Origin of the sequence: Paraburkholderia rhizosphaerae (assembly GCF_004366595.1) — a bacterium.
Taxonomy (GTDB): domain Bacteria; phylum Pseudomonadota; class Gammaproteobacteria; order Burkholderiales; family Burkholderiaceae; genus Paraburkholderia; species Paraburkholderia rhizosphaerae.
On sequence record NZ_SORE01000018.1, the window covers coordinates 1 to 57,671 of the forward strand.

General features: G+C 61.3%; 48 protein-coding genes and 2 pseudogenes (1 of these 50 running past the window's edge). 19 read left to right on the forward strand and 31 right to left on the reverse strand.

From position 1 onward, the window contains the following. The 4 genes and pseudogenes from BX592_RS21975 to BX592_RS33935 form a co-directional block, all read right to left on the reverse strand. A partial coding sequence (locus tag BX592_RS21975; RefSeq protein WP_134194475.1) for an ATP-binding cassette domain-containing protein occupies positions 1-297 on the reverse strand: 297 nt, incomplete at its 3' end. A gap of 10 nt (positions 298-307) precedes the next feature. Further along, a pseudogene (locus tag BX592_RS35245) lies at positions 308-1,003 on the reverse strand (ABC transporter permease subunit); the annotation flags it as partial. A 98-nt stretch (positions 1,004-1,101) separates the two neighbouring features. Next, positions 1,102-2,062 (reverse strand): annotated as a pseudogene (locus BX592_RS35250) (ABC transporter permease subunit); the annotation flags it as partial. A gap of 240 nt (positions 2,063-2,302) precedes the next feature. Then, positions 2,303-2,449 (reverse strand): hypothetical protein, encoded by a 147-nt coding sequence (locus BX592_RS33935; RefSeq protein WP_166676420.1) that lies wholly within the window; start codon positions 2,447-2,449, stop codon positions 2,303-2,305. A 722-nt stretch (positions 2,450-3,171) separates the two neighbouring features. On the opposite strand from BX592_RS33935, the gene BX592_RS21985 reads away from it, so the two are divergent. Both BX592_RS21985 and BX592_RS21990 read left to right on the forward strand, forming a co-directional pair. After that, positions 3,172-4,731 carry a carbohydrate porin gene (locus tag BX592_RS21985; protein ID WP_243849662.1) on the forward strand — a complete coding sequence of 520 codons (1,560 nt, stop codon included), beginning with the start codon at positions 3,172-3,174 and terminating at the stop codon, positions 4,729-4,731. 129 nt (positions 4,732-4,860) lie between these two features. Beyond that, a complete protein-coding gene (locus BX592_RS21990) occupies positions 4,861-6,009 on the forward strand; it encodes a peptidyl-alpha-hydroxyglycine alpha-amidating lyase family protein (RefSeq protein ID WP_134194479.1) in 1,149 nt (382 codons plus the stop codon). A 45-nt stretch (positions 6,010-6,054) separates the two neighbouring features. Here BX592_RS21990 and BX592_RS21995 read toward each other — a convergent pair whose 3' ends face one another. Next, entirely contained in the window at positions 6,055-6,444 is a 390-nt protein-coding gene (locus BX592_RS21995; RefSeq protein WP_134194481.1) for a hypothetical protein, read from the reverse strand. Positions 6,445-6,598: 154 nt separating this feature from the next. Here BX592_RS21995 and BX592_RS22000 point away from each other — a divergent pair, with 154 nt between their 5' ends. Continuing rightward, positions 6,599-6,802: a hypothetical protein gene (locus tag BX592_RS22000; RefSeq protein WP_134194483.1), complete on the forward strand. Its 204-nt coding sequence runs from the start codon at positions 6,599-6,601 to the stop codon at positions 6,800-6,802. Between the two features lie 220 nt (positions 6,803-7,022). Here the strand turns inward: BX592_RS22000 and BX592_RS22005 are convergent, their stop codons facing one another. The 6 genes from BX592_RS22005 to katG all read right to left on the reverse strand — a co-directional run bounded on the left by BX592_RS22005 (position 7,023) and on the right by katG (position 15,221). After that, positions 7,023-7,793: an ATP-binding cassette domain-containing protein gene (locus BX592_RS22005; protein ID WP_134194740.1), complete on the reverse strand. Its 771-nt coding sequence runs from the start codon at positions 7,791-7,793 to the stop codon at positions 7,023-7,025. Next, positions 7,793-8,728: an ABC transporter permease gene (locus tag BX592_RS22010; protein ID WP_243849663.1), complete on the reverse strand. Its 936-nt coding sequence runs from the start codon at positions 8,726-8,728 to the stop codon at positions 7,793-7,795. The genes BX592_RS22005 and BX592_RS22010 overlap by 1 nt, the downstream gene beginning before the upstream one ends. A gap of 62 nt (positions 8,729-8,790) precedes the next feature. Beyond that, a complete protein-coding gene (locus BX592_RS22015; protein WP_134194487.1) occupies positions 8,791-9,873 on the reverse strand; it encodes a sugar ABC transporter substrate-binding protein in 1,083 nt (360 codons plus the stop codon). Positions 9,874-10,959: 1,086 nt separating this feature from the next. After that, the gene (locus tag BX592_RS22020) at positions 10,960-11,829 is read right to left on the reverse strand and encodes a DMT family transporter (RefSeq protein ID WP_134194489.1); all 870 of its coding nucleotides are present in this window, start codon (positions 11,827-11,829) and stop codon (positions 10,960-10,962) included. Positions 11,830-12,196: 367 nt separating this feature from the next. After that, entirely contained in the window at positions 12,197-12,853 is a 657-nt protein-coding gene (locus BX592_RS22025) for a DsbA family oxidoreductase (RefSeq protein ID WP_134194491.1), read from the reverse strand. A 184-nt stretch (positions 12,854-13,037) separates the two neighbouring features. Continuing rightward, entirely contained in the window at positions 13,038-15,221 is a 2,184-nt protein-coding gene (gene katG, locus BX592_RS22030; RefSeq protein ID WP_134194493.1) for a catalase/peroxidase HPI, read from the reverse strand. Between the two features lie 632 nt (positions 15,222-15,853). Between katG and BX592_RS22035 the strand changes: the two genes are divergently transcribed. Then, positions 15,854-17,617, forward strand: coding sequence for an MOSC and FAD-binding oxidoreductase domain-containing protein (locus tag BX592_RS22035; RefSeq protein ID WP_134194495.1), 1,764 nt, complete (start codon positions 15,854-15,856; stop codon positions 17,615-17,617). Between the two features lie 415 nt (positions 17,618-18,032). Next, positions 18,033-19,763 (forward strand): hypothetical protein, encoded by a 1,731-nt coding sequence (locus tag BX592_RS22040; RefSeq protein WP_243849664.1) that lies wholly within the window; start codon positions 18,033-18,035, stop codon positions 19,761-19,763. Between the two features lie 53 nt (positions 19,764-19,816). Here the strand turns inward: BX592_RS22040 and BX592_RS22045 are convergent, their stop codons facing one another. Then, positions 19,817-20,962, reverse strand: coding sequence for a porin (locus BX592_RS22045; RefSeq protein WP_134194497.1), 1,146 nt, complete (start codon positions 20,960-20,962; stop codon positions 19,817-19,819). Positions 20,963-21,222: 260 nt separating this feature from the next. Here BX592_RS22045 and BX592_RS34535 point away from each other — a divergent pair, with 260 nt between their 5' ends. Beyond that, entirely contained in the window at positions 21,223-22,320 is a 1,098-nt protein-coding gene (locus BX592_RS34535; RefSeq protein ID WP_243849665.1) for a chalcone isomerase family protein, read from the forward strand. Between the two features lie 25 nt (positions 22,321-22,345). Here BX592_RS34535 and BX592_RS22055 read toward each other — a convergent pair whose 3' ends face one another. The 5 genes from BX592_RS22055 to BX592_RS22070 form a co-directional block, all read right to left on the reverse strand. Continuing rightward, positions 22,346-22,669, reverse strand: coding sequence for an H-NS family nucleoid-associated regulatory protein (locus tag BX592_RS22055; protein ID WP_134194499.1), 324 nt, complete (start codon positions 22,667-22,669; stop codon positions 22,346-22,348). Positions 22,670-22,882: 213 nt separating this feature from the next. Next, complete coding sequence (locus tag BX592_RS33940; RefSeq protein ID WP_166676421.1) at positions 22,883-23,047, reverse strand: hypothetical protein; 165 nt, start codon at positions 23,045-23,047, stop codon at positions 22,883-22,885. 121 nt (positions 23,048-23,168) lie between these two features. Further along, positions 23,169-24,512, reverse strand: a complete 1,344-nt coding sequence (locus tag BX592_RS22060) for a sensor histidine kinase (RefSeq protein ID WP_134194501.1) — start codon at positions 24,510-24,512, stop codon at positions 23,169-23,171. Positions 24,513-24,560: 48 nt separating this feature from the next. Next, positions 24,561-25,514, reverse strand: a complete 954-nt coding sequence (locus BX592_RS22065; protein ID WP_243849666.1) for a BMP family ABC transporter substrate-binding protein — start codon at positions 25,512-25,514, stop codon at positions 24,561-24,563. A gap of 62 nt (positions 25,515-25,576) precedes the next feature. Beyond that, the gene (locus tag BX592_RS22070) at positions 25,577-26,155 is read right to left on the reverse strand and encodes an NnrU family protein (protein WP_134194503.1); all 579 of its coding nucleotides are present in this window, start codon (positions 26,153-26,155) and stop codon (positions 25,577-25,579) included. Between the two features lie 334 nt (positions 26,156-26,489). On the opposite strand from BX592_RS22070, the gene BX592_RS22075 reads away from it, so the two are divergent. Together BX592_RS22075 and BX592_RS22085 are read left to right on the forward strand one after the other, a co-directional pair. Next, positions 26,490-29,225, forward strand: a complete 2,736-nt coding sequence (locus tag BX592_RS22075; RefSeq protein WP_134194505.1) for an MGH1-like glycoside hydrolase domain-containing protein — start codon at positions 26,490-26,492, stop codon at positions 29,223-29,225. 529 nt (positions 29,226-29,754) lie between these two features. Then, entirely contained in the window at positions 29,755-30,264 is a 510-nt protein-coding gene (locus BX592_RS22085; RefSeq protein ID WP_134194509.1) for a hypothetical protein, read from the forward strand. 57 nt (positions 30,265-30,321) lie between these two features. Here BX592_RS22085 and BX592_RS22090 read toward each other — a convergent pair whose 3' ends face one another. From BX592_RS22090 to BX592_RS22115, 6 genes are all read right to left on the reverse strand, one after another. Then, entirely contained in the window at positions 30,322-30,726 is a 405-nt protein-coding gene (locus tag BX592_RS22090; RefSeq protein ID WP_134194511.1) for a hypothetical protein, read from the reverse strand. 113 nt (positions 30,727-30,839) lie between these two features. Further along, the gene (locus tag BX592_RS22095; RefSeq protein ID WP_134194513.1) at positions 30,840-31,259 is read right to left on the reverse strand and encodes a PPC domain-containing DNA-binding protein; all 420 of its coding nucleotides are present in this window, start codon (positions 31,257-31,259) and stop codon (positions 30,840-30,842) included. A 139-nt stretch (positions 31,260-31,398) separates the two neighbouring features. Beyond that, positions 31,399-32,142 carry an SDR family NAD(P)-dependent oxidoreductase gene (locus tag BX592_RS22100; RefSeq protein WP_134194515.1) on the reverse strand — a complete coding sequence of 248 codons (744 nt, stop codon included), beginning with the start codon at positions 32,140-32,142 and terminating at the stop codon, positions 31,399-31,401. A gap of 290 nt (positions 32,143-32,432) precedes the next feature. Continuing rightward, positions 32,433-33,005 (reverse strand): YbhB/YbcL family Raf kinase inhibitor-like protein, encoded by a 573-nt coding sequence (locus BX592_RS22105; RefSeq protein WP_134194517.1) that lies wholly within the window; start codon positions 33,003-33,005, stop codon positions 32,433-32,435. 162 nt (positions 33,006-33,167) lie between these two features. Continuing rightward, the gene (locus BX592_RS22110) at positions 33,168-33,917 is read right to left on the reverse strand and encodes an SDR family oxidoreductase (RefSeq protein WP_134194519.1); all 750 of its coding nucleotides are present in this window, start codon (positions 33,915-33,917) and stop codon (positions 33,168-33,170) included. A gap of 188 nt (positions 33,918-34,105) precedes the next feature. Further along, positions 34,106-35,431 carry an epoxide hydrolase family protein gene (locus BX592_RS22115; RefSeq protein WP_134194521.1) on the reverse strand — a complete coding sequence of 442 codons (1,326 nt, stop codon included), beginning with the start codon at positions 35,429-35,431 and terminating at the stop codon, positions 34,106-34,108. A gap of 562 nt (positions 35,432-35,993) precedes the next feature. Here BX592_RS22115 and BX592_RS22120 point away from each other — a divergent pair. Continuing rightward, positions 35,994-37,625: a hypothetical protein gene (locus BX592_RS22120; protein ID WP_134194523.1), complete on the forward strand. Its 1,632-nt coding sequence runs from the start codon at positions 35,994-35,996 to the stop codon at positions 37,623-37,625. 99 nt (positions 37,626-37,724) lie between these two features. Here BX592_RS22120 and BX592_RS22125 read toward each other — a convergent pair whose 3' ends face one another. Next, positions 37,725-39,101, reverse strand: a complete 1,377-nt coding sequence (locus tag BX592_RS22125) for an NAD-dependent succinate-semialdehyde dehydrogenase (RefSeq protein ID WP_134194524.1) — start codon at positions 39,099-39,101, stop codon at positions 37,725-37,727. Between the two features lie 144 nt (positions 39,102-39,245). Next, positions 39,246-40,559, reverse strand: coding sequence for an AMP-binding protein (locus BX592_RS22130; protein WP_243849667.1), 1,314 nt, complete (start codon positions 40,557-40,559; stop codon positions 39,246-39,248). A 172-nt stretch (positions 40,560-40,731) separates the two neighbouring features. Here BX592_RS22130 and BX592_RS22135 point away from each other — a divergent pair, with 172 nt between their 5' ends. After that, positions 40,732-41,790 carry a LacI family DNA-binding transcriptional regulator gene (locus tag BX592_RS22135; protein WP_134194526.1) on the forward strand — a complete coding sequence of 353 codons (1,059 nt, stop codon included), beginning with the start codon at positions 40,732-40,734 and terminating at the stop codon, positions 41,788-41,790. A 23-nt stretch (positions 41,791-41,813) separates the two neighbouring features. On the opposite strand, the gene BX592_RS22140 is transcribed toward BX592_RS22135, so the two are convergent. Then, entirely contained in the window at positions 41,814-42,227 is a 414-nt protein-coding gene (locus BX592_RS22140; protein WP_243849668.1) for a GFA family protein, read from the reverse strand. A 142-nt stretch (positions 42,228-42,369) separates the two neighbouring features. On the opposite strand from BX592_RS22140, the gene BX592_RS22145 reads away from it, so the two are divergent. The 4 genes from BX592_RS22145 to BX592_RS22160 all read left to right on the forward strand — a co-directional run bounded on the left by BX592_RS22145 (position 42,370) and on the right by BX592_RS22160 (position 45,709). Next, a complete protein-coding gene (locus BX592_RS22145; RefSeq protein WP_243849678.1) occupies positions 42,370-43,479 on the forward strand; it encodes a LysR family transcriptional regulator in 1,110 nt (369 codons plus the stop codon). Positions 43,480-43,663: 184 nt separating this feature from the next. Continuing rightward, complete coding sequence (locus BX592_RS22150; RefSeq protein WP_134194528.1) at positions 43,664-44,320, forward strand: hydrolase; 657 nt, start codon at positions 43,664-43,666, stop codon at positions 44,318-44,320. Between the two features lie 176 nt (positions 44,321-44,496). Next, on the forward strand, positions 44,497-44,766 hold the full coding sequence (locus BX592_RS22155) for a DUF1427 family protein (RefSeq protein WP_134194530.1): 270 nt from the start codon (positions 44,497-44,499) through the stop codon (positions 44,764-44,766). 37 nt (positions 44,767-44,803) lie between these two features. Next, positions 44,804-45,709: a LysR substrate-binding domain-containing protein gene (locus BX592_RS22160; protein WP_134194532.1), complete on the forward strand. Its 906-nt coding sequence runs from the start codon at positions 44,804-44,806 to the stop codon at positions 45,707-45,709. 22 nt (positions 45,710-45,731) lie between these two features. Here the strand turns inward: BX592_RS22160 and BX592_RS22165 are convergent, their stop codons facing one another. The 4 genes from BX592_RS22165 to BX592_RS22180 form a co-directional block, all read right to left on the reverse strand. Next, on the reverse strand, positions 45,732-46,832 hold the full coding sequence (locus tag BX592_RS22165; protein ID WP_134194534.1) for a porin: 1,101 nt from the start codon (positions 46,830-46,832) through the stop codon (positions 45,732-45,734). A 302-nt stretch (positions 46,833-47,134) separates the two neighbouring features. After that, positions 47,135-48,592, reverse strand: coding sequence for an efflux transporter outer membrane subunit (locus BX592_RS22170; RefSeq protein ID WP_134194536.1), 1,458 nt, complete (start codon positions 48,590-48,592; stop codon positions 47,135-47,137). Between the two features lie 20 nt (positions 48,593-48,612). Continuing rightward, positions 48,613-50,235, reverse strand: coding sequence for an MDR family MFS transporter (locus tag BX592_RS22175; protein WP_134194753.1), 1,623 nt, complete (start codon positions 50,233-50,235; stop codon positions 48,613-48,615). Beyond that, positions 50,201-51,355 (reverse strand): HlyD family secretion protein, encoded by a 1,155-nt coding sequence (locus tag BX592_RS22180; RefSeq protein ID WP_134194538.1) that lies wholly within the window; start codon positions 51,353-51,355, stop codon positions 50,201-50,203. Before BX592_RS22180 ends, BX592_RS22175 begins: the two co-directional genes overlap by 35 nt. Positions 51,356-51,450: 95 nt before the next feature. Here BX592_RS22180 and BX592_RS22185 point away from each other — a divergent pair, with 95 nt between their 5' ends. The 5 genes from BX592_RS22185 to BX592_RS22205 all read left to right on the forward strand — a co-directional run bounded on the left by BX592_RS22185 (position 51,451) and on the right by BX592_RS22205 (position 56,941). After that, a complete protein-coding gene (locus BX592_RS22185; RefSeq protein ID WP_134194540.1) occupies positions 51,451-52,212 on the forward strand; it encodes a CerR family C-terminal domain-containing protein in 762 nt (253 codons plus the stop codon). Positions 52,213-52,724: 512 nt separating this feature from the next. After that, positions 52,725-53,903, forward strand: coding sequence for a hypothetical protein (locus BX592_RS22190; RefSeq protein WP_243849669.1), 1,179 nt, complete (start codon positions 52,725-52,727; stop codon positions 53,901-53,903). A 359-nt stretch (positions 53,904-54,262) separates the two neighbouring features. Beyond that, the gene (locus BX592_RS34885) at positions 54,263-55,678 is read left to right on the forward strand and encodes a multicopper oxidase family protein (protein WP_134194755.1); all 1,416 of its coding nucleotides are present in this window, start codon (positions 54,263-54,265) and stop codon (positions 55,676-55,678) included. Positions 55,679-55,836: 158 nt separating this feature from the next. Further along, complete coding sequence (locus BX592_RS22200; RefSeq protein ID WP_134194544.1) at positions 55,837-56,223, forward strand: hypothetical protein; 387 nt, start codon at positions 55,837-55,839, stop codon at positions 56,221-56,223. 115 nt (positions 56,224-56,338) lie between these two features. Beyond that, a complete protein-coding gene (locus BX592_RS22205; protein WP_134194546.1) occupies positions 56,339-56,941 on the forward strand; it encodes a hypothetical protein in 603 nt (200 codons plus the stop codon). 53 nt (positions 56,942-56,994) lie between these two features. On the opposite strand, the gene hutG is transcribed toward BX592_RS22205, so the two are convergent. Beyond that, positions 56,995-57,671: the 3' portion of an N-formylglutamate deformylase gene (gene hutG / locus BX592_RS22210; protein WP_134194548.1), read on the reverse strand. Its footprint extends 133 nt past the window's final position; only the last 677 of its 810 coding nucleotides appear in the window; the start codon falls outside the window, past its right edge; the stop codon is at positions 56,995-56,997.

Sequence of the window (57,671 nt, forward strand, 5' to 3'; positions counted from 1 at the left end):
CATCGCGACGCCTTCGGCCGGCCCTTCGAGCGGCTTGCCCATATACGTGACTTCGCCGTCAGTCGGCTCGATCAGCCCCGCGATGATGCGCAATAGCGTCGACTTGCCCGAGCCCGAACGGCCCAGCAGCCCGACGATTTCGCCTTCGCGCAGCGACAGGTTCACCCCATCGAGCACGAGCTGCTCGCCCTGCAGCTTGTCGAACCCGCGACGCACTTGCGCGACACGCAGCACCTCTTCGCCCAGGGTCGGTGTGTACTCAACCGCGTCATTCGATAGCACTTCAGCATTCAGCATGGGACCTCCTTTAGTCGAGCCGGAGTCGGGATTCGGCGTACGCATAGAGCGGGCGCCACAACGCGCGGTTGAAAAGCGTCACATATAGCGACATAACGGCAATACCGAGCACAATCTTTGGAAAATCGCCGGCGGCGGTGGTCTGCGCGATATACGCACCGAGTCCATGCGCGGAGATTTGCGTATCGCCCCACTGCACGTATTCGGCGACGATGCTCGCGTTCCACGCACCGCCCGAAGCAGTGATCGCGCCGGTGATGAAGTACGGAAAGACGCCTGGCAGCATGACCCGGCGCCACCATTGCCAGCCGCGAATGCGGAAGTTTCTGGCCGCTTCGCGATAGTCGTTCGGATAGGCGCTTGCGCCCGCAATCACGTTGAACAGGATGTACCACTGCGTGCCGAGCACCAGCAGCGGCGACAGCCAGATATCCGGGTTCAGATGGAAGCGCACGATCACGATCACGAACACCGGGAACAGCAGGTTCGCCGGGAACGCGGCCAGAAACTGCGCGACCGGCTGGATCTTTTCCGCGAGCGCCGGGCGCAGCCCGATCAGCACGCCGAGCGGCACCCAAACCAGCGAAGAGACGGCGATCAGCAGAAACACACGCAACAGTGTGAGCGAACCGAGTGCGAACACGTGCCCGACTTCGGTGAGCGTGACACCCGTCCTCACATAGCTGACCACGCGAACGACCGCATAGATCGCGGCAGCGAATACGATCACCGACCAGATCAGGTCGCCGAGCCGCTTCGCGTCGCTGCCCGGTGCGGCCGGCTTCGAAACCGCGCGCAGCGGCGGCGGCATGCGCAACGGCCAGCGCGCCGCGCGTGCAAGCATCCCGCCTGCCGGCACCAGCATCTGGTTGATCAGCCGCGTGCCGCGAATCATATCGAGCAGCCAGGACTGCGGCGCGTTGCTCGCACGCGTGGTCTCCATGCGGAACTTGTCGGACCATGCAACGAGCGGGCGAAACAAAAACTGGTCGTACGCGAGAATAACGACCGTCATCGCGAGAATCGCCCATCCGACCGCGCCCAGATTCTTTTGTTCGATCGACTGCGCGAGATAAGCACCGATGCCGGGCAGCACGATTGTATGGTTGCCGACCGTAATCGCCTCCGATGCGACGACGAAAAACCAGCCACCGGACATCGACATCATCATGTTCCAGACGAGGCCTGGCATTGCGAATGGCACCTCGAGCTTCCAGAAGCGCTGCCAGCCGGTCAGATGAAAGCCGCGCGACACTTCGACGAGATCGCGCGGCACCGTACGCAGCGACTGATAGAAGCTGAACGTCATGTTCCACGCCTGGCTCGTGAAGATCGCGAAGATCGTCGCGAGCTCCGCACCGAGCACACGGCCGGGAAAAAGCGCAAGAAAGAACGTCACCGTAAACGAGATGTAGCCGAGCACCGGCACCGACTGCAGGATGTCGAGAATCGGCACCAGCACCTGCGCGGCGCGGCGGCTCTTCGCGGCGAGCGTGCCGTACACCAGCGTGAAGATCAGCGACGCGACCATCGCCGCGAGCATGCGCAACGTCGTGCGCAGCGCGTACTCGGGCAGGTTCGACGCGCTCAGCGACACCGCGTGTTCCTGCAGCGTCGACATCGGTGCCCACGTCTGGTGCAGACCGCTTGCCGCCATCGCAATCGCGCAAAAGATCAGCGGAAAAGCGACGAAGTCCCAGCGGTTCGGCAGCACGCGCAACGCCGATGCGGGGACCGTCGGATTCGTATGGAATTTGAAGTTCATCGTGTACGTCACCGGACACTTGTTTTATTCGCAAGCGGCGGACCGAGGGTCCGCTCGCGAGGCGCTGCATGACGATCGCCTAACGGATACCCGGGTGTGGTCCGGGCGCGCCCGTAGGGCGAGGCCTTCGTAGACCGCTTGCAGCACCGGCTTTAGGGGACGACGCGCCGGCAGCGCGGCCGCCGTTAGTCGACCGCGCAGTTGGGTGGCGGCGCGTCGAGCCGTGCGACGCGCGAACGATTATCCGGCTTGGTCACCCGCCCTCAGGCGACGCCAGAAGGCGATCAGCCGATGAAATGCGCGCGGTTGCGACGCGGGCATCGCGACGAACGAGTCGTGCGACGCGAGAATGTCAGGCAGTTGAGGCAGCAAGAGAGCGAAGTTCATGAGGTTTCTCCAGGCGTCCAGCGGACGCAACATGCCGAAGCACGCAGACGGAGAGATCGCACACCCCACTTCGCTGAGGTGGACGTCTACCGGTTTGCTTCGGCCAAACAAAAATGGAATGTGGCTTGGCGTATGGGATAACAGTCACTTTCTGGCATTTCGACATCCTTACTGTTGAGAATCAGCGTGCCGGATCACGCCACGCGCCACGCACAGCCGACGCACGGGCGACGCCCACGTGAAGCGGACACGAACGGGCCGCATTGCGAATGCGAATTCGCAATGCCACCACCCGGACGCGCAAACACGCGTCCTGATGGACTGATAAGGTGCACGGAGATATTGCCAAGACGCGCACCGCCTGCCTGACGGCAGAACGGCGGCTGGGAAAGGAAGCGCGGACGTCCTGTCGTTCAGACAGCGAAACTGATCGGAGATCGACTACTACTGGAGTCCAATGACGGCCCCTTTTGTGAAGACTCGCGAATTCTAATAAGGCGGACATGGCCGCGTCAACACGAACCGTGCATCAGTGTCCGGCAGACCACGTAAACCTTCAAAGCTTTCATCTGCGCGCCCTGTGCGAAGCCATGCGCCGCGCGCTTCGCGGGCCGCTGCACAGCGAACCCATTTACGATAATTTTGCTTGCGGTGCTTTGACGGGCGTGACTAAAATCCGGCCGTCCTCAGCGTCGCGCGACTGGTTGAACACGGGGGTACTTATGGTCGTTCACGCAATTGTCATCCGCTACGCGAACGCGATGCGGTCCGCTCGCCCGCCCGATGCGCACGCCCGGCCGCAGCGAAAAAAGGTCGAGCAACGCAAACCACACGCATCGCCATCAAGGTTCGCACGCCTACGGGGTATCGCGCTGCCATTCGCGTTCTACAGCATCCAGGCGATTGCGCAGACCGATGACGTGCATCCGGCAAACGACACACAGACGGAGCCGCCCACGCAGGCATCCGCTCAAACTGCAACGCCGCCCGGACTGTGGAATCGCGCCACCCTGTTCGGCGATATCGGGGGGCTGCGCCCGTGGCTCGGCCAGTACGGCATTACGTTCGGCCTGCAGGAAACCAGCGAGTATCTGAACAACCTGTCCGGCGGCACCGCGCGCGGCGGCGCTTACGACGGGGTCACCGAGTTCAGTCTGGGCGTCGACACGCAAAAGGCGTTTGGCCTCGACGGCGGCATCTTCAATGTGTCGGGTCTGCAGATTCACGGCACCAGTATCAGCACACGCAATCTGCAAACGTTGCAGTTTGCGAGCGGTATCGAAGCGGACGCGACGACACGTCTGTGGGAATTGTGGTACCAGCAGGCATTCGCGGCCGGCCGGGTCGATATCAAGGTTGGCGAACAAAGCGTCGATCAGGAATTCATGACGAGCGAGTATGCGAGCACATTCATCAATGCCACTTTCGGCTGGTCCGCGCTGCCATCGGTCGATTTGCCCGCGGGCGGACCAACGTATCCGCTCGCTTCGCCCGGCGTGCGCGTGCGTGCGATGCCGGGCCACCAGGTCACGGTGCTGGCCGGCGTATTCGGCAGCAATCCGGCCGGCAATGGCACGGGCGATCCGCAACGACGCGATGCGCACGGCACGAACTTCAGTTTGCGCGATGGTGCGCTGATCATCGGTGAGATCCAGTATGCGTTCAATCCGCCGCCGGCCAATGCGTCCGATGCGCAAAATGCGGGCCTGCCGGGGACCTGGAAGCTTGGCTTCTGGTACGACACGCAATCGTTCGACGACCAGGGGTTCGCGAGCAATGGTGTATCGCTGGCGAGTCCCGACAGCAGCGGCATACCGCAGAGCCACCACGGCAACTGGAGCGTCTACGCCGTCGCGGACCAGATGGTCTGGCGCGACAGCAACGGCGGACCACGATCGGTCGGTGTATTCGCACGACTGATGGGCGGACCGGGCGACCGGAATCTCGTCGATTTCGGCGCCAATGCCGGTGTCACGCTCACGGCGCCGTTCAGAGGACGCGACAACGATGTCGCAGGCATCGCGGTCGGCTATGCGCGTATCGGCTCACATGCACGTGACCTCGCGAGCACGACCGCGCAGACGGTGCCCGGATTTCCGTCGCGCACCGCGGAGACGGTGATCGAAGCGACGTATCAGTATCAGATCGCGCCATGGTGGCAGTTGCAAGGCGACGCGCAGTATTTCTTCCGGCCGTCGGGCGGGATACCGAATCCGGACAATCCAGCTGAACGGATCGGCAATGCGTTTGTGATCGGCGTGAGGACGACGCTCACCTTCTAGCGCGCGACAAGTATCGGCATGAATGACGTTATGCGGCATAAAAACGCGCTAAACCTCGTTTAACAGGATTGACCAGCAATCCGAAAGTTGCAACGATCGGGCGGTCATTCCATGACGAGGGGACGCTCGATGAGCACGCAACGCAGATGGTTCTGCCCATGTTGCACCGATCCTTCGCAACGCGGCCAGGCGGGTTTCACGCGTCGGCAATTTCTCAGTGCCGCTGCTGCGCTCGCGGCTGCACCGGGCTTCGCGAATGCGCAAACGTCGGTCCCATCGATTCAATACGATTCGATCCCAAATCCCGTCACGCTGCCGGATAACATCTATTTCGGCGAATGCTCCGGTGTCGCGGTCAATTCGCATGGCCATATTTTCGTGCTTTCGCGCGGTAACTCGACTGGCCCCGCGTATGGTGCGGCCGCCGCGCAACTGCTCGAATTTGCGCCCAACGGCAAATTCGTGCGCGAGATCGGTCACAACCTGTATGCGTGGTCGTTTGCACACACAGTCAAGATCGATCGGCACGACAACATCTGGGTCACCGACAAGGGCTCGGACATGATCATCAAATTCACGCCCGAAGGACGCGTCGCGATGGTGTTCGGGCGCAAGCAGGAAGCATCGGACGAAGAGACCGCGCCGCTCAAACATCCGAATCCGCCGCTGCCCGCCGAACCCGGACGTTTCCGCCAGGTGACGGATGCCGCGTGGGACGCGTCGGGCAATACGTACATCAGCGACGGCTATATCAACTCGCGCGTCGCGAAGGTGGACAGCAACGGCACGTGGCTTAAATCGTGGGGAGAACGCGGCACCGGGCCGGGCCAGTTTCATACGCCGCACAGTATCGCGGTCGACGCGAACAACCATGTGTACGTCGCGGACCGCAGCAACCGGCGCATCCAGGTGTTTGACACAGATGGCAACTTTCAGCGTCAGTTCACGATCGACGTGCCCGTGCCGTCCGGCGCGCGTCCGGCGATCGGCAATATCCCGAGCGAAGCGGAAATCGCGGCCGGCACTTTTGCGCCGGGCTCGCCGTGGGCCATCTGCATTTCGCCGGGCCCGAACCCGGTGCTTTACAGCGCCGATGCTTTCCCCGGACGCATCTACAAACTGACGCTCGACGGCCAGCTGCTCGGCGTGCTCGGTGAGTCAGGCAAGCAGCTCAAGCAATTCGGCTGGATTCACGAAATGGCTTGTCCGTCGGAAAATGTGCTCTTCGTTGCGGAGCTTTTGAACTGGCGCGTGCAGAAGCTGGTTTTGCATGCGTGATACGCGACACGCGAGTCGTCCCGAAGCGCGCCACCGCGCTTGCGCTTATTGAGCACCTGGTTGTGCAGTTGCCGGCTTGTGAACGGGCGAGTTGAAACGGGTGGATTCCCTGACCAGTTGCTCCGTCATCGCCGCTGCAACCGGATTCGCGCCACCTCGGTTCGATGGGTCTGGACTGTCGTTCAGCGATACCGTCTTCGACATATCGGGCGGCGGCAGCGATGGATCGAGCTTCGCCGACTGCCTGACGAGCGCCTCTGTCATCGCGGCGGCCACCGCATTGTCTCCGCCCGGGTGTGCATCGCTTGAGCGCGCCGGGTTCGAAGCATATGCGCTGCGCGACGGCTGACGCGCCGCGGCTTCCACCGCCGGCTTGCGAGCATTCGTCACGTCGACTGTTTTAACCGGCTGTTGCCGCACGGTCACAGCAGGCATCTCTCTCGGAGGCGTGTTCGCAGCTGACATTGTGGGCGTGTTCGCAGCCGCGATAGAAGGTGCGCTCGCCACTGCGCGAGCGTTTCCGTTCAGCACATTGGGTACCGCAACCGGCCGCGGCGGTGGTGCTAGCGGTGCAGGCGACGGTGATGCCATGGCAACGGTACGGCTCGTATCGGTCGCCGAAGGTACCGTCGACGACGCGGGCGGTACGTTCGAGATCGTGCCCGCCGCGACTTGTGTGCCGCTGCCGCCGTCACCGGTTGCAGCGCGCTCGAGCGCCGCCGTTTTTACCGACTCCTCTACAGTCTGGTCGCTTTTTCCCGATGAATGGTCGCCTTGTGGGGACATGATGTAAAAAACGAACCCCAAATCGGCTGCAACCAGTACTGCGATGAGCGTCTTTCCTACTTTCGTCATATCTGAACCTGCGGACTACGCCATTGCAATCGATTCATTCATGATAGCCGACGTGTTCGCAAAACAACCCCCGCCGCGGCCTCGAAAAAAATTCGCAAGGCCGTGCGGTTTAGCCGAAATTCAGCTGAAAAAAGCGGGGATCTAACGCTTGCGCGAGTTCAGGACGCAGTTCGCATCGCGCGGTATTCGCGCCGCACGATGTCCATCAACTCGGCGACCGACGTGCTCGCGGCCTCGCGTTGATAGGTGACGCGGCCACGCTGCATCAACATCACACGGTCCGCGATATCAAGGGTCTGTGCATAGTTATGCATGATCATGATGATCGACAGATCGCCTTTAGCCTTCAGGCGCATGATCAGGTCGATGATCAAGCCGGCTTCGCGCGCGCCCATCGCGGCGAGTGGTTCGTCGAGCAGCAGGATCTTCGCATTCGAATGCACCGCGCGCGCAACCGCAATGGCCTGGCGCTGGCCGCCGGAAAGCTGCTCGACCGGTAGGTCCACCGAGGGCACGTGCACGCCGATTTCTTCGAGAAACTCTGCCGCACGGCTACGCATTGCGCGATTGTTCAACAGTGGAATCGGACCGCGATGGATGATCTCGCGATTCAGAAACATGTTGTGGTAGATGCTCAGCGAGTTCGCGAGCGCGAGATCCTGATACACGCACTCGATGCCAAGCAGGCGCGCATGGTCGACCGAGCGCAGCAGCGTTTCCTCGCCGTTGAGAAACAGCTTGCCGCTGGTCTGCTGATGAAACCCGGTGAGTATCTTGATCAGCGTCGACTTGCCCGCGCCGTTATCGCCAAGGATGCCGAGAATCTCGCCTTTTCTGAGCGTCAGCGACACACCATCGAGTGCGGTGACCGCCCCGAACCGCTTGACGATCTCTTCGCCGCGCAGTGCTTCTACCGGCACGTCGGACATCATCGATCTCCCTTGCGCGCCAGCCGGACGACGTGAATATTGAAGATCATCGCCGCGAGAATCGAAGCGCCGAGAATCATATTGAACGTGAACGCGTTGATGCCGATCAGCGTGAACCCGTCGCTCAGGATGCCGAGCACCGCCGCCCCGATCAGCCCGCCGATAATCGTACCCGAGCCGCCCGCGAGCGGAGTGCCGCCGATCACCCCCGCGGCGACCGCGAGAAACATGATCTGATTGCCACCCGCTTGCGGATCGATCGACGCAATGCGGAAGCCTTCGAGAATACCGGTCAGCCCGGCGAGCACCGCCGCGATCATGAAGTTGCCGAGCTTCAGCCGATGAATACGGATACCCGCTTCGCTCGAACCCAGCGGATTCGCGCCCGACGCGACCGTATGCAAGCCCCAGCGCGTGTGCCGCAACACCACATGCATGAAGGCGGCGATCACGACCGCCCAGATGATTTCGCTATACCCCCATGCGCCCATCAAATTCGCGAGAAGCGTGTTTTCAGGTGCGGGAACCGGCGTGCCCTGTGAAATCGTCAGCGTGAAGCCGTTTACGAAGAACAGCGTGCCGAGCGTCGTGACGAACGATGGAATCCGCAGGTAAACCGTCACGGCGCCGTTTATAAACCCGACCACCGCCGCCGCGGCGAGGCCCGCCAATATCGCAAGCCAGACCGGAAAGCCCGCTTCGATTGCGAAATGCATGACGAACGGCGCAAGCGCGAAGACCATCCCGGCCGACAGATCGATTTCTCCGCCGATCATCAGCATGATTTCGCCGAACGCGATGATCGCGACCGGCGCGATGAACTGCGACAGGTTCTGCAGACTCGCGTTCGACAGCAGAAAGTCGTGATTCACAATCTGGAAGTACGCGCTTAGCAGCAGCGCGACCACGAGAATGCGAATCTCACTCGAACGCAACAGCGACCGCGACCTACGTCGCGGCCGTGCGTCGGTTTTTTGCTGATCCACCGCTGAAGACGTCAACTTTTAATCGCTCCGGTGCGCGGGACAATTTGCGGCTTCTGGCTCTTGCCTTCGAAACGCGTCGACGTCGTCAGGTACGGTTCGACGTTGTCCTTCGTGACGAACTTGAGGCCAGTGTTCACATCGGCCGGGCCGACAAGGCCGCCGGACGCGAGGTAGATAAACGCCTGGATCACCGTGTAGAAGCCCTGCACGTACGGCTGCTGGTCGATCGTGAAGTCGAGGTAGCCGTCCTTGATCAGCTGAACCGTGCGCGGCAGCAGGTCGAAGCCGCCGCCATGCACGCCTTTCGAAGGCAGGTTGTTCTCCTTCATCACCTCCGCGACGCCTTGCGTGCTGCCCGCATCGACTGCAAACATGCCTTTGAGGTCCTGATGACCCAGGTAGAACGCCTTGATCTTCGACAGTTCTTCGTTAACCGTCGCACCCGTCGCTATGGTCTGGATGTCGATCTTCTTGCCCGACTTCTTGATCGCCGCCGTCGCGCCATCGAGCCGCGGCTGGATATTCAGCTGCCCCGGTGTTGCGATAAAGAGCGCGACCAGACCGCTATCGATCAGGCTCACAATGCGCTCGCCCATCTGATAGCCGGACAGATACAGATCCTGGCCGATATACGACAGGCGCGGATTGCCCGAGCCTTGCGGCGCGTCGGCGTTATAAGCGAACACCGGAATGCCCGCGTCGAGCGCCGACTGGATCGGCTTGTTGAATGCTTTGGGATCGACGATCGGCACCGCGATCGCATCGGCTTTTGCTGCCACGGCGGCATTCACCGCGTTGACCATCTCCGCAATATCGGCGTTGGCTGAACCGGTCCACTGGTAGTCCATGCCGAGCAACGCGGTGGAGTCCTGAATGCCGTATTGGGTCGGCACGAAGAACGGGTTCGTCGTGACGTGATTGACGAAGACGATTTTCCAGCGTTTGTGACTCGGGAACGGCGCGGCTTCCGCAGCCTGTGCCGGCGTGATTGCTCCGCCTAGCAGCGCCAGTGCGGCGCCCAATCCGGCGCCTTGCAGCAATCCACGACGCATTTCCTGCACATCTTCCCCATCGCGCTCCGGCTTTCCGGCCATGTCATCCTCCAGTCTCTTAGTTATTAAGCTTGCTGTGCATGACGGCGCAGGCCAGGAAAGCGCCGGAGCCGGACATCAATACACCTTACAAACCACGTGCATGCGTGTGCTCCTGACAACTGCGGAAAATCCTATATCACCGACTTAGGCCAATTAATCAATGTATACCCTAAAGTAGTCCGACTATTGGGATGCAGCCGGAGCGCATCGGGTTTCCACTATCCACGCTCGAACGGCGCACGCTACCCGAGGCTTCGGCGCTGACACGCGGTTGACACGCGGCTGACACGCAATCAGCATCACGAACCAACAGAGCGAACTGGCTTGCGTGTCTACCGACGCTTGTCTACCCCCCTTGGTAGATATCGCAAGACAAGCCGACTGTGCAGCGCGCTCCATTCCTCGCCCGTCCGGAACCGCTCGATCCACCGGGCTGAGGGCCGGTCGCGTCGTAGTCGTAGCGCTCCATCGACGGCTGTTGCATCGCGGCCGGTTGGGCCATCGTTGAGCCTTGCGACATTTGTGGGTCCGCACTTGCCGGCGACTGCGATGTCTGCGAATACGCAACACCGGAAATGGCCGACAGCGTGGTGACTGCCAACACAGAAGCAATAGAAACTTTCATTGTGTTCACCCGCATTCGAAATGCAATACGCAGCCATTCGATAAGGATGGCAAAGCGAATCGCGTGAGTGGGAAAAACAGATACTGAAAGCCGTTCGTATCGACTTAGCTACTGCTTGCCGATTGCAGGAAAGGGAGCCGGCACGGCGAGGCTCGAAATACGCTCCACACGACGGAGCGCGAAAGCGTGATGAAAGACGGTACGTGCGCAAAAAGTAATCTGCTTTCTGTTATTGATGCACGTGCCAAAGAGCCGATATTGAAGTCGTATTCGGAAAGGCAGTTCGTTCTTTTCTTCAAGTTATAGGCACGTCCTGTTCGAAAATCCAGCGCGCATTCATCAATGCACGAGATTCTATTCAACTACATCGCGCGCATGCACGGTATTCGACGCGATGCGCGTGCAGCCCGCACGGAGCAGACTGCACGCGAAGCGGTGCTGCATCGATCAGCGCCGCCGCATCATGCGGGCTGTGCCGCGCGAACCGTGAAGACCGCGACGAGCCCGGCGACGATCGCCGCCATTCCGGCGAGGCCCGGCCACGTCAGCGCATGACCGAGAAACGCGTAGTCCATCAGCGCGGTCACGACAGGCACCAGATAGAACAGGCTGGTCATGTTGACGAGGTTGCGATGCCGGATCAGCCTGTACAGCAGCAGTTGCGCGACGACTGAAATCACAACGGCGAGCCACAGCAGCGGCACGAGAAAGCGCACGTTCCATTCGAACGACCATGGCTCAAACGCGATGAAGGCGACGCACATCAGCAGTGCAATGCCATATTGCAGCGGCAGCACATCAGCCGGCGTCTGGTGTATGCGCTTTTGCAGAATCGCGCCGAACGTAATGCAAAGCAGCGCACCTAGTGCGAACGCGGAGCCTGCATTCGCGATGCTCGTATCGGTGAAGCTTCCATAGAGCACCAGCACGAGACCGGACAGCGCAGCCACGAGTCCGAGCAGTCGGCGCATCGAAAAGCGCCGTTCCAGCAACAGCAGCGTCAGGATCGGCTGCGCGCCGAGTATGACGCCCATTACGCCCGGGTTCACGCCATGCGCGAGCGCCATGAAGTAGTTGATCGAGTAGCCACCGACCATCAACGCGCCGGCCGCGCACACCTGAACCCGTGTGCCGCGCGCCGGCAGCCATTGCCGACGCCGTGCTCCGATGATGAGCAGCACGCACAACGCGAGCGCAAAGCGCATCACGAGAAACGCGACAGCCGACGCGTGAGCGAGTCCCAGCGACGTAAAGATCGCGCCGCTACTCCAGAGCAGCACGAAAAGCGTGGTCGAGCTGTGCGAAGCCCAGCCCCTTGCAGATAAGGACATGATTTGAGTACCTGTCGAAGAAACGAACAGGCTTCCGCGCGGATGCAAAAGCACCCGATATTCGACGTTCGAAAGTGAAACGCGGAAACCGCCGGATGGACCGAATTAGTCCTGCGCGAATGCAACCGGCGGCGGAGGGCAAGCAGTAGACGCAGCACCGCCGGTCATTCGGAGCGGCGGCGCCAGCGGAGGGGCGAGCTGCAAAATGAGCGCGCACGCACGACCGGCAGCCGGCACGGCTGCGGGTGTTTCGATCGACATGTGCGTGGCGTTGAGCATCACTGTTCAAGATGAAATGCCGGAGCGGCATTGGCCGTCACTCTGACATGACGTGCCTACCGCGTCAATCCGGCATATACGAAGCGCGTTACTGCGGCGCACCCTCTTTTTGCTGAGCAAGAATCTGCCGGATCGCCTGCTCGAAGGCTTCTGCGGGTTGTCCGCCGGTTACCAGGTAGCGATGGTTGAAGATAATCGCCGGAACCGAGTGGATGCCCATCGCCTGCGTTTCCTGCTCGTCCGCGCGAACGGCATCCGCGAAGTCACTTCCTTCGAGGATCTCGCGGGCCTCCTGTGCATCCAGTCCGACCGATTGCGCGGCCTCGATCAGCACACGATGGTCGCTCACATCTTTGCCGTCGCCATGGTAAGCCTGCATCAGCGCCATCTGCAGCGGCAACTGCCTGTCTTTGGGCTGCGCCCATTGCAGCAGCCGGTGCGCATCGAACGTGTTGTAGACAAACTTGCGTTCACCAAATGCAAAGCCGACGTCCGCGCCACGCTCGCGAAGCATCGCCTGCGTTTGTGCGATCTGCTCAGGCGTACGGCCATATTTCTTGCCGATGTATTCGATGATGTTCTGCCCTTCCGGGCCCATTTGCGGATTCAGCTCGAACGCATGCATCACCCATTCGGGGTCAACCTCATCACCGAGCCGGGACAGCGCGAGTTGCAATGAAGACAGGCCGACCGCGCACCATGGGCACGCAATGTCGGAGATAAAGTCGATTTTTAGCGGGGTCATCGTGTTCCTGTTCGGGAAGAGCTTTCGCCAGGATCGCCCGGTCATACAAGGCGGCGAACGCGAACAGGTTAGCGCGATTTCGCAACGTTTGCTGAACCCCAACTCGTCGTGATAAACAAACGGCCGGTCTTGCGACCGGCCGTTGCCCGTTCTCTCAACATCGGTGACGTCTGTTTAACGCGGCTTATGCACGCTCGGGCAAGTCGAAGCGATCGAGATTCATCACCTTGTCCCAGCACGCGACGAAGTCACGCACAAACTTCTCGCCCGCATCCGAGCTGCCATACACTTCCGCGAGCGCACGCAACTGCGAGTTCGAACCGAACACCAGGTCGACACGCGTGCCGGTCCACTTGAGCGCACCGGTGGCGCGATCGCGGCCTTCGAACACCTGCTGGGCATCCGATACCGGCTTCCACACGGTGCCCATGTCGAGCAGGTTCACGAAGAAGTCGTTGGTCAGCGCTTCAGGACGTTTTGTCAGCACACCATGCTTCGAGCGGTCGAAGTTGGTGTTCAACACACGCATGCCGCCGAGCAGCACCGTCATCTGCGGTGCGGTCAACGTCAGCAATTGCGCCTTGTCGACCAGCAACGCCTCGTCCGACATCGGCTGCTTGCCGTTCACGTAATTGCGAAAACCGTCCGCTTTAGGCTCGAGCATGCCGACCGACACCACGTCGGTCTGTTCCTGCGACGCGTCCATGCGGCCAGGCTTGAACGGAACCGTCACCGTATGCCCGCCATTCTTCGCGGCCTGTTCGACACCCGCGCAGCCGGCCAGCACGATCAGGTCAGCAAGGGACACCTTCTTGCCGCCGGACTGCGCACTGTTGAAGTCGCGCTGAATACCTTCCAGCGTGCGCAGCACCTTGGACAACTGGGCAGGCTGATTGACTTCCCAATCCTTCTGCGGCGCGAGACGAACGCGCGCACCGTTCGCGCCGCCGCGCTTGTCGGAACCGCGGAAGCTCGAGGCGGCCGCCCACGCGGTCGACACCAGCTGCGAAACGGTCAAGCCAGACGCGAGCACCTTGCCTTTCAACGCCGCGATGTCCTTATCATCGATCAGTTTGTGATCGAGCGCCGGAATCGGGTCTTGCCAGATCAGCTCTTCCTTCGGCACTTCCGGGCCGAGATAGCGTGCCCGAGGGCCCATGTCGCGGTGCGTGAGCTTGAACCACGCGCGCGCGAACGCGTCCGCGAATTCATCCGGATGCTCGTAGAAGCGCCTTGAGATCTTTTCGTATGCGGGATCGAGCCGCAGCGACAGGTCAGTCGTCAGCATCGACGGCGAGCGACGTTTGGACGGGTCGTGCGGGTCCGGCACCGTATCGGCGCCCGCGCCGCCCTTTGGCGTCCATTGATGCGCGCCGGCCGGGCTCTTCGTCAGTTCCCATTCATAGCTGAACAGGTTCTTGAAGAAGCCGATGCCCCATTGCGTCGGCGTCGTAGTCCAGATCACTTCGAGGCCGCTGCCGATTGTGTCGTTGCCCATGCCGGTGCCATAGCTGCTCTTCCAGCCCAGCCCCTGTTCCTCGAGGCTCGCTGCTTCCGGCACAGGCCCGACATGGGACGCGGGACCGGCGCCATGCGTCTTGCCGAACGTGTGGCCGCCCGCGATCAACGCGACCGTTTCCGCGTCGTCCATCGCCATGCGGCCGAAGGTCTCGCGAATATCGCGCGCGGCCGCGAGCGGATCGGGTGTGCCGTTCGGGCCTTCAGGATTGACGTAGATCAGCCCCATCTGCACCGCCGCGAGCGGATTGTTCAGCGCGCGATCGCCCGTATAGCGCCTGTCTTCGAGCCATACGGATTCCGGGCCCCAGTTCACGTCTTCCTGCGGTTCGTAGACGTCTTCGCGCCCACCGCCGAAACCGAACGTCTTGAAGCCCATCGATTCCAGCGCGACGTTGCCCGTGAGAATGATCAGATCGGCCCACGAAAGCTTCTTGCCGTACTTCTGCTTGATCGGCCAGATCAGCCTGCGTGCCTTGTCGAGACTCACGTTGTCGGGCCAGCTGTTGAGCGGCGCGAAGCGCTGCTGGCCGGAACCGGCGCCGCCACGTCCATCGCCGACGCGATAGGTGCCCGCGCTGTGCCACGCCATGCGAATAAAGAAAGGCCCGTAGTGGCCGAAGTCCGCCGGCCACCACGCCTGCGAGTCGGTCATTAACGCCAGCAGATCTTTCTTTACCGCGGCGAGATCAAGGCTGTTGAATTCCTTCGCGTAGTTGAAGTCCTTGTCCATCGGGTCCGTAAGCGGCGAACCCTGATTCAGGATCCTGAGGTTCAGCTGATCAGGCCACCAGTCCCGGTTCGACATGCCGCTCGAATGCAGGACCGGGCATTTTGCTTCAGTTGACATGCGTATGCTCCTTTGATCGTTTGCCAACCCGCCACTTCGTCCCGGAGTGGGCGCCGTTCGTGGAGAGCGTCGAGGAACCACAGCGATACGTCCCACCAACGCACTAGCGCTGTGAGCAAATCAGCCGTATCGCTCCTCACCTGGCATAGCGATTTCGCGGAGTTTGCCTGAGCGGCTTTTCCGTCGCGCCTGATCGGCATCGCAGGCGCTGTGTGTGCCGAGCATTTGCGCCGATGCGTACGCAATTCACACCGCATCGGCGCCGGCTCAAAGGCATTTGAATGATATATCCGCTTTCAGCAACTGGCTCGACGGATCAGGATCGCACAGCCCCTTGACGACCAGAATGTGATGACGCCCGTCGCCAACTGCATACGCACATGCGAAACCATACGGATTCAGCGACACTAAGCATCATCCCGTTTGCTAACGAAGCGATCGCGGTCGCCTGTCGCGATCGCGCCTGTTCGCCATTGACGTGCCGGTCGCATGGTTTCTGTTCATATGATCTATCACGCGGTTGCATAGGAGTCACCGGTTACATGCGGCAACGCATCGCGCTGAACGCGCAGCTGCGCGAACGGCCGTAAGCGCTGACATAACAGCAAGCACACTCACCCGTGGAGGACCCTATGGCCCGCCTGCTTTCCGTGAACGTCGGACTGCCCCGCAACATCGAGTGGAAAGGCCGCACGGTGTACACCGGCATCTGGAAGAACCCTGTGCAGGGCCGCTGCCGCGCCAGTCGACTGAACCTTGCCGGCGACGGTCAAGGCGATCTCGGCGGGCACGGCGGCGAGCAGCGCGCGGTATTCGTCTATCAGATCGAATCGTATCGACACTGGCAGCAGCAACTGAAGCGAAGCGATTTCGCGTACGGGCAGTTCGGTGAGAACTTCACGATCGAAGGCTGGCCGGATAGCGATGTCTGCATCGGCGACCGCTTCAAGATTGGCGACGCGTTGTTCGAAGTCACGCAACCGCGCGTTACCTGTTATCGCGTCGGCATCCGAACCAACGAGCCGCGCATGCCCGCGTTGCTGACTTCGAGCGGCAGGCCGGGGTTTTATCTCCGCGTGCTGCAGGAGGGCGACGTTGCCGCCGGCGACGAAATCGTGAAGGTCGGCGAAGCGCAAGAACGCATGACCGTCGCTGAAATCAACGCGCTTCTGTATTCGCCGCATCATCCGCGCGAACAGCTGGAACGCGCGCTACGCATCGAAGCGCTGTCACCCGGATGGCGCGGGTCGTTCGACGCACTGCTGCGTGGCGACGCAAGCGGCACGACGAACGGCAATGCCGGGCTAGCGCCGGCCGCCGCCGCGCATCCGGTGGCGCCTGGATTCCGTCCGCTGAGTGTCACGGCAATCGATCAGGAATCCGCGGACGTTCTGTCAATCACGCTTGCGGCCACCGACGCGCAGCCGCTGCAAATGGCGCTGCCCGGTCAGTACGTGGTGTTGCGTCTGCGCCGGCCAACGGACGGCTCAACGTTCTTTCGCAGTTACTCGCTGTCGGGCGCGCTTTCGACGCAGTGCTATCGGATCAGCGTGAAGCTCGAACCGAATGGCGCAGGGGGAACGTTTCTGCATAAGCACGTGCACGTCGGCGATACGCTTGAGGTCAGCGCGCCGCGCGGCAGTTTCATCTTGCAGCACGGCGACCATCCGGTGGTGCTGCTTAGCGCCGGCATCGGCGCAACCCCGGTGCTCGCGATGCTGCACGCACTGTCGGCCGCGAATTCGACGCGCCAGGTCTGGTGGCTGCACGGCACGCGTGATCGGCAACACCATGCGTTTGCGCGCGAAGCGACGCGTCTCGTGCATACGCTGGCGCATGGCCGCAGCTATGTCTGTTACAGCAGGCCGGACTCAAGCGATCGGATCGGCGACGATTTCGACGCAACGGGACGTCTGTCGCGTTCGGCGCTCGACGAAGCGGGCGTGCCGCGCAATGCCGATTTCTATATGTGCGGGCCGACCGGCTTCATGGCGGAGATCAAGGAAACGCTTGCCGCTTTCGGCGCTCGGCCGGAACAGATTTACGCCGAAATCTTCAACGGCGGCGAATCGATGACGCCCGGCATTGTCGGCGCTGCGTCGCGCGCGCCGCATGTACCCAAGGATGACGCGAACACCGGCCCGCTCGTATCGTTCGCGCGCAGCGGCATCGCCGCGCACTGGAACGCCGCGGTCTATCCGAGCATCCTCGAGCTCGCCGAAGCGTGCGATGTGCCGGTGCGCTGGTCGTGCCGCACCGGCGTGTGCCACAACTGTGAAACCGGACTGGTGTCGGGGAACGTCGCTTACGGGCCCGACCCGCTCGACCTGCCTGCCGGCGGTAATCTGCTGGTTTGCTGTTCGCAGCCTGTCGACGATGTGGTCATCGACCTTTGAACTTTGACGTTCGATCCAGGCAGCACGCGCAAATGGCCGCAACAAGCCGGGTCTTTCGACGCGGCGAACCGGAACACCCGCACCTTGCAAAACACCTTCTACCAGGCATCAATCGATCGACGTTCGAATCACAAAATGCTGACGATCGATCAGTGATGCTCAACAAGCTCAAACTTAATCCGCTGTAAGCGGACTGCCTTTTCGTTGCCATACACGCTTTGCATGATCGACGAGGTTTCCTTGCCGGCTTGATTCGCCGGCTACCGCGTGCGCGGACTTGCGGCCATAAGCCTCCGGTTCGAAGCACGGCCTGCCTCACGCATCCCGCTCCAACGCATCGTCCCGATCGGCTTTCCCAGAGCCCGTGCATCGGCTCGCCAGAACAGCCTTTTCCTCGCATCCACGGAGTCAGTTCATGCAAAGCTATCTTCGCCCCCCGCTTTCCGTTCGTGCCGCGCATGCGGCAGCCCTGTCGTTCTGCGCAGTCGCACTCGCGCTTGCAGGGTCATCCGCGCAAGCACAAACGCAAGCGCAAACCCAGTCGGCAGCGTCTGCCAGCGCGAACGTAGTCGCCTCTAGCGCCGCGTTCGGTTCGTTCGATCCAACCCTGCTGGTCGTCAGCCGAAGCGTCTATGACAACCTGTCGAGCAACGTGCAGGTCGGCGAAATTCTGCCACCGGGTTGCGCCAGCACGCAGGCAGGCTGCCCCGCCAGTGGCGCCGCGTTCGACGGTGCGTATCCGTTCGTATGGAACAACGTGATCGGCGATCCGAGCTTCGGCGTCACGTCGAGAATTTTCCTTGACCAGATCACGCCGGCCGGCGGCCTTGTGCGGACCCTCGAAGTGCCGAACAGCCTGAACGGAGCGGGCCAGAAAGGTCAGCTCGTCACGAGCTTCAGCTCGAAATCGGAGCTCGCATTGAATCTGTCGACCGATGGCCGGTTTCTGACCTTTATGGGTTACGTCGCGCCCGTCAATACGATCGACGCGTCGAACTCGAACACGCCGGGCGCAATCGACGCGACCGATCCGGTCGGCGAGCAGTTCTTCCGTGCCGTGGCCCGCGTCGATCGCGAAGGCCATTTCACTTTCACCGAAACCAACGCGTATAGCGGCAATAACGGACGCAGCGCGATCCTGAACGACAGCAACGGCGCTCACGTGATCTACACGGCCGGCAATGCGGGCAACGGATCGAATCCGCAACCCACCGGCGTGGTGCTCGGCGCGGGCGCGCAGTTGATCGACCCGGCGAATCAGCCGGAAACGAAGCAGAACCCGGGCACACCGACGCCCCTTGCGAGCTTCTCGATCACGCAACTCGGTGCGGCCGCCGACAAGGTTGGCAAGGATGACAACTTCCGTGGGTTGACCGTATTCAACAACGTCGTCTATCTGACCAAAGGTAGCGGCAGCAATGGCGTGAATACCGTCTATTTCGTCGATACGACCGGCAAGGCCTGCCCGTCGGGTATCGGCCTGCCGTCGCCGCACGCGACACTGCCGACCAGGCCGCTGAACGTCGACCCGGCGACTCTGCAGTCGACCGGTTTGCCGGGCAACATGTGCGTGCTGGCAGGTTTCCCGGCCACGCCGAACAAGATGGCGACCACCCAGGCGTTCCCGTTCGGTATCTGGTTTGCGGACGCGAATACGCTTTACGTCGCGGACGAAGGCGATGGCTTCGCGAGCGACGCGACACTCTATACGCACGCGGCCGCGCAAACGGCAGCCGGCTTGCAGAAGTGGGTGTTCGATGCGCGCGCGAAGACATGGAAGCTTGCGTACACGCTGCAAAACGGGCTCAACCTCGGGATTGCCTATACGGTGCCGGGCTACCCGAACGGCAACAACGCCGCGACCGGATTGCCATGGTCGCCTGCGACCGACGGTCTGCGCAATATCACCGGACACGTCGCGAACGACGGCACCGTGACGATCTGGGGCATCACGTCGACCGTCAGCGGCAACGGCGACACTGGCGCCGACCCGAACCGGCTGGTGGCGATCCGCGACATCGTCGGCAACACGAGCGCACGCGGCGCGGGTCAGGAACGCTTCATCACGCTGCGCAATGCAGGCTTCGGTGAAGTGCTGCGCGGCGTGTCCCTCGCCCCGACCGGGAACGCAGCGCCGCAGTTCTGATATCGGACACGGCCACTCTCTTTATCGGAGAGTGGCCATGACCATGCAGCAATTTAGAACGTGTGACGCAAGCCCAAAGTCACCGCAACCTGGTTCGGCGTGGTCGATGCAGCAGGCAAGCCGCTGATGATCGCGCCAAGCGCCAGCCCGTCCTGCGTGATGTGCTGGTATTCCGTTTGCACATACACCTGCGTGCGCACCGATAACAGATACGCGAGTTGCAGGTTGACCTGATCCCAGTGCGGATGCGCGGCATTGAGGCTGCCATCGGTATGCACGTAGCCGGCGGCGATGGTCCAAGGCGTGCCGAGCGTGTACCTGCCGTTCACTTCATAGTTGTTAAAGCGCACACTGCCGCCGTTAAGCGCGAAGCCATTCGACAGACCCGACTCACCCGCTGAGATGCCGAATGCGTTGTCGAGCAGCGTCTGCGTAAACACGAAGTTGGTCGTCACAGGGCCGAATGTGTACGCCACGCCGGCGCCCCATGTCCGTTGCCGGTCCGCGAAAAGCGTCGCGTCACCATTGACCGCGCCATTCGTATTGGAAATCGCCGCGGACGTCAGATTCTGGTTGAGCTGCAAATACGCTGCCGAGACCGTCACGCCACCCAATGCGTAAGACCCGCCGAAACTGTACGCGCGATTGTTAGCGAAATCGCCCGCCGCGTTCGAAAAGCCGTACAACGCGCCGAGGTGCAGACCGTGAATGTCGGGGCTCTGATACTTGACCGAATTGTTGATGCGGAAGTCGTTGTCGAGGTTGTCGTTATCGAATGGGTGGGCGAAGAACGTGCCGCCGTATTGCGTACCGGTCAACGCGAGCGGTCCAAGGTAATCGACCACGCTGTCGTATTGACGGCCCAACGTCAGCGTGCCGTAGTGTGACGACCCGAGGCCGACATACGCTTGGCGTCCAAACAGGCGGCCGCCCTGGCGCAATGTGCCGTTGCTTGCATTAAAGCCGTTCTCGAGTCTGAAAATCGCGTTAAGGCCGCCACCGAGATCTTCGCTGCCGCGCAGGCCGAAGCGGGCGGTATTGATCGCGCCGTCGGTCTGCTGCCAGGTGCTATGGCCGGCCTGATTGTTCGTATAGCTAATCCCCTCATCGATGATCCCGTACAGCGTGATACTGCTTTGAGCATGCGCGTGACCGGCAAATGCACCGGCCACTGCGAGGCCCACCGTCATCTTCTTCATCTTCTCTCCGAAAGCACGGACATGGAATTTCACCAGGTTGCGCGACCTATCCTGAAAGATCGCGACAAGGTGTGAACGTAGTGCGGGGTGGATCGCGATCGTTAGGCACGTTAAGGACATCACCGCATTCGCAATGCGACGGGTCATCCCGCTTCCTGATCGCGCACGCATAGAGCACGGAGGTTGCAGTCACGTTCCGCGTGATCCGCTTGCATCCCGCTTCCGTAAGCACTCGATTAGCTGACCGGGCTGATCAATATGTGGACGAGATCTTTGATTCGTTTGAACAACATGTGGGATTTCGCTGTGCACGGCAGGCACGGCGTTCAGCGATTGCTTTCAGAGGTCGCTTCGTTTTCGATGTCGTCGCTGCTGGCAGGCCGTCCGCGCGCGATGCCTATCGCGCCGATCCATTTCATGGTCAGGCCGACGGATTTCCCATCCTTGACGACACTGAGAAACTTCGTAGTCCCGGTGACCCTGAAACTCCTGTCAGCGTCACGACAGTGTCAAAGGAATATTCCTGTAAGAGGAACTGCGGGCTAGCGGTTAAAATCCTGCATTCGAGTCTGCGCGCCGTGCGCCCGCGCCGGGTTAACCCGTCGGGCGCGGCGCCTATGCCAAGCTTTCAGCCGCTGCAGTCGCCTATTTTCGCGGGCCTCGACACGAGGTCGCGCGCGACGCAGGCCCTGATACGGAACCAACAGATAGTGAAATCGATTGACTGGAATACAGCTGGCGCCGCCTTTTTTTCCGGCGGCGTGCGAAGAACCGACCCAGTGAGCACTGACATGTCGCGTCGCCTGTCATTTGGCGCGGCCAGCAGGCGCATCGCGTTTGCAGTCGCATTAGCTGCGGGCCTGTGTGCGGCGTTGCCGCAGTCCGCGTCGGCCGCTCAGGATTGCCGCGCCGAGATTCCCGCTGCGCAACTGTCTGGGGCGGGCGAGTACCGGTTTCTCGGCCTTCATTTGTATGACGCGCAGCTTTGGGGTTCGCGGCTGCCGGTGAACTACGACACGCATTTCGCGCTGCAACTGACTTACACCACCTCCGCAACGCGTGAACGGCTCGCCACGCTCGGGCTCAACGAGATGAAGCGCCTCGCGCCGAAGCCATTGCCGGATTCGCTCATTGCGCGCTGGCGCGATGACATGCTGAAAGCTTTTGTCGACGTCGCGCCGGGCGACTGGCTATGCGGCGTGTTCCTGCCGGGCACCGGCGTGCGGTTCTTCGCGAACGGGGCGCCGACCGCGACAATCGAAGATACCGACTTCGCGAAGGCTTTCTTCAATATCTGGTTCGATCCTGCTACGCGGGCCAAAACGCTGAGGGCGAAACTTCTCGGCGGCAGCAGCTAAGCCGCGTTTCTGCGCGCGAGATTACTTACGGCGCAAGCGTCGCAAGACGCGACCCGGCGAACGGGTCCTTGCTCCAGTCGACCGCCGGACGGCGCTTGTCGGCCGGCTTGACCGGCGCTGCGATAGCGAAATGCTCGAGCGATTGGCCCGCGCTGGTCGCCTGCTGCAACCATTGCGGCATATTGCCTTTGCCGTCCCACGTGTCGCCGAATGCATTCCGGTAACGCACCGATTTCTGGCGGAGTCTGTCTTCCGCAAGGGCGGCGGCAACGTCGGCGGCCTTCATTCCGACTTTCGCCATCCGACGACGCAGATAGGCAATCATGCTTTCGCGTTTTCTCTCGTCCATTTTAAATCCCTCCGGGTTTTTGTCTGGTTCAGGTTTCGCGCCATTATTTTGCGGCGCTCACTGCTGATTCGATGGAGGAAGTATCCGTATTGCGAACGCCGGCGTCGAGTCGCGGCCGCAAAAAACACTATTGCATTTGGAATACCAGTCCCGCCTGTTGCGCCGATAAAGCGAAAAGCCGCGGCATCAAGCCGCGGCTTCGTGTGCTTCGCGTTAACGGATATGAAAGCTTCCGCCAATTCCAACGCTCACCGGCGGTCCGTAGTAATAAGCCGGATAACCGTAATAGGCCGGCGCCGGCGCATAGCCATACGGCGGCGCCACTACGCAACCACACAGGCCGCCAATCAGAGCGAGGGTAATCAATAGACGTGTCATCGGCTTGTCCCGCCAATTAATCAAGACAATTCCAGTCTAGTGCGTGAGGTGCGCCGCCAGGTTTCCCACGCACTTACACGTGTTACCTGTTGTGACCGGTGAAACGCTCCGGATGACCGCGCTAGCCGATGTCGGCGGTGGCCGATGCGCGCGACGGCAAAACGACGGTCGCGATCAAACCGCTTTGGCCATCGCGCCGGTTTTCCAGCGATATCGACCCGCCATGCTTGGCCACCACTGACTTGACGATCGATAACCCCAGACCGCTGCCTTCCACCGTTTCCGAATTTAACCGGAAGAACCGGTCGAATACGCGGCCCAGCGCGTCCTCCGGAATGCCCGGCCCGGTATCGGTCACGCGGATCACCGCGCCGGTCGCGTCCTCGAATACGTCGATATCCACGCAGCCACCGGCAGGCGTGTAGCGCAGCGCATTTTCGATCAGATTGCGCGCCGCCATCCGCAACTCGCCCGCGTGCGCGTTGACATGCGCGGTTTCAAAGCGTTTGACACCGAGGTCGATCGAGCGCGCGTCCGCGACCGGCAGCAGATCGGCAACCAGTGTCTGCACCATCTGGCGCACGTCGACCGTATCGGCCGCCGCGCCGGGATCGTGCTGCGCGTCCGCGCGCGCGAGTTCGAGAAGCTGTCGGATCATCGTCGCGGTGCGAACGATCGCTTCGCGCAATTCGTGTAGCCGCTCGCCGCGCGCGGTCGCGTCGGATGCGTTTTCCAGGTTGTCGATACGCAGTTGCAAAGCGGCGATCGGCGTGCGCAGTTCGTGCGCCGCGTCGGCGATAAAGCGCTTCTCACCGTCGATGCCGACCTGCAGCCGCGCGATCATCCGGTTGATCGAATCGGCGAACGGTCTCACCTCCGCGGGCACATGCGAAATATCGAGCGGCGTCAGCCGGCTGATGCCGACCGCTTCCGCGTCCGAACTCGCGCGCTCGAGCGACGCGAAGGCCGCATTGACGACCAGCGGGATCGCAATCCAGACCAGCAGGATCAGGAAAAACGTCGGCATCAGACTTTCCAGCGCCGCGCGCCCGGCCGTCTGCTCGCGAAACGCGACGGGCTGGCCGACCTGATACGTCAGATTGTCGGCGTCTTTTCTGAGCGTGTAGAGCCGGTACCGGTGACCGTTGATGATCTCGACCGAGAAGCCGCTCGGCGCGTTCCGGTTGAAGATCACTTCCGAGTCGGTATTGTCCGTCGGTGTCGCGCGCCCCGGCTCCCAAATCTGCCCGACAAAACCGTCGATCGAATGCTGCGGCGGACCGTGCGTGCCGATCGTGCCCACCTTGCCGGCGGCCAGCCAGACGGCCGCGCCCTGCAGGTGCACGTCGAGCAACTGGTCGATGTGCCGCATCGACAGCCAGTACGACACGCACGCATCGACCACGCCGACGACGGCGAACAGCACGATCAAGGTGCCGATGATTCGGCTCTTCAGCGATTTCATGCAGTAGGCTCCGTACCCGTTGTCGAGGCGCTGGCGCTGGCGCTGCCGCTAGCGGCGCGGCCAGACGATTTGCCATACGTTGTCCGATTCCGTGACCACATAGTCGCCGCCCGCGAAGCGTCCTGCGGCGGCAGCGTCGACAAAGCGCCGGTAAATCACGCCAGTATCGACCACCACGCTGGCGACGACATTGCGGTAACGGCGCGATGCGTCCACCATCCAGCCGATCGCCCTGACCTGCCGATGGGTTGAAGCGGCGGCAATCACCGCGTCGTTTGCGTCGGCGACCACGATGTCGGCGCCCAGGCGGATCTGACGCTCGGTGAGTTGCGCCGCGAGCTTGCGGGCGCTCCAGTCGCCGGTCCAGTCGATCAGCACCGTCGCGCCGGGCTGTGCGTCGAGCACCGCTTGCCTGAAGCGATTCGCCTCGCCGCCGTCGACCGCCTCGACGCCGCCGACAAAACCGACGATCTTCGTCTTCGACTCGCGCGCGGCGACCGCTCCGGCAAGCGCGCCGCCCAGCGGCCGGCAGTCGAGACAATAGTCGACGATGTTGGGCCCGCGCGCGGTGCCGGACACGGTGGCGAAAAAGGCGCGCGGGTAACGGGCGGCGGCGGCCGCTGTCGCGGCGCTGAGTTCGGCGCCCGCCAGGATGAAACCGCGCACGCCTGCCGCATGGTACCGATCGATGCTCGCCAGCATCTGCTTCTGATTCATCTGATCGGCATTGCTGACAACGTCGATCCGATATCCGTCGCGCTGAAGCGCGAGGCATCCGCGATAGGCGGCTTCGCTGAAGCTCAGATCATCCACGTCGTACGGGATAAACAGCACGACGGCGAACGCGGCTTTCGCCGCGGGGCCCAATGGCCCGGCGGCGTGGGTGCGCGCAGCCAACGCGCCAAGCATTGCGAGCCCGGCTGACGCGCGCATCGCCCGCCGGCGCGACAGTTGACACGGCGTCGGCTGACCGTGCTTGCGCGTTCGATAGTCGATGCTCATATCGTTGCCCCCGACCGTATCGGCGCCACTCGATGCACACCGCGTTTCGGCGCGCGTTCGCGTTACCCCAGCGGCTTCACGCCGATCAGCCACCCATGAAGAAAGAACGCAAATACGATCCACGCGATCACACCCGCGACGATCGCCTTCAGGTCGCCTGAAAGCGTGCCGGCCGGATACACGACTTGCGCGGCGCGATCTCGCCGGCGCGCGGCGGCGAAATCGAACACCGCCCACACGAGGAATGCGCCGAACAGCACGACCGCATTCATCGTGCCGTTGGCCAGCAAATGCCCGAGCGCCCAGAGCGCGACGCCGATCACCATTGGATGCTTGACCACGGACTTCAAGCGCGTGCCCCGCATTTGCGCGGCCGGAAACAGGATAAAGGCGACGAGCGTGAGCAAAGCAGTGACATGCGGCGCCCAGACCGGCGGCGCCCACAGCGGGACAGGGACGCGCCGCGCGATCCCGTAGCCCCAGATGATCAGCACCAGCCCGACGATGGATGCAATCGAATAGGCGCCTTTCCAGCCTTTTTCACCGAGCCGCGCGATTTGCGCATCGCGCCACCCTTCCGCGAAGATCCGGACCGAATGCGCACCCAGGAAGATCACCAACCCCAAGATCAATACCGCCATGTATCGCTCCTCGTGTCAGATGCCGGCAAGTCGCCGCGATTGTCTCTCATGGCGCGGCCTGTGCCAAGGCTGCGCCCGGCTGATCGCGACCGATTCAGGCACGGCAGCGCCCCGCGCTGCGTCATTGCGTTGCCCGCCACCGGCACCTACATTGTGTAGAGATCAGCGCTCACTCCTTCTGCTTGCCTCTATGCGCGGCACATTAAACCGCGCGAAAACGCCACCCATACCGATCGATCGCCGTTGCCGGAATCTCGCACGATATACGCCCACTGAGCTGCGCATTCGCGCGTCTCGTCGAGGTCGAATTCATTCAGCCGATACGGAGGAATGCATGTGCCCAGTCACCGTCGACATTGCGGAACAAGCGCGCCTGAACGAGTCGCGCGATGCACACGTGCCGTGGAAGAAGTGGGGGCCGTACCTGAGCGAACGACAGTGGGGCACCGTCCGCGAAGACTACAGCGACAACGGCGACGCGTGGAACTATCTGCCCCATGATCATTCCCGCTCGCGTGCGTACCGCTGGGGCGAAGACGGCCTCGGCGGACTCTGCGACGACCAGCAGCGGCTGTGCTTTGCGTTCGCGCTCTGGAACGGTCGGGACGCGATTCTGAAAGAGCGGCTGTTTGGCCTGACCAACAGCGAGGGCAATCATGGCGAGGACGTGAAGGAGTATTACTTCTACGTCGACAGCACGCCGACGCATTCGTACATGAAATTTCTCTACAAGTACCCGCAGCGGGAATTCCCGTACGAGGATCTTGTCGCGACCAACCGGAAACGCTCGCGCGACGACATGGAGTACGAATTGCTCGACACCGGCGCGTTCGACGACGACCGCTATTTCGATGTGTTCGTCGAATACGCGAAGGAGACGCCGGACGACATGCTCGTGCGCGTTTGCGTGTACAACCGCGGGCCGCAAGCGGCGACGCTGCATGTGTTGCCCACACTTTGGTTCCGCAATACGTGGTCATGGGGAGAAGACCATCGCAAGCCGTCGCTGAGCAAAGCGGGTACCGCGATCCATGCGGTGCACGATCAGTTGGGTGAGTACTGGCTTCATTGCGAAGATGCACCGGAGATGCTCTTCACCGAAAATGAAACCAATACGCAGCGTCTGTGGAATCAACCAAACGCGTCACCGTACGTCAAGGATGCCTTTCACGCGTACCTGATTTCGGGACAGCGCAACGCCGTGAACCCGGCGGAAACCGGCACCAAGGCCGCCGCCCATTACATGCGGGAGGTGCCCGCGGGCGGCGTCGCGACGATCCGTTTGCGCCTTGCGTCGGAGAGGCTGGATAACGCATTCGGCGGCTTCGACAAGATCTTCGATCAGCGCGTCGCGCAAGCCGATGCGTTCTATCGGCGCATCACGCCCAATTCACTCACCGACGATCAGCGCCGCGTGCATCGGCAGGCGCTCGCCGGCATGCTGTGGGGCAAGCAATACTACTACTTCGATCTCGAACTATGGCTGCGCGAGCACGGCAGCCACCCGTTGCTCGACATGTCCCGCGGCAATGTGCGCAACGCCGAATGGTTTCATATGCTGAACGCGGACATCATTTCGATGCCCGACAAATGGGAATACCCGTGGTATGCGGCGTGGGACCTCGCGTTTCATACGGTCGCACTGGCGCTGGTCGACTTCGACTTCGCGAAGGAACAGTTGCTGCTGATGCTGCGCAGTCTGTATGTGCATCCGAGCGGCCAGCTTCCCGCGTACGAGTGGAACTTCAGCGATGTGAACCCTCCCGTGCACGCGGCCGCGACACTCTGGCTGTACAAGTACGAAAGAGAATTGGGACGCGCCGACCCGCGTTTTCTCGAGCGCTCGTTTCAGGGGTTGATGCTGAATTTCAACTGGTGGGTCAATCGCAAGGACCCATCGGGCCGCAATGTGTTTGCCGGCGGCTTTCTGGGCCTCGACAACATTGGCGTGTTCGACCGCAGCGCACCGTTGCCGACCGGCGGATCGCTCGAGCAGGCGGACGGCACCGCATGGATGGCGTTTTACTGCCAGTGCATGCTGGAAATGGCGGTCAATCTGATCGAATACGATCCGATGTATGAAGAGGTCGCGTTCAAGTTCGTCCAGCATTTCATGTGGATCGCCTATGCGATGGATCGGCGTGGCGAACATCAGGACGAGATGTGGGATGAGCAGGACGGCTTCTTTTACGACCTGCTGCGGCTGCCGGACGGACGCACGACACGCCTGCGAATCAGGTCATTGGTCGGGCTGCTGCCGCTGTGCGCATCAACGGTGTTCGAAGCGCCGTCCATCACGCGTTACCCGAAGCTGATGGAGTTGATCGCGCAGTTCCGCAAGCGCTACCCCGAACTGATCGAACAGGTCGCACCGACCGATGGCAGTTTCATCGGTTACAACGGGCGCCGGCTGCTGTCGGTTCTGAACAAACGCAAGCTCGTACGCGTGCTTCGCTACATGCTCGACGAAAACGAATTCCTCGGGCCGCACGGAATTCGCTCGCTGTCGCTGTTTCATCAGAAGCACCCGTACGCGATCGACGTCGCCGGACACACGTACACGGTGCAGTATCTGCCAGCCGAATCGAACACCGGCATGTTCGGCGGCAACTCGAACTGGCGCGGACCGGTGTGGATGCCGGTCAATCTGCTGATCGTGCGCGCGCTGATCAATCTGTACAGCTTTTACGGCAATGACTTCAAGGTCGAATGCCCGACCGGTTCCGGGCAACAGATGACGCTCTTCGAAGTCGCGCAGGAACTCGTGCGCCGCCTGAGCGGCACGTTCCTGCGCGATGCGAACGGACGTCGGCCGGTTTATGGCGGTACGGAAAAATTCCAGAACGATCCGCACTGGCGCGACCTGATCCTGTTCTACGAGTACTTTCACGGCGACAACGGCGCGGGCCTCGGCGCCAGTCATCAGACCGGATGGACGGGGCTGATCGCGCCGATGATCGATCTGTTCGGGCGGATCAGCGCGCAGGAGGTGCTCGAAATGGACCGCGCGCATGTGATGGCGCAGATGGGCCGGGAGCAATCGAGCCGGGAGCCGGCTCAGGCAAAGTAGCCGATGCGTTTCTGCCGAACTAACCGGTCTTTTCCGGCGACTCACGCCATTCGGCGGCAGTCGCCGGCTTCCCGCCGTTCAATCGCGAGGGCCGCGCGTTCGTGGATTCCGGCCGTCGACGTCGCAAGGCGCCAACGTAGAGTCTGCCGTGGCAACTCGATCTCCTCGCTTCAGTGAACCATGCGGACGTCGCCGGCGTCGACGCCTTGTCGGTAACCGCGCGGTAGAGCGTGGAACCGACGTTAAATCCGCAAAACGGATCGGCAGCCGTCTCATTACGCTCCCGCTCGGTCATTGCGTAGCCGCGAACATAGATGATGGGATACCGAAGGGTCATCGCGTGCTCCGAATATTCCGGTCCATTCCAACTGCATTTCCAACGCGGACGCTGAGGCAGCGCACCGACCCGGCGCGTTCTATTACCGATGTGCGCACGTCGTGCGCAGGCGAGCTTTGTGAGCGCGTAAAATAGCGGGTCGATAGCGCATCCCTTCAACAGCCCAGCCCTTTACTGTTCACTCATTACCGCATGAGCACCTTCCCCGACTCCGCACCTGGCACTGAAAACACGCTGGACACCGACGTCATTCATGAAGACCGCCTCTGGCGCGACAACGGATGGACTTGCCGCGTGATCAAGAACGAAGATGACGACGGCTGGGCCGTCGAGATGACCAAAGACGGCGAGGCGGAACCCGCACTCGTCGGGCCCTGGACCATGGGTCGCGACAAGAAGAACCCTAAGCCGCTCGACGTGTCCGCATTCAACACGCTTGTCAAAACGGCATCCGAGGTACTGCGCCGTCACGAACAGCAATTGCATGCTCAGCTTCACAAACAGGTATGGGTCGACACGGCGAATGACCGTATCAGCGTCACGCTCGACATCGTGCCCGACGAAGACGACCCGCACGCGGTGCTCGCCGCCGAGAATGCATCCGGTGAATCGCTCGCGAGACTACGCGTCGCGCCGACCTTCAAGCTGTCGGCCCGCAGCGCGGCGGAGTGGATCGAGAGCAGTTACGCGAAGCCGAGATAACGCGACGATCGAGTCGCGCCGCTGTCATTCAACCTTGTTTGCATGAGTTGTCAGCGATCACTGCTCGCACCGCAAATCCTGTCTCGATACAGCGATAATCACCGGGTAGGTTTGCCCGTGTTCGAGCTCGATACGCGCGACGACGGACATCGTCTTGCTGTCGATCGTGTCGTACACGCTGACCTTCTCGTGACTCAGCCTGGTGACTCCGGTGCACGCGGTCGCACGCCCTTCATCGGAAACCTGGCATTGAATGTCGTGGTCGGTCACGTAGCGATACTTGTCGCGCTCGGGGGTGGCTTGATATTCACGCAGACTCTCCACCGATCCGCCGACGCCGGTCACATACCCGATGTCGCATGGCAGTTGCGAAGCGTCGCCGCCGCCAGATGTTTGGGCGAGGGCCGCCGTGCTAGCGGCCCCAATGACTGCCGCGAGTGTCGATGCAAGAAGAAATTTCATGGCGCAATCGTGCTTGTCGGATCGAAGTCCGGATTGTAGTGGCAAGTTGCGCAATGGGTCCAACAAACAGACCCATGGCAGGTATCGTCATGCAGCGCGATCACGCGCGCGGTTCAATCCGGTCGCGGCCGCGGCTCGGGCTCACTGCCGATCGCCAGTTCCATAAAGCCCGTATGCGGGTCAAGTATCCGCGAGAAGCGGTAGCCGGGAAGCAGCGCGATCAGCAGCTCGGCGGTCGTGCGCACCTTGCATCCGCGCGCCACATGGCCACCGCAGACCTGGCCTCGCGCGTCGGCCACAGACATATGCAGATGCGCACCATCGGCGGATAACGAACCGGCCAGCGTCACGATTTCGAGGTCGCCCGCTATTTCCGTGGGAGCATCGGCGCCGGCGAATCTCAACTGCGCGACGCTCAGACTTCCGATCCCCTGGATCACAAAGGCTGCGGGCCACGCGCGTCGATGCAGCACGTCTTCGATAGCGGCGCGCAAATCGTCGCCGGGGGAAAGGCGCATTGGATAGGCTTGCATAATCAGCAGCAGGGTTCGAGGGTCGAGATTGCAGATTCGGAAACCGCGTAAGCAAGTGCGCAGGTTAGGTCCGAACCCGGATGCCGGCAAGCCGCAGACGATCGGCGGCCGCACGATGCCGCCTGACGCGCGTCCGAACCTACTGCAACGTATACCCGTTATCGACGATCAGATCCTGACCATACACGCCACGCGCCGCATTCGACAATAGAAACACAATTGTGTCCGCGATCGCCGCGGGCTCGAGGAAACGGCCGGTCAGCAGCCGCTGGGTCACCCCTGCCGCGACTTCCGACAACTGTTCCTGCGGCAACCCCAAAGAGGACCAGATCGGCGTGGCGGTCGGCCCTGGCGACACGATGTTGATCCTGATGTCCTCAGCTGCCAGTTCGACCGCCAGCGTTCTTGCATAGGTCTTCAGTGCAGTCTTGGACGCGATATACGCGGCCAGTCCGGGGAATGTCGCCTGTGACAGAAAGGTGCCGATAAAGACAACGGACGCCGGCTTTGCCAATTGAGGCTGAAGTATCGACAGCGTGTTTAATGCGCCCGCCGTGTTCACTGCCCATTGGCGCTCAAGCGCGGCTGTTTCCGTTCCTTTCGCCAATTGCGCAATGCCCGCATTGGGCAATAGGAAATGAACCGGGCCCATTTGCGCAACCATTCTGGACAGCGCGCGCAGGTCCGCATCGCGAGTGACGTCGCCGGCGATCCATGTGAGCCGGTTGCCATACCGCGACTGCAAGTGATTCAACCCGCCGATCGTGCGGCTCATGGCCAGAACCCGTGCGCCGTGGTCCAGCAAACGACGGGTGCTTTCGAGGCCGATACCGGAACTTGCGCCGGTCACGACAGCAACGCGATTTTCGAACTCGTCAAACATAGTCTTCCTTTGTGTGTGGATTCGTGATTGCCGGAGCAGCCATCAGTGATTGCATCGGGCGTCGCAGCGAAACGCACTACACAAGAATCAAGCCAGACTGGAAATGCTGAATTTTCAAATGCCTGGCGTCTGAAGAAGTCAGATAGACCGGATCCGAACGACTGCATCGGCAGTCAGTTCGACTTGTGGCAGACGGTCGCATCAGCGGATGCCGGCGGGAACGGGACGAAGCCGCCCGGCGCAATCGGCACAATTGGCACAATCGGCGCGCGCGGATGCGCTTGTGCACTTTAGTCGGATGCGCGGCGGTACTTCGCGACATACCGGGCTCGCGCGATCACCTTTCCGCTCATCTGGTACGCGACGAGCGCGGAACTGGACGCTTTCTTCACGTCGATATGTGCGACATCGAGCGCGGATACCGTCACGACGTAGCGGTGCGATGTTCCTTGAGGCGGGCATGGGCCGCCATATTTCGATTCGCCGAAGTCCGTCAAGGTCTCGATCGCACCTGCAGGCAGCAACGCCGGATTTCCCGAAGCGCCCTTTTCCAGCGACGCTTGCGACGCCGGAATGTTGACGACTTCCCAATGCGTCCAGCCGAGTCCGTCAGTCGGCGCATCAGGGTCGTTGATCGTCACGACAAGGCTTTTTGCGCCGGGTGGAACGTGGCTCCACGCAATACGAGGCGACACGTTGTCGCCGTGACATCCGAATCCGCCATACACCTGCTCGTTTGAAAAACGTCCGTGGTCCAGATTGTCGACCTTGACGGTGAACGGCTCGGCGAGCGCCAGCGTCGGGATCATCAAGAGAAGGGTCGGGAAGCGGACGGCCGTTTGCAGAGGGTGAGCCAATCGCATGAGTCGCTCCGTTGCATTGAAAGAAAAGGGTGCGTCGATCGGCACCCTATCTTTCAACGAAGCGCTCCGGAAGGCGCATCGATGAATCATCGCGTTGTCTTTCAGGCAACGCGATCGTCGCACGCGAAAATCGCGGGACCGGGCAGCAACGCGTGATCGCGCTCACGCCCGTGAACGGCGGAACCATTCTTCGAAACCGATTCGGCCAAGACGCGCGTCGCCCAACGGCACGAGCGATTGATCATCGACCTTCCCACCGAAGTACCTGGCCTCCGGGTCACGCACCACTTCACGCGAATCGCCAGCCGCCTTCAGATAGCGCGCAACGATTTCATTGAACGGCGCCCGTTCGGGCCCGGCGATCTCGACGATGCCGTTTTTCGGCGCCGCCAGCGCGGCGTCCGCGACAAACGCGGCAACGTCGTCGGAGGCAATCGGCTGGAACAGCCCCGGTGAGATCCTGATCGCGTTTCCTGCGACGGCGGAATCGGCGATGCCGCCGAGGAATTCGAAGAACTGGGTCGAACGGACGATGGTGTACGGAATGCCCGCTTTCTCAATCAGCTTCTCCTGCGCGACCTTGGCACGAAAGTAGCCGTTCTCGGGTGTCCGCTCGATTCCGACGATCGACAGCGCGACGTGATGCCGAACCCCGGCCGCGGACTCCGCCGCGAGCACATGGCGGCCAGCCGTCTCGAAGAATTCCAGCACCGCCTTGTCTTCAAACGAAGGCGAATTCGCGAGGTCGACCACCACTTGCGCGCCGGCCATCGCCTGCTGAAGCCCCTCGCCGGTCAGCACATTCACGCCGCTTTTCAGCGATGCGGCGACTACCTCATGGCCCGCCTCGCGGAGAATGGGAACGGTCTTCGAGCCGATCAGGCCCGTGCCGCCGATAACGACGATTTTCATGATCTGGCCTCGCTTGCTGACGACACGAGCCCCTCGAAGGGGCTCGTATGCAGATGGGAACGCGAACGAACCATGCATTCGCGGACCAGCGGGACAGGTCCGCGACACGGACTGCAGCGTCTTCAGAATAGGCGGGAAAAAGGTAAACGCAAGGTGCGCGACGGTCTCGCTTGTTCGCGTCGCTGCTGTCACCGCAGTGGCCTGAAACTGACGCGGACCTCCTCGGTGAACGTCTGCGGCTGCTCCCATGCCGCAAAGTGCCCGCCTTTCGGCAGGCGGTTGTAGTGAATCAGCTTCGGATAGGCCTTTTCGGTCCAACTGCGTGGCGCCGCATAGATCTCATCGGGAAACACGCTGACTGCGACCGGAATGGCGACGTGCTTCGGCGCAAAAAAATTGAGCTTGTTTTCCCAATACAGTCGCGCCGACGAGACCCCCGTATTTGTCAGCCAATACAGCGTGATGTTGTCGAGAATATCGTCGCGCGTCAGCCCTTCGGTCTGCCCATCAAAGACACGTGCAATCAGCGCCTCGCTTGTCGCATCGTGGTCGATCATCCACGCGGCGAGGCCGATCGGCGAATCTTCGATTCCATACAAGGTTTGCGGGCGATTCGCCATTTCCTGCGCGTAGCCGAGGCCGTGCTTGTAGAAAAAGTCGAGCTGATCGAACGCGTGACGCTCGTCCGGCGACAGATCGGCAGGCGGCGGATTGCCATACTTCAGCGCCTGGGCAATGTTGTCCGGCACGGTCGCTGGCATATTCGTATGAATCGCGAGCAATCCAGGCGGCGTGAGCAGCGCCATCTGCTCGGTCACCGCGTTACCCCAATCGCCGCCTTGCGCGACATAGCGCGTATAACCGAGGCGCTTCATCAGCACGACCCATGCGCGGGCAATACGCTGCGGATCCCAGCCGGTCGCGGTGGGCTTGCCTGAGAATCCATAGCCCGGCAGCGATGGAATGACCACGTCGAACGCGTCCGATGCAGTGCCGCCATGTGCGGTCGGATTGGTCAGCGGGTCGATGATCTTCAATTGTTCGATGATCGAGCCGGGCCAACCGTGCGTGACGATGATCGGCAACGCGTTTTCATGCTTCGAACGGACATGGATGAAATGGATGTCGAGCCCATCGATCTCGGTGACGAACTGCGGCAGCGCGTTCAGTCTCGCTTCGACCTTGCGCCAGTTGTAGTCGGTACTCCAGTAGCGCGCGAGATTCTGCATCGTCGCCAGTTGCACGCCCTGGGTCACATCGGTGACGGTTTCGCGCTCCGGCCAGCGCGTCGCCTTGATGCGCCGACGCAAATCGGCAAGTTGTGATTCCGGCACGCGCACATGGAGCGGACGAATCGCGGTTTTATCGCCACCTGCAGCGGTTGCCACTTCAGTGATCGATTGAGTGGTGTCCGCAAAAGCGAGCTGGCTTAACGCACTCGCGGCGATCGCAGCAGTCGCAACGCCAAGAAAGCGACGGCGCGACGGGGCTTCGGGAAGGGGATGGTTCGACATACGGGCTCCTGTGCATTCGTTGACTGTGAATCGGTGTCCACAGTAAGTGACGCCCAGATTGTGTGTATGCACGCGTTTCGCGTAAATACCAGCAGGAGCACAACACTTGTACGTCGACGGAACAAAGCCGCCCCTTCGCGCGAACGGCGCGACAGGCACCATCGTGAAGATAGCTAACATTTTGTGAAGGATGCCTGACGCTGGGCCGGCCAATTCGGTGTGAAGGGCGTTCGCTTCGGCGCACTTGCGCGGAGTCCCACGCATTCGTTTTACCAATGTGCGTCAGCGCACATAACGATTAACGCCGCGACGTTCTTTTTTTCGAGGCACCTATCGTTTACTTGCATATAACTACGACGAAAAGCGAGGAACGAATTGGATCCCTCAGCGTTTTCCAATTCGACTCGGGCTGAACTCACCTTCGCGCCAATGGCTATGAAGCCGCCGCGCGAGTGAGGTCGGCGCAAGCGAAGGATTTCATCGTGATTCAGTAGCGTGAGCTCCGCGCAGCATCAGCAAGGAGAAGCATGCAAGCGTACGAAAATCACGGCGGGAGAATGCGATGAGCGATGTTCAGCACGACAGCGCGGAGATCAATCAACGTCGAGGCCGGCGCGAGCGCAAACGACTCGCGGCCGATCTCGCGCGCGCCGAAGCGATGGTCGAAGCCGCGGGGGACGACGGCATCAAGCTCGAAAGTGCCGATATCGCGATCATTCGGGCCGCAACGGGCGTCGTCGATCGCCGCGTGTGGAGCGACGCTTGGGAAACCGGCTTCTACGACGCGATCGGCCGCATCGAAAAATCGGTGCATTACCCGAGCTACCAGGTGTTCAAAGATATGAAATCGAGCGACGAACTGCTGTCACACGCGTCGCTGACCGGTCTACCGCTCGCGAGCCAGGATATCGAGGCGCTGACGCGCGCGCGCGTCGCACGCATCGAGCGCGCGTGGAACACGCCGATCGAGGCCGAATACTACGCGGCGCTGAACCGCATCTCGAAGGGCGTGCAGCCGGTCGCTGCCGCCACCGCCGGCAAGAACGCCTATCATGGCGCACGGCGGGCGATCAGGATCTATACGCTCACTGCAATCTTCCTGACGATTCTCGTGGTCGGGCTATCGTGCCTGCTTTTCGCGGTGAACCAGATTTCCGACGATGTGCAGAGAATCGTCACGATTAACGACTCTTCAGCGATGGCGTTGCACAATCAGTTGTTGAGTTATCAAGCGAACATCATTGAAATGCGGCAGACCGAAGAGCGCGAAATTCGCAAAGTGGCAGGCTCCGCGTCACAAGCGCACAACCGGGCGCAGGATACGGAAGAGATCGTGATCGCCGCCCATCAGAAAGCATCGGGCGACCTGCGGCAACTCAGCAATTCGCAACCCGCGATCCAGATCAAACATCTGCTGCAGGAATTCGCGACCAACAACCGCCAGTTGTACAACGATGTGACGCGCACACGGGGCATCGGCAATGCGCTGTTTCTGCCCGTGACGAATCCGTATACGGAGCCGCACTGCCCGCCCGCGGCTACATGGAATTCCGCGCTCGCGCAAGCCGAGCATCCGCCGGGCGCGTCCGCGCCGCACGTGGTCAACTGGATCTGCTCGAACAGACAGGTGCGCGCGAATCTGGAAATCAAGATCCCGATCATGGACGCCGACCGTGTCACGAATGACAAGGATGAAACGCTCGCGCCCGAAAACGTCGTTGACGAAGGCTTCCAGAAAATCGCCGCGTACCAGGACATTCGCGCGATGGCGATGTACGGTCGCGAGATTGTTCTGTCGCTGGTGGGCGCGGTCACCGGTTTCATTTTGCCGGTGCTCTATGCGTGGCTCGGCGCGTCGGCGGCGATCCTGCGCAAGATCAGGATCGAGACCGAAACAAGCACGTTCCACCCTGAGTATTCGAAGGTTGCGAACCGGGCGCACATCACATGCGCGGTCATTGTCGGCATTGCGATCGGGCTTTTCAGCGACCTCGTGCAGGGCGGCAAGAATATTTCGCCGCTGGCGGTAGCATTTATCGCGGGCTACGCATCGGACAAGTTCTTTTATTTCGTCGATCGGCTGGTCGACGTGATCTTCCCGGCGCGCGCGCAGGTCAAGCCGGAAACGCCGCAAGTCGCGGCGCCGGCGGCGGCCGGCGCAGCAGCAGCGGTGCGAGCGCGACCGGAAGGCTAACCGCCCCGTCCGTTGACGCCGCCAACGCCGCACGACCGCCATTGGCGTTCGCCGCGCTGCGTTGCCGGACGAAATAGCCCGCCGGTTGCCGCCGTGATCTCAAGCCGCGTGGGCGACGCGCACCAGCTTCCGGTTGATAAACTCGCCAATGCCGAGTTCGGACAGTTCGCGCCCGAATCCCGAGTTCTTCACGCCGCCAAAAGGCAATCCCGGTGAGTCGGCAAAGCACGAATTGATGTACACCATCCCTGCATCGATCCGCGACGCAACCTGCTTCGCGTGTCCGATATCCGTGTCGAAGACAAACGCGCCGAGGCCATACTTGCTGTCATTGGCCAGCTTGATCGCGTCCTCCTCGCTATTCACGATATAGAACGACAGCACCGGACCAAAGGCCTCCTGCTCATAAAGCGGATTGTCGCGCGTGATATTCGTGATGATCGTCGGTTCCAGATAGAACCCCGCGCGGTCGATACGCTTGCCGCCATGAACGATCGTTGCGCCCGCAGCCTTCGCGTCCCCGATCTGCTTGAGCAACCCGTCGAGCGCGCGTTCGCTGGAAATCGGGCCGAGCGCCGAAGTCTCGTCATTGGGATCGCCTACCTTGAGCGCCGCAAACCGCAGCTTCAACGCGGCCAGCATCTTCTCGCCGCGCTCCTTGCCCACCACGATCACGCGCTTGATGTTCACGCACCCCTGCCCCGAGTTGAACGTGCGCCCCATCACAACCTGCTCGACCGCGAGTTCGAGAGACGCGCCTTCCAGAATCAGAGCGGGATCGCTACCGCCCAGTTCGAGGATCACTTTCTTCAGATTGCGCCCGGCACGCTCGGCGACCGAAGCACCTGCTCTCTCGCTGCCGGTGAGCGCAACGCCACGCACGCGGAAATCTTCGACCAGCTTGCCGATCTGTTCGATGCTGCAAAAGAGATTGGTATAAACGCCTTCCGGCGCGCCCGCCTCATCGAACAGCCTTGCAAACGCGAGCGCACATTGCGGTACGTTTTCAGCATGCTTCATCAACACGACGTTGCCGGCGACTAGCTGTGTCGCAGCCACGCGGGCCAGCTGGTAGTACGGAAAATTCCACGGCTCGATCGCAAGAATGACGCCGATCGGCTCAGCGACCACCATTGCGCCGGGTTCTCCAGGCAACGGCTGCGGCGCGAGAAATTTCTCACCGTTGGTCGCGTAGTAGTCGAGGATATCGGCAACGAGATCGACCTCCGCATAGCTCTGGCCAATCACCTTACCCATCTCGAGCGTCGGATAGGTCGCGTATTCGTCCCGCTTCTCGCGCAGGATTTGCGCGGCGCGACCGACGATTCGCGCGCGCTCGGCCACCGGCCTGTTCTTCCAGTCTTCCTGATAGCGCTGATGAGCGGTCGCCAGCGCGGCGAAGACCTGTTCGTCGGATTGCAGCGGAAATTCCTCGACTACTTTTCCTGTAGCCGGATTGATGGTTCGAAAGCTCATGGTCTACTCCTTGAAAGTCAATCCATCTTTGGGTTGGGGATGATGCCATCGGTCCGGGCGTGACGAAATCGATTTCGGTAGAATATTATGAGCAGTCTTGAGAATTTTCAAGGAACTGTCGGGGATTCTAACGAAATCGTTTTTTCACGAATCTGGAACAATCGAAACGACGTCGCCGCGCGTGCGCAGTGGAAATTCGTGCTCCGCCGCCCCTTCCAGCAAAGGACACCATCGCACCGTGCCCTCCAGCGTCGCGAGATAGTGGAACGTGCCGTGATCGGCGACTGCCAGATCGCCGGTTCTAAACCAGCCGTCCGCCGTGAACACCGCCGACGTGGCTTTCGGGTTATGCAGATAGCCGGCCATCACGCTATAGCCGCGCAACTGCAACTCACCCTGCTGCCCATCGCGCACGATCGCACCGCTTTCCGGATCGACGATTCGAAAAGCAATCGCGGACGAGACCGGCGTGCCCCCCGGCATCGCGCGCTGCCGCAGGTTGTTCGCTGGATCGCGCATCGCTGTCATCGCGAGGCATTCGGGGGTTCCATACAACGTAGTCAGGCGCAACCGCCACGCTTCCCACGCTTGCGCGATCACACGCGGCCCGAGGCTCGCATATTCGAGGAATGCGCCGCGGCGCCATGTGGCGAGCGAAAAAGCGCCCGTATTCAGCACCCGGTCCATCATCTTGTCCGTGCCAAAGAAATGCGTGACGCGGTGTCGTTCGATCGCCGCCGCCGCCGTGGCGTCGAAGGTCGGCATCAGCACACACGACGCTCCGGACGCGAGCGCCGCGATGACCTGCACGAACCCCAAAACGCTACAAAGAGGGAGCGTGCACAGCACCACGTCGTCTTCCCGCATCGCATTGACTTGCCCGACGTTGCGCGCATGCGTCGCGATGCCGCCTGCGGTATGGACCGCGAGCTTCGGCGTACCGGTCGATCCAAAAGTGCTGAACGTGCACAGCAGGTCCGTGCGTTGGCCATCCCATCGCGGATACCGCCTGACTTCACTCCATTCAAACGCGTCGAACTGCGCCACTTCCACGACGTGCTGCACCGTGACGCATGCCGCCTTGATATCGGCCGCGGCTGCGATGTAGTCAAACCCGGCGAGCGTTTGCGGCACCACGAGCACGCGGGCTTTCGCGGTCTTTACCATCTGCATCGCGTCGTCCAGCGTGAGTTGCGAACTGACGGGCACCATCAATGCCCCCAGTTGCGCGAGCGCAAAGAACAATTGCAGCCACACGCCGCCGTCCGGCAGCCACACGGCCACGATATCGCCTCGCGCAATTCCAAGCTCACGCAAAAAATAGGCGGCCCGGCGCGACGCACTTCTGAGTTCGCCGCGGGTAATCGCTCGTTCGTTGCCACGCAGCACCACCCGACGGTTGTTGCGCGACTCGAGCAGATCAAATGCCATTAAGACCCCTCCGGCGGGAACCAGCACAACGCGTCGTGGACGACGGACAAAACATGCATTTTGAGTGGTTTGACGAAATCGTTTTCGTTAAACCATACCAGCGATACCCCTAACGTTCAAGCCGCATACCGCTATCTCTTTCTTAGTCTTCGACGATTGTCTAGAATTGCAACAATCGTTTTCGCCACAGAAAACACGAATGAACATCCGGGAATTCGCCGCCACACTCGGGCTTTCCATCAGCACCGTCTCGAAAGCGCTGAATGGCCGGGAAGACGTCAGCGCGGCAACACGCGAGCGCGTGCTGGCAGCCGCCAGGCGGTCCGCCTTTTTCCCCGATCCGTCCGCCAGCCGTTTGCGACGGCAATCGTCCGACACCGTCGCGTTCGTCATATCTCCGCCACAAACGTCGTTCGCTCATCCGTTCTTTCTGGACATGCTGATGGGCGTAAATGAAGCGATCGATCACAGTCGCTATCAGCTCATCATCGCGTCCGCGCGAAGTGTGGAAACGGAACTCGATCTGATCAAGCGCCTGGTCGAGCGCCAGCGCGTCGATGCGCTGCTGTTCGGGCGAACGCGCCGGCAGGACGAACGCATTGCGTATCTGGTCGAGCGCGAGATTCCATTTGTCGCGTTCGGCAGAAGCGAGACATCTAATGCGTTCCCTTACGTCGATATCGACTCTCGCGTCGTTGGGCGCTCCGGTTGCGGACGATTCATCGCCTTGGGTCATCGCCGGATTGCGCTCGTCCATGCACCCGAGTACCTGACATTCAGCCACCTCGAGCGTGCCGGATATGAGGAGGCATTGCGCGGCGCAGGCATCGCGATCGACCCGACCCTTTGTATCGAAACGTCGATATCCGAACCGGCCGGAGCCGACGCAGCGCGCCGGCTGCTCGAACTGCCGGACCCACCCTCGGCCATCCTCGCCGGTCATGACCTGATCGCAATGGGCGTGATGCGCGGTATCACCGAAACTGGCCGGACGCCGGGCCGGGATATCGGTGTGATTGGGAGCGACGACGATCCGATCGGACGTTATATCCAGCCTTCGCTGACCACCTTTTCCGCCGACACGCGCCGCGCGGGCAAGCGGATGGCGGAAATGCTGCTCGAGCGGCTGGCCGGCACACCGCCGCAACAGCTTCAGGAGATCTGGGAACCGGAATTGATCGTCCGCGCTTCGGACGGGCCTTATCGCGTTCCCGGTTCAAGCTCCGAACAGGGCAATGCAAGTCGGCGCGCGCGTTAACACCACGCGCGCGTGACAACAAATCACGGGCTGCGTTCGAAAAGTTGGGTACCCGGCACTCGTGCGAGCCATTTCGCCGCGCGGTCAGTGTAGATCTCCATCTGAGGTCGCAGGCCCTCCCTATACTCGATATCGAGCGTGCCCGCCTTCACGAGAACCATGCCGGGCAAGCCGGGATCCTTCGTCAGGATCGGTGAGCCGCAGTTCCCGCAGAAGTGGCGATACGACTGCTTTCCGCTGTCGCCGGTATCCACATAGAACTTCGTGTCGCCCTGTTGCACGTAGTCTGCTTCGCTGACAAACAGGTTGAACGAAAACGCGCTTCCGCTTTGCTTCTGACAATGCGTGCAATGGCACAGCGCCGCGCCTTGCAGTTCGCCCTTCAACTCGTATCGGACTGCCCCGCACAGGCAACCGCCTTCGCGATGTTGCATCATTTGTTCCCCAGTTGATGAGTAGACGTAGCGCGCGCGCCACGCGGGTATCGTATTCGACGACAAAGAACTGCAGCGCAGCACTGCGTCGAAAACGTTTTCGATCAAAGATACTAGCGCTACATCCAAAATTCAAGTGCGCCGAATGGAAATAGGCGAAATCGTTCGTCTGACTATGGCCCCGCCCGTCTACTGTGGAAATCGTGCATCGCGCTTCAGCCGCGCTCATCCCACTGTTCTCCTGTTTCCTGCTTTAATTCCGCCTTCCCGTCCACCATCACGAACGGCTCAAGGCCGCGTGCGCAGGTTCATCATGAGCGATTCCCTACAGGCTTTATCCTGGGACGATCTACGCATCGTCAAGGCAGTTGGCGAAAGTGGCAGTCTCGTCGCGGCAGCGGCTGCACTCGGCTTGAACCATTCGACCGTTTCACGGCGGCTCGCCGTCGTCGAGCAGACGTTGGGAGCGGTGCTGTTCGACCGGCGCCGCAGCGGCTATATGACCACGGATGCGGGCGCCGACGTGATCGACCTTGCCACTCGTGTCGAGAAAGAGATTCTCAGCGTCGTCCGTCGCGTATCGCGTCATGCACAAAGCCATACAGGCGACTTGCGCATTACGACTAGCGACGCGCTTCTGCTGGACTTCCTCACACCGGTCATTGCGGACTTCCAGTCGCGCAACCCGGGCGTGCGGATTGAGATGATCGTCGGCAACAAGCCGCTCAATCTTGCGCGCGGCGAATCGGATATCGCTTTTCGCGCGACCCTGTCCGCGCCGGAAAACCTGTTCGGACGGAAACTCGCGACCATCGCGTGGGCAATCTATGGACGCAGGATCGACTACATCGGCGCAGCGCCGACCACCGACGAACTCTATCAACGCGCCTGGGTGTCGTACGGCAAGGGTCTGTCCGGCCTTAAAGCATTCTCGTTCGTCAACGACCGTGTTCATCGGGACAACATCGTCTACCGCAGCGATTCCGTGGCCGGCGTCGCATCGGCTATCTCGGCGGGCATAGGCATCGGATTTCTGCCCTGCATGCATGGCGATCTGGTCGGCAGCCTGATCCGTATCAGCGCTGTCGAGCCAGAGGTCTACGACGAACTGTGGGTTTTGACACATCCCGACATCCGCAAATCCGGACGGGTCTATGCGTTCCTGACGCATTGCGCGCAAGCGCTCGTGCCGCATCGCGATTTTCTGGAAGGCAGGGAATTGCGCTTCGGGCATCCCATGGGAACCGATCGATAGCCGAGCGATTCCGCAATTTTGCGGACTTCGTTCCGCAGAATTGCGCTCTTTTCTTACAGGGTCGCTCACTTAGAATCGACCGCATGCCGATGACATAACGCCTCCCCCCGGTAGCGATGTCAGCGGCGATCCGGGCCATTGGCCGCATTCACGCAGTCGGATTCAACCCTACGAGGACCGCGTTATGAGCATCAAAGCGATCGCTAAACCCGCCAGCTCCCTGCTTAGCCCGAACGATCACGCACTGATCCTGGTCGACCATCAGGCACAGATGGCGTTCAACACGAAGTCGATCGACATCATGAACCTTCGTGCGAATGCCGGCATCCTTGCGCATGCCGCGAAGGGCTTCAAGGTACCGACGATCATTTCGACAATTTCGAAAGATACGTTCGCCGGCCCGCTCTTCGACGAAATCACGGAAGCATTTCCGAACGCCGAAGTGACTGACCGCACGACGTCCAACGCATGGGAAGACGAGAATTTCATCGCTCGTGTGAACGCGACCGGCAAGAACCGGCTCGTAATGGCGGGCCTATGGACTTCGGTTTGCTGTAATGGTCCGGTGCTGTCGGCGCTCGAGCAAGGCTTTGAAGTCTATGTAGTCACGGACGCGTGCGGCGACTGCTCGCTCGAAGCGCATGAACGCGCGGTCGAGCGGATGATCCAGGCGGGCGCGCGCCCGATCACATCATTGACGTACCTGCTCGAACTACAGCGCGACTGGGCTCGCGCGGACACGTACGACGTGACCACCGGCGTCGCGATGCGGCTGGGCGGCACGTTTGGTATCGGCATCAACTACGTGAAGACCATGTTCGGCGCGCACGGCGCTCGCTAGCGCCTGACTGATGCTCTCGCGATGGATGGAGGACAGTCCATCGCGTCACCGCGTCCGGATGAATGCAACGTGGTCGGCTATCCGGCGCACAGGCGCTGCCGAAATCGCATCGCGAGCCAAGCGGCCCGCTTTCCGGCAGCGCCGCTCTGTTAGCGAAACATCGCGCGAAACCCAGCATGAAACTTTATCTTCTGTCACTTGGCGCCGGTCTGCTGGTGGGCCTTATCTATTCGCTGTTGCACATCCGATCGCCGGCGCCGCCCGCAATCGCACTGGTCGGGCTGCTCGGCATCCTGATCGGCGAACAGGCGCTGCCGTGCGCGAAGCGCCTGTTGCATGCGAGTGCGGTTCATGCCCACAGTGAGCAGGATACGGTGCGAGCGCCCGCGGCCGGTAATGCTGATCGCCCAGTCAATGCACGCGACGACCGAAGCGCGAACCGCTGAGCGACTACTACCGGCGAACCACTGAACGATGCCGCCGATGCTCGATCTGAAAAATGTGCATTTTTTCGTGCAGATCGTGGACCGGGGCGGGTTCACGTCGGCAGCCGAATTGCTCGGGCAGCAGAAGTCCACGTTGAGCCACCGCATCAAAGCGCTTGAGGCGTCGCTTGGTGTCCGTTTGATCAACCGGACGTCCCGTCAGTTTGCGGTGACCGAAGTGGGTGCGCAATTCTATCGGCACGCAATCGAATTACTGCATAACGCCGAGACCGCGGAACACGCGGTGCGCCAGCGGATCGCCGAACCCAGCGGGGTAATCCGCATGACGGCGCCGATCGAGGTCACGCAATATCTGCTGCGCGAAGTCCTGCCTGGCTTCCTCGAGCGGCACCCAAAAGTCGCGATTCACGAACACGCGACGGAGCGATTCGTCGACATTGTCGGCGAAGGCTTCGATCTTGCGATCAGAGGTCATATATCGACGCTGCGCGATTGCGATCTTGTGCAACGGACGATCGCCTATGTGCCATGGTGCCTGTTCGCCGGACCGTCCTATCTCGAACAGCGCGCGCCGGTCAGCCATCCGCGTGAACTCGCAAGCCATGCGTTCGTCGCCATGACCCGCCGGGGGCCAACCCGATGGCAACTGCGCGGTCCGGGCGGTGAATTCGTCAATGTGCCAATCGAGCCGCGCTTCCAGAGCAATAATCTGCTTTCGTTAAAGGAAGCCGCTTGCGCGAATCTAGGCATAGCCGCGTTGCCAGGGTTTATGTGCCGCGACGAATTGCAGGCCGGCAAGCTGCGCCGCTTGCTGCCGGACTGGATTGCTTCCGAAGCACGTCTATCCGCGCTGATGCCGAATCGCACGGGGCTTCTTCCCGCTGTGCGGTTGCTTGTCGACTTTCTGGCGACCGAGTTGCCGAAGGTGACGTCATTCGACTAGCCGCCGCGCACGATGATTGCGCCTAGAACGCGTGCCTGATGCCCAGCATCGTGCCGATCTGATTGCCGCCCGGGGCCGGTGCTGCGCCTGCCGCCGCACTATCCACCGACAATGCAAGCGCTCCGCCGTTGCTGATATAGCCGGCCGTCGCATAGGCCGTTGTGCGTTTGGACAGCGCGTAACTTGTGCGCACCGCGCCAAGCAGCGCGCTATCGCTACTGTGCCGATAGTCGAGATAGAACAGTTCGCCCGCCAGATTCAATTGCGACGTGATGTCGTAGGCCAGGCCACCGTAATACAGGTTGCTGCGCGCAGCCGGCGAGCCTTCATTGCGGCGTCCAACCCAGCCAACGCCGGCCTTGACCGAGCGCAGCACAAAGTATGCGTTGATCGCAACGCGATCATCCTTCAGTGAGCTCGATGTCAACCCGCCGAATGCGCCCGGACCACCGCGCTGCGAATCGTATGCGGCAGATACGGTCCACCCGCTAGCCGCATACTGCACCATTGCCGACCATTCGCTGCACTCGCGGCTATCCGCGGGATTTTCTCCGGCGCAGTTCGTGCCCGACGGACTCGGTCCCGCATTCGCGCTATCACGCCCAAAGCTATAAGTCGCACCGATCGTCAACCCGCCGAACTTGCCGAGGTAGGCGATCGCGTTATCTGCGCGCGCATTGGGGAAATAGCTGTCGACGGAACTCGATCCATACGCATTGGGCCCGAGAATATCGGATGCAAGCGTTGCCCAATAGAACATCGTGTATTGGCGGCCAACGCTGAGCTGCCCCCACGAATTGCTCAAACCTACCCACGCCTGGCGACCAGATAGCCGACCACCTTGATTCAACACACCGGAATCCGGCGCGAAACCCGATTCAAGCGTGAAGTTCAGTCTGGCGCCGCCATCCAGGTCTTCTGTGCCGCGCAGACCCCAACGCGACGGCACAGACCCGCTGAAATTCGGCATTTTGAAGACGGTATCGCCAGACGTACCGACGTGGTTCAGATATTCGACACCGGTGTCGAATATTCCATATGCGCTGATCGATTGCGCGGATGACGATGCGGCAAACGCGCACGCACACGCTACTGCGAGCAACAGCTTGCACGGGGATTTCATTTCTGGTGTTGGGTTGCGGCTAGTGCGATGGCGCCGCGAGATGACGATGGTTCCGGCGAAAGTCGCGGGTTACGAAAACGCTGCGATATGCGGACGCGCCCACGCGTCGATGCACAGCGCTAAACGACTCAAAGGTCTATGCGGAATCGATTATGACGAGCGGTTGGCTGATTGCCGATACCGCGGAAGGGAACGAAGCGTCCAGTTTTCCTGAACGCTGCTCGTGCGTGAGAACGGGCGGCATGGCGCCGCCGATCATGGAGGGGTCGACTCACCGCGAGCGCTCGTCGCGGTACGACCGATTAACCTTGCCATCCGAGCCCAAGGCTCTTTTGCAGCGCTACGAAGTCTTTCAGCAATTCGGCCCGCCCTGCGACTACATTCTGCTGCGCGGAAAACTCGACGCGTTGCGTGTCGAGCAGGTCGATCAGCGTCGCAACGCCCGCCGTATAGCGCTGCCGCATCAGCGTCGCCGAGTGGGTGGCGGATGCCTCGACCTTTTGCAGCGTGACGATATGTTCGCGCTGATGTCCATAGCGTGACAGCGAGGAATTCGCATCCTGTAACGCTTCGAGCACGGCCTTGGTGTAGCGGGCCTCCGCTTCGTCGCGCGACGCCTGGGCCGCATGCACGCTGCCCAGCGTGCGGCCGAAATCAAAGGCGTTCCATTGCAGATACGGCACACCGACCCAGCTGAAATTGCTCTTGCGTATCAGGTGACCTGGATCGGTTGCGCTAAAGCCGATGTCGCCGAACAACGATACCTTGGGGAAGAAATCGGCAATGTGCTGGCCAATCTGCGCATTGCTCGACGCGAGCCGACGCTCGGCCGCGCGGATGTCCGGACGCTGCTGCAACATCCGCGACGGGTCGCTGATTGCAACGGTCTCAGGCAACGCGGGCAGCGGCTCGGGGCCGGCGAGCTGTTCGTCCAGTGCGCCGGGTGCGCGCCCGGTCAGCACCGCAAGGCGATCGAGCGAGTCGGTCACCTGCGCATCCAGAGGACTCAGTGTCGCGCGCGTGTTCTCGACCTGCGTCGTCAGCCGTTCGACATCGATGTCCGCAGCCGTGCCCCGTTGCCGTCGCTGCTGCGTGAGCGTCAAGATCTGCTGCTCGATTTGCGCCTGACGCCGCGCGAGTTCAAGACGCGTCTGTTCGTCGCGCAGTTCGATATACGTGCGCGCGACTTCGGCCGCGAGTGACACCTGGGTATCGGCGAGATCCGCATCGACGGCTTGCGCATTCGCCGATGCCGCTTCGATCGCGCGCCGGGTGCCGCCGAACAGGTCGATTTCCCACGACGCATCGAACCCGACCGTATAAAGCGTCAACGGGCCGCGTCCGGATGACGGTGCATTACCGCCGCTTGAGCCGTTGCCAAGCGCGCTCAGATCAGGCTCGCGCGCGCGGATCGCCGCCGCGTTGCCCGACACCTTCGGCAATGCGTCCGCGCTTTGCTGGTCCAGTTGCGCCCGCGACTCACGCAGTCGCGCCTGCGCGATGCGGACGTCGGGACTGCTCGCTAACGCGGCAGCGATCAGGTCGTTGAGCTGCGCGTCGTTCAATGCGAGCCACCACTGATTCGGTGCGGCCGTCACCGTCGTCACGGACCCTTGCGTGCGCACGAACGTTGCGCTGTCAACGGCCTCTCGAGCGACGACCGGCGCGCCGTGATAGTCCGGGCCGACCGTGCAGCCCGACAGCATGGACAGAAACGCGGCAGCGGCCAGCGCGAAACATGTCGGACGGTTGAACGTCATGGAGAATCCGGAAAGAGACATTAGTGACCAGCGGATGCGGGCGGAGGTGCATTTCTGCGCGGTGTTTTCAGCAGCAGCGCGAGCGGAATGCACGCAAGCAACGCGATACCGAGCAGATAAAAGGTTTCTGAATAGGTCATCACAACCGCTTGCACATCGATCTGCGCGCCCAGTTGTGCGAGTGCGCGCATCTGCGAATAGGCGAGATCGCCGGTGTGCGCTAGCCAGTTTGCGGCGTTGGCCGCGAGCGTCTCCTGGCCGATCGGCGAATTGGCGGTAACCGATTCGCGAATCGTCGCGGTATGAAACGTCGTGCGCCGATCGATCACCGTGCCGATGATCGCGAGTCCAATCGACCCGCCCAGATTGCGCGCCATGTTGTACAGACCGGCCGCATCGCCCGAATCTTCGCGCGCGACGGCGGCCATCGACGCCTGATTCAGCGGCATCATCGCCAGCATCTGTGCGGTTCCGCGTATCAGTTGCGACCAGACGAAATCGTGCCCGACGCTTTGCGCGGTCAGGTGAATGTCGAGCATGCAACTGATCGCGTATAGCAGCAGCCCGGTAATGACCAGCACGCGGAAATCGAACTTCGTCAGCAGCCGCGGCAGAAACGGCATGATCAGGAACGCCGGCAGCCCGGACAGCAGCATGATCGCCCCCGCCTGTTCCGCGTTGTAGCCGGCCACCACGCCGAGAAACTGCGGCAGCAGATACGACACGCCATAAATCGCCGCGCCGACTGCCGACACGATAACGATCACGCTCGCATAGTTCGGGTTGCGCATCAGGCTCAAGCGGAGGATCGGCTTCTTCGCGCTCAGCTGCGAAACGGCGATCAGAACCATCCCGCACACCGATACGCACGCGAGCGCGACGATCATCGACGATTCGAACCAGCGTTCGCGCTGCCCTTCTTCAAGCACCACGGTCAGCGAACTAAGGCCGATTGCGAGGCCGACAATGCCCAGCCAGTCTGCTTTGAAAAAAGCGTCCCAGTGCGGCCGGTCCGATGGCAAGCCGACGACGAGCAACGTCATCAACGCGATGCAGATCGGCAGATTCATAAAGAAGCACCAGCTCCAGCTGACGTTTTCCGCGAGCCAGCCGCCCACCACCGGGCCTAGCAGCGGACCGAGCAACACGATCAGCCCGAACATCGTCATGCCGACCGGCAACTGCGAGAGCGGCAGACGCGTGCGGATGATGGTCTGCGCGGTGGGGATCAGCGCGCCGCCGGTAAAGCCCTGCCCGATACGGCCCGCGATCATCATCGGCAGCGTGTGCGACCAGCCGCATACCATCGAGAACGCGATAAACAGCGCGGAATTCGTGAGCAGGAAATTGCGCAGACCGAACACACGCGTTAGCCATGCGGCGAGCGGAATCATCACGATTTCCGACATCAGGTAGCCGGTCGAGATCCACGTGCCTTCGGTGCCGGTCGCGCCGATTTCGCCCTGAATCTGCGGCAGTGCGGAGTTCGTAATCGAGATATCGAGCGTGGCCATCAACGCGCCGAGCGCGCCGGCGGCAACCGCGATCCAGTCGCTCGCGCTGGCCCGCTTTTCAGCGTGCGGCGCGGCCAGCGCCGCCACGGTCGAATCAGCCACGATGGTTCTCGGCGTCGATACGCGCATCGCGGTCGCGAGCCGAACGCGTGTCGACATCGACGTCCACCGACAGACCCGGCATCAGCACGCTACGCGTTTCCGGACCGACGTCGACGCGAATCCGCACCGGCACCCGCTGCACGATCTTCGTGAAGTTGCCGGTCGCGTTTTCAGGCGGCAGCAACGCGAACTGCGAACCGGTGCCGGGCGAAAAACTATCGACCACGCCATGTAACGTGTGGCCGGGCAATGCATCGACACGCATTTCCACCGGTTGACCGATACGCATGCGGCCGACCTGGGTTTCCTTGAAATTCGCGACCAGGTAGGTGCTTTGCACCGGCACGACCGTCAGCATGCGCGTACCCGGTTGCACATACTGACCGACGCGCACGGTGCGATCGCCGACCTTGCCCCCCAGCGCGCTGCGCACCACCGTATGGTCGAGATCGAGTTGCGATTGCTGCGCGCTCGCTTGCGCGGCTTCGAGTTGCGCGCGTGCCTGGGCAAGCTGCGCGACGGCTGACGCGATCTGCGAGCGTGCTGCTTCGACGGCCGCGCCGTTCGCGGCGAGCGTCGCATTCGCCTGATCGCGACTGCTCGTCAGTTCCGCCAGACGTTCGCTGGTTTCCGCGCCGGACGCGACCAGCGGCGCATAACGCCGCACTTCGTCGCTTGCATGCTGCGCGCTGACACGCGACACACGCTGCTGCGCCTGAGCTTGCGCAATATTGGACTGCTGCTGCTTGATCTCGGCTTGCGCGCGTTCGATATCGGCCTTGCGCGCATCGACGGTGGCACGCGCCTGGTCGAGCGCGACCTGGTACTGGCGCGCGTCGAGCTGCACAAGCGGATCGCCGGGTTTAACCTCCTGGTTATCCGTAACGTAAACGCTCGTCACGTAGCCGGCGATTTTCGGCGCGACGGTCACACTGTCGGCCTGCAGATACGCATCGTCCGTGCTTTCGATAAAGCGGCCCACGGTCCACCAGCGCGCGAGCCAGAGCGCCGCCGCTATCAGCGCGACGGCGCCGAGCACGGTCAGCACGGTTCGCCGGCTGGGACGCCGCGCGCCCGATACGGGCGCGTCTTCGGCCGGTCGCGACGCGGAAGGCGGGCGGGATGGAGAGCCAGCGGTGGTTGACATTGTTTAAGGTCCAATTATTTCCAACTGGTATAATTATTCCATCCGGTAAAATTGTGTCAAGTGTTATATTTCTCACGTGTAACGGAGAGAAATGCATGAACCCCGCAAAGAAGCTGCGCCGTTCGCCGGAAGGCGGCTATGCGCGCGGCGACGAGACGCGCCACCGGATCATCGAGGCCGCGATCGAGCTATTCGGCGAGCACGGTTTCGAGGGCGCGTCGACCCGCGACATCGCGGCCCGCGCCGGTGTCAACGCCCCGGCGCTGCAGTACTACTTCGAGAACAAGGAAGGCGTGTATCGCGCGTGCGTCGAAGCGCTGGTCGACGAGGCATCTGAAACATTCGGGCCGGCCATCGAACACGCGCAGCAGGTGCTGAGCGAGAACGCGGACACCGACACGCTAATCGATGCGGTCATCCGCATTCAGGAAGCGATCGCCGACAGCGCGTTCGCCAAAACCTGCAAGCCCGGCCGCCGGCTTTTCTTTGCACGCGAGCAGGCGGGACACGAACCCGAAAGTGCGACGCAAACGCTGTCAGCCCGCATTCGCGAGCCGCTCAATCAAGCCAGTGCGTCGCTCGTCGCGCGCATTTCAGGGCGCGCCGCCGACGACCAGCAGACGTTGATCCGTACCTTCAGCCTGCATGGACAACTGGTGATCTTCCACGTTGCGCACCGCTCCACCCTGTCGATGCTCGGCTGGAAAAGCATTGACGCGGAGAAAGCTGAACTGTTGAAGGCGACGATACGCGAACAGACCCGCACGCTGCTTGAGCACTGGAGCCGGGAGCGCGACGACGCACAACAGGCCGCGACGCAAAACGCAAGCAAACGGAAACCGCGCAAGCAGACTTGACGTCGCAGCCTTCAACGTCAACGACACGCGCGACCAACGGCGCGCCCATTGCAGCACGCTGTGTGCGCTTGCGCACGATCGCCTGGTGACGCCGCCTGCGGCCCGCGAAACTTATCCTAAGATGGTTCTCGATATGCCGTCGTGAAAATTCTCGCGGCAACCGATCACGACAAAATAAAGCGCGCTGCAAGCACCTTTATCCGCGTCCGCACAACGTTCATTATCTGATGCGCTTTGCTATCCGAATCATCGTGATTCGGCAGATAACCGGTTGATTAACCGAAGCGGCGCCGGCATGAGCCGGATCATTCAGCCTATCGGTCTTTTCAGGCTGCTTTTCAAGGCAAAACCTCCGATCGGGGTTCAGCATGAGCGCGGACGACGCAACGGCATCGGGTCCACCGAAACAGCCGATATCGACGAAGCATTTCACCGCGGTTCGACGGGCTGCGCTGTTGATCATGTATCTATGCGCAATCAACTTAGCCGGTGGCGTTTTTATCTGGAAAGTCGTGGGCTGCTCCGCTGCGCAACGCGACTACGCGATCATTCTGGGCGCCTTTGTCACCGTGTTGATCGGGGCTCCGTTAATCGCATTTCTGTGCCTCGGCTGGTATACGCGATACCGCGAATTCGAAAACAGTCTGAAGGGCTCGGCACTGTCCGCCTATCTGCAACGGTACTGGTCCAAACGCCTGATCGATGCACTGATCTACGCAGGCGTGCTCAACACACCGGCCGACAACGATAGCTGGCGTGATCTCGCGGACCGGTCGCCCAAACTTTGCGACCGCGTGTTCGCAAGCATCTACCACGAGCAGTACGGATTGACTCCGTTCGTGCCGCCCTTTCTGATTCTTCTCTGCATCGCGTATGCGGGCGCGAGTCTGATCGCGTGCAACTACACGCCTGGTGCGTGTGATGCCGCTACTGCATCGACCTGCGTGTACGGGATAAGCCAGGAGGTCTTGCTCGCATCGTTTGGCGGCGCGCTTATGTTCGTCGTCAGCGATTCCGTGCTGAGTATCCGGCGCAAAGCGCTGAATGTCTCCGACGTCTACTGGTACGCGCTGCGCATCATGCTGGCGGTGCCGCTCGCGCTGGTCGTCGGTGGCGCCGATGGCGCTCACACAGCGGTCGCGTTCGCGCTTGGCACGTTTCCCGTCGATGCGCTGATGAAGATCATTCGCCGCTTCGGCTTTCCGCAACTGACGCAACTCGAAAAAGAAGAAAACAGCCCCGACAAGCTGCTTTCGCTCAACGGCGTCACCCTGCCGATCGTTTCGGTGTTCGAAGCGGAAGGCGTCAATTCCGTCGAACAGATTGCGGCAGCGGACCCCGTGCTGTTATCGATCCGCACAGGCTTTCCGTTCCGCTATACGTTACGGCTGTGCTCACAGGCTATCGTGCGACGCCATTTCGGCGAAGACGCTGCAAAGCTGATCCCGATCGGACTCGCCGACGTCGTGCCGGTTTATCTGCTGGTCAAGGCAATGGATGGGTCCACGTCGCCGAGTCTGCCGGCCGTGGAAGACAAGGACAACGTAATCAAGGACGCGGCGATCAGGCTGTTTCCGAACGACGACAACGATCAGCGAATCTCCGTCACGAGAATGAAATTCCGGCAGATCGCGGCGGAGGAATTCACCGTGATGCTTGCACGGATCACGCCGCTCGATCCCGCGCTGTAGCGACACACGATTGTGGCGACAACCATGGCATCCGGCACCCACTTGCCGTGCTGCAACCCGGTTAGCTCAATCGCGATCGTGGCGACCTGTTGAATCGTTCGACATGGACATAGTGCGGCGACGGAGTTCTGATCGCTAACTTGCACTTGCACCGACAGTGCGCGAGCCTGGCATCTGGTTCGCATCTGCGCGCCCCTCTTCGTGTGCGTGCTGGCACACTCTGCTTTTGCCTGTCGACTTCGTTCGAAGGACAGGCCCTCATAGCGGGTCAACGGTGACCCAAATGTAAGAGTTGGGAATCTGTGTACAAGGATTTGCTGAACCATCGGCGCCGGAATTTTCTCGCGCGCGTTGCGCGTATGGGCAATGCGGCCTTGCTTCCGGGCGCCTTGCGATCAGCCGCGGAAGTGATCGCGGGAACCGCCATCTGGAATACGTCCGTTCGGGCGCAAGCAGCGTTCGGCGATGCGCTATCCGATCCGCCGCAAATACGCAGCAGGAACGGCACGCTTGAAACCACGCTTACGGCAGCTACAGGCACCGTGCAACTCGGTTCGTTCTCGTTTCCGGGGCGGCTGTACAACGGCGAATACATTGCGCCCGTCCTTCGCGCCAGGTTGGGCGACACGTTGAAAATCCGCTTCGACAATCGCCTCCCGGATCAGCCCAGCAACCTTCATTTTCACGGAATGAGCGTTTCGCCGCGCGGACATAGCGATAACGTGTTCGTTCACGTGCCGCCGGGCGGCAACTTCGACTACCTCGTCAATATTCCCGCGCGCGACCGGCAAGGCCCCGGTATGTTCTGGTACCACCCGCATGCACACGGTGTGGTGGCACCGCAGATACTCGGCGGCATGTCGGGCGGACTGATCGTGGACGGCATGGACGAGCGCTTGCCGATTCTGCATGACATGCCCGAGCGGCTGCTGCTGATCAAGCACATCAAGCACGCGGGACGCGAGGTCGTATCAATCAATGGCCAGATTAACCCGGTCATCTCGATCAGGCCCGGCGAGCTTCAGTACTGGCGCGTCGCGCACATCGGCGCAACGTTGTTCGTCAAGTTCGCTGCCGACGATCTGCCCTTTTATGTCGTGGCCACCGACGGTCACGTTCTGTCGGCGCCGCGCCGAACCACCGGCTTCTTCATGGGGCCGGGCCAGCGATATGACCTTATCTTCGTTGGCCCAGAGGCCGGCGAATACGCGATGCGCACGATCCCCTTTCAGAATGAAGCATGGCTTCCGCCAGAACCCGCTCAGCAAATCGCGACGATCCTGTCTTCAGGTCCGGCGGCGCACAGTGCACCGATCGAAAACCGCGTGCTGAGTCAGCGGGTTCACGGGCCAAGATGGATTGACGATGTTCGCCGCGCGCCGATCGCGCGGCGTCGAACGCTGGACTATTCACGGACAGCGGACCGGAAAATGTTCATGATCGATGGTCGCACGATGGACGAGAATCGCGTCGATCAGACCGTTCGGCTCGGCGACACGGAAGAGTGGACCATCGTCAATACGGACCAGCAATATCACAGCTTTCATATTCACCAGACCGCCTTTCTGGTGACAGAGGTCAACGGCGTTGCACAAAGCAGGGACAGTTTGCACGACACATATTCGATCCCGCCGGCGACCGATCTGGGACCCGGTTCATTGAAAGTGGTGATCCCGTTCACCGATCCGGTGATCGTCGGGCGCTTCGTGTATCACTGTCATTCGGTCAATCACGAAGACAAGGGGATGATGGGAATTGTCGAGGTGGTGGCTTGACGTAGTGCGTTCAGTTTTCAGTTACACGGACCGATATGCGCGATACGTGATCGCGGGCGACCACGTATCGCTCGCGGCAATGTGTGTTCGCCACCGAACAGAGCCATCGACAAGACAGGCGAATAGTCGCAGAGGTACGAGGCCAGCCGGGGACCCTGATGCGTGCCTACCTGTCTCTCCCGCTATGCGTATTGCCATTTCTGATGGTCGGCTGCAACACGCCGCCGATCCCACCGGGTAAGCCCGTCGATATCCCCACCGCCCTCGAGCAGATTCTGGACGGCCTGTGCGACGCCCAGAAGAATCTGGCTGGACGGCAGAAGGACCTGGGTGTCGCGGTCGACACGATTTCGGTGGAACTCGACCTGACGGTGGATGGAACGAAGAATCCGCCGATCGCCGTTGCGCCGGACATTCAATTTATTCCGACCGTCAGTTACGGGCAGATCATCACGGCGACCAAAGGAAGCCGGCTCACGTTGTCATTCAGGAATACGGGCAATAACGCCGGGATTGGGTGCCATGGATCGAAGCCAGCCAATTGAAAAGCGAAATGGGCCGCGCTATTTCTTCGCATACCTGACGTCGAATGGGTGAAAACCCTGCCGTTTCAAGCGTGGAACCACAGCAACACAAGGGAAATCTCGGACTGTTTGTGCGGTGAACGTGCCTTATGATGACGCTGCTTATTTTATGGGCACCGAGAGTTTTGAATGGCGATTTGACGGTCGCCAGTGGGGCGTTTTCATGAAATACCGTAGTCCAGGATATTGGATCGCTGGTGTGATTTTTTGGGGTCTCACCAGCGTCGCACTCGCCGAGGGCGCTGGAACAACAGCGGCTAAGGAGCCGGTCGTGCGGTCTGGCGCTTCCGCCCACCACGACGTCCACCACGCGGCTGCCCGGCCGCCGCAGCATTCACCCCGCGCACCAACGAAACACGTCGCATCGGCAAAGGCGTCGAGCACGCCGCCCGCACAGAACGACAACGCGACAGCGGGCCAGTACCAATTCAGCTCCACTATTTCCAGCGGCCCACCCTCGGTACGACCGGACGTTGGCTTCCCGCGTTACTCCGGCAGCGCCACGGGCAGCAGCGTACTGACGCAAAATTCGACCCGCAATGCGTCGCCGCCGACGACGGCTTCACAAAGCAGTGCGACTGCACCGGACGATAACTGGACCTTCAAGGCAAGTCCGATCCTCAATGCCACGCATTCGCACGAAATAGGGGCGTCTGTTTCTTTCCGGCACGATTTCTGACGCCGTTAATGCGTGCAGTGAAAGCGCGCATTTAAAGCGACTTAGTGCGGGATTCAACGACCCGCCGCGTTCATCGCCAGCACAACGCCCAGCGCGCCCGTCACCATCTCGCGGACAACCGGCTCCACGTGTTGCGCGCGTTCCGGCAAGTAGTTAAACGGCGCGTCTTCGCTCATATAAGTGGATTGGCACATCTCCAGTTGCACCGCATGCACGCCGGTTTGCGGTGCGCCGAAGTGGCGCGTGATAAAGCCGCCTTTAAACCGTCCGTTCGCCACCCACGTGAACGGACTTGCGCCCGCCGCATGCTTCACCGCGTCCAGCACTGGCGCCGCCGCGGTGCGGCCATCCTGCGTGCCAATGTTCAGATCGGGCAGCTTGCCGTCGAACAGGCGCGGCAGCACGCTCGCAATCGAATGCGCTTCCCACAGCAGCACGTTCGCGTGTTCCGCGCGCAAGCGCTGCAATTCCGTGCGCAAAGCATCGTGATACGGCTGCCAATACGTGGCAACCCGTCTGTCACGCTCGGTGGTATCCGGCGTGCGTCCTTCGCGATAGAGCGGTTCACCACGAAACGTTTCCGTCGGACACAACGACGTTGTAGTCTGTCCCGGGTAAAGGCTTTCATCGTTCGAAGGCCGGTTCAGATCGATCACGTAGCGCGACATACGCGCGCCCAGCATCGTCGCGCCGAGCGCTTTTCCAAATGCGTAGAGCCGGTCGAGATGCC

Excerpts from the sequence above, each read along its gene's own strand:
- BX592_RS22070 (WP_134194503.1), bottom strand. The coding sequence starts at position 26,155 with ATGGCGGTATTGATCTTGGGGTTGGTGATCTTCCTGGGTGCGCATTCG.
- BX592_RS22040 (WP_243849664.1), top strand. The coding sequence starts at position 18,033 with ATGCAAAGCTATCTTCGCCCCCCGCTTTCCGTTCGTGCCGCGCATGCG.
- BX592_RS22095 (WP_134194513.1), bottom strand. The coding sequence starts at position 31,259 with ATGCAAGCCTATCCAATGCGCCTTTCCCCCGGCGACGATTTGCGCGCC.
- BX592_RS33935 (WP_166676420.1), bottom strand. The coding sequence starts at position 2,449 with ATGAACTTCGCTCTCTTGCTGCCTCAACTGCCTGACATTCTCGCGTCG.
- BX592_RS22155 (WP_134194530.1), top strand. The coding sequence starts at position 44,497 with ATGAAACTTTATCTTCTGTCACTTGGCGCCGGTCTGCTGGTGGGCCTT.
- BX592_RS22160 (WP_134194532.1), top strand. The coding sequence starts at position 44,804 with ATGCTCGATCTGAAAAATGTGCATTTTTTCGTGCAGATCGTGGACCGG.
- BX592_RS22020 (WP_134194489.1), bottom strand. The coding sequence starts at position 11,829 with ATGTCCTTATCTGCAAGGGGCTGGGCTTCGCACAGCTCGACCACGCTT.
- BX592_RS22135 (WP_134194526.1), top strand. The coding sequence starts at position 40,732 with ATGAACATCCGGGAATTCGCCGCCACACTCGGGCTTTCCATCAGCACC.
- BX592_RS22065 (WP_243849666.1), bottom strand. The coding sequence starts at position 25,514 with ATGAGCATCGACTATCGAACGCGCAAGCACGGTCAGCCGACGCCGTGT.
- BX592_RS22110 (WP_134194519.1), bottom strand. The coding sequence starts at position 33,917 with ATGAAAATCGTCGTTATCGGCGGCACGGGCCTGATCGGCTCGAAGACC.
- BX592_RS21985 (WP_243849662.1), top strand. The coding sequence starts at position 3,172 with ATGGTCGTTCACGCAATTGTCATCCGCTACGCGAACGCGATGCGGTCC.
- BX592_RS22075 (WP_134194505.1), top strand. The coding sequence starts at position 26,490 with ATGTGCCCAGTCACCGTCGACATTGCGGAACAAGCGCGCCTGAACGAG.
- BX592_RS22180 (WP_134194538.1), bottom strand. The coding sequence starts at position 51,355 with ATGTCAACCACCGCTGGCTCTCCATCCCGCCCGCCTTCCGCGTCGCGA.
- BX592_RS22015 (WP_134194487.1), bottom strand. The coding sequence starts at position 9,873 with ATGGCCGGAAAGCCGGAGCGCGATGGGGAAGATGTGCAGGAAATGCGT.
- BX592_RS22055 (WP_134194499.1), bottom strand. The coding sequence starts at position 22,669 with ATGGACGAGAGAAAACGCGAAAGCATGATTGCCTATCTGCGTCGTCGG.
- BX592_RS22045 (WP_134194497.1), bottom strand. The coding sequence starts at position 20,962 with ATGAAGAAGATGACGGTGGGCCTCGCAGTGGCCGGTGCATTTGCCGGT.
- BX592_RS21995 (WP_134194481.1), bottom strand. The coding sequence starts at position 6,444 with ATGCCTGCTGTGACCGTGCGGCAACAGCCGGTTAAAACAGTCGACGTG.
- BX592_RS22100 (WP_134194515.1), bottom strand. The coding sequence starts at position 32,142 with ATGTTTGACGAGTTCGAAAATCGCGTTGCTGTCGTGACCGGCGCAAGT.
- BX592_RS22025 (WP_134194491.1), bottom strand. The coding sequence starts at position 12,853 with ATGACCCCGCTAAAAATCGACTTTATCTCCGACATTGCGTGCCCATGG.
- BX592_RS22035 (WP_134194495.1), top strand. The coding sequence starts at position 15,854 with ATGGCCCGCCTGCTTTCCGTGAACGTCGGACTGCCCCGCAACATCGAG.
- BX592_RS22120 (WP_134194523.1), top strand. The coding sequence starts at position 35,994 with ATGAGCGATGTTCAGCACGACAGCGCGGAGATCAATCAACGTCGAGGC.
- BX592_RS22125 (WP_134194524.1), bottom strand. The coding sequence starts at position 39,101 with ATGAGCTTTCGAACCATCAATCCGGCTACAGGAAAAGTAGTCGAGGAA.
- BX592_RS22200 (WP_134194544.1), top strand. The coding sequence starts at position 55,837 with ATGCGTGCCTACCTGTCTCTCCCGCTATGCGTATTGCCATTTCTGATG.
- BX592_RS22175 (WP_134194753.1), bottom strand. The coding sequence starts at position 50,235 with ATGCGCGTATCGACGCCGAGAACCATCGTGGCTGATTCGACCGTGGCG.
- BX592_RS22115 (WP_134194521.1), bottom strand. The coding sequence starts at position 35,431 with ATGTCGAACCATCCCCTTCCCGAAGCCCCGTCGCGCCGTCGCTTTCTT.
- BX592_RS22000 (WP_134194483.1), top strand. The coding sequence starts at position 6,599 with ATGGCAACGGTACGGCTCGTATCGGTCGCCGAAGGTACCGTCGACGAC.
- BX592_RS22005 (WP_134194740.1), bottom strand. The coding sequence starts at position 7,793 with ATGTCCGACGTGCCGGTAGAAGCACTGCGCGGCGAAGAGATCGTCAAG.
- BX592_RS22090 (WP_134194511.1), bottom strand. The coding sequence starts at position 30,726 with ATGAAATTTCTTCTTGCATCGACACTCGCGGCAGTCATTGGGGCCGCT.
- BX592_RS22145 (WP_243849678.1), top strand. The coding sequence starts at position 42,370 with ATGGAAATAGGCGAAATCGTTCGTCTGACTATGGCCCCGCCCGTCTAC.
- BX592_RS22170 (WP_134194536.1), bottom strand. The coding sequence starts at position 48,592 with ATGACGTTCAACCGTCCGACATGTTTCGCGCTGGCCGCTGCCGCGTTT.
- BX592_RS22140 (WP_243849668.1), bottom strand. The coding sequence starts at position 42,227 with ATGATGCAACATCGCGAAGGCGGTTGCCTGTGCGGGGCAGTCCGATAC.
- BX592_RS21990 (WP_134194479.1), top strand. The coding sequence starts at position 4,861 with ATGAGCACGCAACGCAGATGGTTCTGCCCATGTTGCACCGATCCTTCG.
- BX592_RS22060 (WP_134194501.1), bottom strand. The coding sequence starts at position 24,512 with ATGAAATCGCTGAAGAGCCGAATCATCGGCACCTTGATCGTGCTGTTC.
- BX592_RS34885 (WP_134194755.1), top strand. The coding sequence starts at position 54,263 with ATGGGCAATGCGGCCTTGCTTCCGGGCGCCTTGCGATCAGCCGCGGAA.
- BX592_RS22165 (WP_134194534.1), bottom strand. The coding sequence starts at position 46,832 with ATGAAATCCCCGTGCAAGCTGTTGCTCGCAGTAGCGTGTGCGTGCGCG.
- BX592_RS22085 (WP_134194509.1), top strand. The coding sequence starts at position 29,755 with ATGAGCACCTTCCCCGACTCCGCACCTGGCACTGAAAACACGCTGGAC.
- katG (WP_134194493.1), bottom strand. The coding sequence starts at position 15,221 with ATGTCAACTGAAGCAAAATGCCCGGTCCTGCATTCGAGCGGCATGTCG.
- BX592_RS33940 (WP_166676421.1), bottom strand. The coding sequence starts at position 23,047 with ATGACACGTCTATTGATTACCCTCGCTCTGATTGGCGGCCTGTGTGGT.
- BX592_RS22185 (WP_134194540.1), top strand. The coding sequence starts at position 51,451 with ATGAACCCCGCAAAGAAGCTGCGCCGTTCGCCGGAAGGCGGCTATGCG.
- BX592_RS22105 (WP_134194517.1), bottom strand. The coding sequence starts at position 33,005 with ATGCGATTGGCTCACCCTCTGCAAACGGCCGTCCGCTTCCCGACCCTT.
- BX592_RS22150 (WP_134194528.1), top strand. The coding sequence starts at position 43,664 with ATGAGCATCAAAGCGATCGCTAAACCCGCCAGCTCCCTGCTTAGCCCG.